The organism is Falsiroseomonas bella (assembly GCF_003173615.1).
Taxonomy (GTDB): Bacteria; Pseudomonadota; Alphaproteobacteria; order Acetobacterales; family Acetobacteraceae; genus Falsiroseomonas; species Falsiroseomonas bella.
On record NZ_QGNA01000001.1, the window covers coordinates 1,724,774 to 1,780,384 of the forward strand.

The following is a 55,611-nucleotide window of genomic DNA, read 5'->3' on the forward strand; positions in this document are numbered from 1 at the left end:
GGCGGCCAGCAAGCCTTCGCGCGCATTGAGGAGCCTCGGCGCGGCCTGAGCCATCGCGGCGTCCATATCCCGGTAGGCCATGCTCGCCTCCCTCGCCTTCGCTACTGCGCGGGGACACCGCCCCGGCATGTCGCGCTCCGCGACGGGGCGCGCACAACGATGCCGGCCGGAATTTCCAGGAATGCGAGGGAAAACATGCGTATTGTCTGACAGAAACATGTAACCATCGCGCCGACGACCCGAATCCGGGCCGTGATGCCGGCGGGCGCCGGCGCCGCAGGGACCAGCATGGCGCGAAACGACGCGACCGATTTCTCCAGGAAACTCCGGTTGACCGCGGCCGCGTTGCGCTGCGCCGGCCACAAGGATCTCTGCGCCCGATTCCGGGCGGTGAACCCGGCGACCCATTTCGACCTGGACCGGGCGGAGAAGTGGTTCCAGGGCCGGGCCCTGCCGCGCTCGGCGCATGTCTATGACGACTGGGCGGCCGTGCTCGGCACCAGCCGGGCCGGCAACTGGCTCGCCGCCTGCAGCGTCGAGGATTTCCTGCTCGAGCTATCCCGCCTGTTCGACGTGCGGCCGGAGGATCTGTCGGCGCGCATCGATTCGCGCGCCTCCGGCGCGGCGCGGCCGCAATCGGCCTCCGCGCATCTCTGCGGCCACTATGCCTGCTACTCCCTGGCCTGGTCGCCCTACTGGCAGGGCCAGCTGATCCGCGGCGCGATGCGCATCGAGCCCGGCCTCCGGCGGCACCTGCCGATGACCGCCACCTACACCGAGACGCTGCTCGGCAACCGCATCGCCTTCCGGGGCGATGCCCTGCTCGCCGCACGCGCGCTGCACATCCACCTGCGCGAGCCCGAGTCCGACGTGCCGCTCTTCGTCAGCCTGGCGATGCCGGGGCCGCCCTCGAGCGCGATCTGCGGGGTGATATCGGGCGTGACCCTGGTGGGACCGGACCCACGGCCCTCCGCGGCCCGCATCGTCATGGTGCGGGTGCCGGGCCCGGCCGACGCGTCCAACGGCTACATCGAGCCGAGCCGCGACGCGGTTTCGGCCGACCTCGCCGCGCTCGGCCTGCCCATCCAGGACCCGGCCGGGGTGGACAGCCTGGTGCTCGGCTTCCTGCTTCCTGGCGGGGTTGCGGCGATGATGCAGGTCCCGGCCGCCGAGCAGGCGCAGTTCGCCGCGACCTTCGACCGCATCTACCTGCGCAACCCGGGGCTCGTCCGGGCCACGGCGGAACCGCCCGCCGAGAGCCCGGTGCGCGCCATCGGCCGCGCCGTGCGCGCCGGGGCCGCGGCCGAGGCCACGTCCCCGGCGCGCCGGGTCAGCCGGTCTGCTGGATCGCCGAGAGCACCCATTGCGTGCCCGGGCGGCGAGTGAAGGTCCAGAGCTCCGTCGCCGTCTCGCGCTCGGTCGGGTGACCCTCCACCACGCGGCCCTGCGCATCCGTGGTGACCTCCACCATCGAGAAGCGCATCGCGACGGTCGCGTATTCCTGCCCGTCCGGCTCGGCCCAGGCCTGGGAGAGGTCGCCGGCCTCGAGCTGAACGTCGCGGGCCACGTTGGTCCAGCCGCGCGCCTTCAGGTCCTCGAGGTCCTGGGCGAAGTAGCGCTCCATCTCCGGCGTGGAGATCCGGCGCAGCGTCGCCAGGTCCTGGCGCGACCAGGCATCCTGCACCTCGACCAGGCGCTGGCCGAAGGTGTCGAAATCGGCGGCGCCGATCTCGATCGGACGGATGGCGGGCACGCTGCCGCGGCCACCGCCGACGCCGCCCATCGGACGCGGCCCGGCGGCGCCGTGCATCTCGCGCGCCATGCCCTGCGGGCCGCCGGCCATGGCAGGCTGCCGGTTGCCGCGCACCAGGCGCATCACCAAGAACACGAGGCCCGCGATCAGCGCGATCTGCAGCAGCAGGCCGAGGAAGCCGGCGAAGCCCGCCAGGCCGCCGAACAGGCCGGAGCCGCTCAGCAGGCCGAACAGGCCGGCGCCGAGCAGGCCACCCATCAGCCCCGCCATGAGCGGGTTGCGGCTGAAGAAGCCGCCCTGCGCGCCGGCAGCGACCGGCGGGCGTGCCGCGGGCTGCGCCACGCCGGGGGCGGGGCGCGGCGTCTCGGTGCGCTGGAACTGGCTGGCGGTGCCCGGCGCGGTGCGGGTCGCGGGCGGCGCCGAATAGGTCTGGCTGCCGCGGCTGCCGGAGGAGGATCGGCCGCCGGCGCGGGCCTCCGCCACGGCCGGCGCAAGCGCCAGCGCGATCACGGCGAAGGCGGCGAAGAAGGCCGCGCCGCGCCGGCGGGTGGAAGCGCGTTGGAACATGGGGTGGTGCGTCTCCAGTGGGTTTGTGACAGGGAATATAGGTTGCCTTCATGCGGATTGCGATGGCACCCGCTTCGGCCCCAGGCTCTGCGCGTTCAACCTGAACGGAGATCCGGCATGTCGGGACGGATGCGGTGGCGGCTTGGTGCGGCCGCGATGGGGCTGCTCGCGCTCGGCGGCGCGGCGGCGGCGCAGCAGGCGCCCAACCGGGTGCTGCGGATGGCGACCAGCGTGGATGCGGCGACGCTCGATCCGCACGCGACGAATGCGCTCTTCACCTTCCTGGTGGTCCACCAGGTCTATGAGGGGCTGACTTGGCGCGGCGACGACCTGAAGGTGCAGCCCGGCCTCGCCACGCGCTGGGAGCAGGTGGAGCCGACCCGCTGGCGCTTCACGCTGCGCGACGGCGTGCGCTTCGCCGGCGGCGAGGCCTTCGACGCCGACGACGTGGTGTTCTCGATCGAGCGCGCGCTGAAGCCCACCTCCAACTACGGGATCTACGTGGACACGGTGGCAGGGGCCGAGGCACGCGACCGGCTGACGGTGGACATCGTCACCCGCGTCCCCGACCCGGTGATCCCGGACAAGATGACCCGCGTGATGATCATGGACCGCGGCTGGTCGGAGGCGAACCGCGCGACCGTGCCGCAGAACTTCGCGCAGCGGGAGGAGACCTTCACCGTCCGCAACAGCAACGGCACCGGCCCCTACGTGATCCGCGCGCGGGAGGCGGACCAGCGCACGGTGATGGTGCGCAACCCCAACTGGTGGGGGTGGTCGGCGAATGTGGCGCGCGGCAACGTCACCGAATACCACCACATCACGCTGACCTCGGACGCCACGCGCATCGCGGCGCTGCTCTCGCGCGAGGTGGATCTCGTGCATGTCGTGCCGCTGCAGGACGTCGCACGCATCCAGCGCGACCAGCGGCTGCGCATCCTGGAAGGGCAGGAGAACCGCACCGTCATGGTCGGCATGCGGCAGGACCTGGAGGAACTGACGGGCTCCGACGTGCGCGGCCGCAACCCCTTCAAGGACCAGCGCGTCCGCCAGGCGATGGCGCATGCGATGGACATCGACGGGCTGCGGCGCACGACGCTGCGCGGCCAGGGCGTGCCGACCGGCAGCATGTGGACGCAATTCGTCAATGGCTGGTCGGAGCAGACCGACCGCCGCACGCCGTATGACCCGGCGCGCGCCCGCGCTCTGCTGGCCGAGGCCGGCTATCCGAACGGCTTCACCGTGCCGATGGACTGCCCCGTCGGCCCCTATGACGATGCCTGCCAGGCGGTCGCGGCGATGTTGGCGCGCGTCGGCATCCGGGCGCAGCTGACGATCCATCCGAATGCCGTGTTCAGCCAGCGCCTGCGCCGGCAGGAGCCGATGCTCTACATGCTGAGCTGGGGCGTGCCGACTTTCGACGCCAGCTACACGATGCGCGCGGTGATGGCGTCCCGCAGCGTGGGCGGATCGGCCACGTGGAATGCGGGCGGCTACTCCAATCCCGCCTTCGACGCGCTGCTGCCGCGCATCGACGCCGAGGGCGACCCGGAGGCGCGGCGGGCGCTGATCCGGGAGGCGCATGCGATGCACAACGCCGATCTCGGGCACATCCCGCTGTACCACATGATGATCCCGTGGGCGCATCGCACGGGGGTGACCGTGACGCACCGCGCGGACAACCAGGTGCAGGTGCGGGAGATCGTGGTGGATTGATCGCGCAGGGCCGGAGGGCACGCCTCCGGCCCGCGAGCGCCGGTGCGGCCATTCGGCCGCGCCGGCTGCCGAGCCTCCTTTCCCGATCCACTCACAAGATGCGGCGCCTGCCGGCATTTCCGCATTGGGCGCGTGCAGGCGTACGCGTTCCATCCGGCACAGTATTCCCATTAACAGATTGGCGCCCAATCGAAGAGGCGCAGGTTTCCATTGCTTCGCCATAAATAGCCGAGGCGGCCAGACAGGCGAAACATTAGAAACATTCGCCTCTCCGGTGGGGGTTTTCCGAACCCATCCCACAGGAGGATCAGCGTCATGTCCAATGCACCCCCGGAAGTCACCCCGGTCATCGTCGAAGGCACCAGCGGGCACGACGTGCTGGATCAGCCGGCAGGCGTCGTGTTCATGTACGGCTACGGCGGGAACGACCTGTTCCTGGCCCGCCCCGCCGTCAACGGCATGGGCGGCAACGCCTTCTTCTACGGCGGCTCCGGCACCGACACCGTCAGCTACGTCAATTCCACCACGCGCGTGGATGCGGACCTCGGCGCCGGCGTCGTCTACCAGCAATGGCCGAACGGCAATGGCTGGGAGATCGACTATCTCGACAGCATCGAGAACTTCCGCGGCTCCCTGCTGCCCGACGAGATCCTGGGCAACCACCTCGGCAATCGCCTCTGGGGCGATGGCGGCAACGACACCATGGACGGGCGCGACGGCGCCGACACGGTGGATGGCGGCAACGGTCATGACTCGCTGAAGGGCGGCGAAGGCAACGACGTGCTGCTCGGCGGCGCCGGCAATGACTGGCTGAAGGGCGAGAACGGCAACGACCGGCTCGAGGGTGGCAGCGGCAACGACTACATCCATGGCGGCGGCGGCACCGACACGGCGGTGTTCAACACCTCAGGCAGCGTCGTGATCAATCTCGGGATCGGCCTCGCCGTCAGCGACCTCGGCAATGACAGCCTCTACAGCATCGAGAACCTGGTCACCGGTTCCGGCGGCGACGTGCTGTTCGGCAACGCCGCACACAACCGCATCGAGAGCGGCGGCGGCCATGACTACGTGGATGCCGGCAGCGGCAACGACGTGATCTACGCCGGGTCGGGTGCGGACACCGTGCTCGGCGGATCGGGCAACGACACCATCCATGGCGACAACGCCACCGGCGGGCAGGGCAATGACAGGCTGGACGGCGGCAGCGGCAACGACGTGATCGTCACCGGCGGCGGCAACAACATGGTGCGCGGCGGACAGGGCGCGGACGATATCGTGCTCGGCTCCGGCCAGGACACGCTGCGCTGGGAAGCGGGCGACATCGGCCTCGACGAGATCCGCAACTTCCAGCTCGGCCTGGACCGGATCGGCTTCGCCGACGCGTTCTTCGGCGCCAATCTCGGCCCCGGTGACACGGCGGAGGACGTGCTGATGGTGTTCAACGCCCCTGGCGTCGGATCGCTGCTGATGGCGCAGTCGGCGTCGCATGGCTGGACCGCCGTCGCGCGCTTCCACGACATCGGGCAGGCGGCGCTGGAGGCGGCGATCGCCGATGGCTCGCTGTTCGGCGGGGCCGGCCCGCTCGGCGGCGGCGCCCCGGGCGACATCTTCGGCTGACGCGGGTCGGCGCCCGACGGGCAGCCTCCTGACGGCCGGCGCGGTCAGCCGTAATGCTGCCGCGCCAGCCGATAGACGATGCGGTCGAGCTCCGTCAGCCGCGCGAGCTCGCGCTCGGCTTCCGGCGTGACCTCGACCTCCCGCGCGGGCTCCAGCATGGCATCCACCAGCTCGCGCGTGTTCTCCCGCGGCAGCGGGCCAGGATCGGGCAGGCCGAGCGCCTGCATCAGGCGCGGCCGGTCCTCCTCCAGCCGGTCCACGAAGGCGACGTAGTCGAAGGACAGCAGGTTGGTCAGCGCGCGCTGCACCAGCTCCGCGCGGCTGAGCTTCGGCTGGTCGGGGAAGTGGCGATGGGCGTAGCGCCCGCCGCCGGCATAGACGAAGTCGCCCGCCAGCACGGTGGTCATCGCGTTGTGCAGCGTGCCGTTCAGCTCCGGCGCCTTGCTGCGCAGGAAGCCGAGCAGCGTGGAGCGCCGCGCGATGGCCTGCTGCCCCAGGCCGCGCTCCGCGATCACCTCCTCCCGGTGGCGCGACCAATAGGCATAGAGCGAGATCAGCCTCTCGCGCGGCTCGCGCAGCACGGTGAAGACGCGCTTCGGCCCCGGCACATGCGCCGCGTCCACCGCCGAGAAGTGCCCGGCGATCAGCCGGTAGGGCGCGAAATGCTCCACCGGGAACTGTGCCGGACGGCCGAGCTGCTCCGGGCGCACCGTGCCCGGCGGCACCAGCGCTTCCAGCCGCCGGCGCAGCGAATTGCCGGCGGTCTTCATGATGTGCAGGAAGACGATGCGCGGCGGCCCCTCCGCCTGCTGCTCGATCGCGGCGCGGGCCTGCTGCTGCTCCGCCACCCAGCGGGCCATCGCGCCGGAGGCATCGTCGCGCAGGCGCAGCAGGAATTCGGGGCTGGCCATGATCCAGCGCCGCAGCGTCTCGAGGTCGCCGGCGCCCAGGCCGTATTCATAGGCCCGCTCGTTCTCCGGCGGGCGGCCGAGCAGGAGGCGGTAGGCGTACTCCACCTCCTGCCGGGTGATCGCAGCCCCGTCGCTCATGCGCCGGCGAGCGTCATGCCCTCGATGCGGATGGTCGGCGCATCGGTGCCGCGGCGGAAACGCAGGTCGTCCGCCGCCGTCATGTGCAGGAACATCTCCTTGAGATTGCCGGCGATGGTGATCTCGCTCACCGGCTCGGCCAGCGCCCCGCCGCGGATCATGAAGCCGGCGGCGCCGCGGCTGTAGTCGCCGGTCACGCCGTTCACGCCCATGCCGATCAGGTCGGTCACGTAGAGACCTTCGGCGATGTCGGCCATCAGCGCCTGCGGCGTCACGGTGCCGGCTTCCAGCCAGAGGTTCGTGGGCGCCGGGCCGGGCGGCCCGCCGGTGCCGCGGCTAGCATGGCCGGTGGAGGCCAGGCCGAGTTGCCGCGCCGCGCGCCAATCCAGGATCCAGGTGGTGAGCACGCCATCCTGCACGATGGCGCGCGGCTGACCCGCCATGCCCTCGCCGTCGAAGGGGCGGGAGCGCAGGCCGCGACGGCGCGTCGGGTCGTCGCGCACCGTCAGCCCCTTCGCCAGGACCTGCTGCCCGAGACTCTCGCGCAGGAAGGAGGTGCCGCGCGCCACCGCCGCGCCGTTGATCGCGCTGGAGAGATGCCCGAGCAGCGAGGACGAGACGCGCGGGTCGTAGACCACCGGGATGCGCGCCGTCTTCGGCCGCGTCGGGTTCAGCCGCGCAATCGCCTTCTCCGCGGCCTTGCGGCCGATCTCCACCGCATCCTCGAGGTCTTCCAGATGCACGACGGAGGACCATTCGTAGTCCCGCTCCATCGCCGTGCCCTCGCCCGCGAGCGCGGTGCAGGACAGGCTGTGGGAGCTGCGCTGGTAGCCGCCGGCGAAGCCGTTCGACATCGCCAGCGCGATGCGCACCCGGCCCCAGGACGCATCGGCGCCCTCGCTGTTCGTCACGCCCTTGACGGCAAGCGCCGTGTCCTCGGCGGCGGCGGCGCGGGCGATGAGCTGCTCGGCCGTGGGCTCCGTCGGGTCGAACAGGTCGAGCGGCGCGGCGTCGCGCGGCGGGTCGAAGCGGTCGGGCAGGCCGCCGAAGGGATCCTCCGGCACCACCTTCGCCATCGCCACCGCACGCTCCGCCAGTGCGCCGAAACCCTTCGGATCGGGATCGGTGGAGGAGACGATCGCCTGGCGCTTGCCGAGGAACACCCGCAGCCCGAGGTCCCATCCCTCCGCGCGTTCCAGCTGCTCGATCTTGCCGAGCCGGCGGGAGACGGAGAGCGAGGCGTTCTGCACCAGCAGCGCATCCGCCGCATCGGCGCCGGCACGCTTCGCCGCGGCGACGAGGTCGGAGAGGCGGTCGAGATCGTTCATGCTTGCGCCTCCGATTCAGACGTCCGGTGCTCGGAGCTGGCGCTCCTGCGCCCTCCCGTCATCGGAGGCGTCATGCCGCCAGCTTCTCGGCGATAACCGGCAGCGCCGGCACCTTGCCGGCGGGGCCGAGGGCTGCGAGCGTCGGCGTCGCGCGGAACATCCGCGCGGCGGCCGCCTGCACCTGCTCCACCGTCACAGCCGCGATTTTCTGCTTCGTTTCCTCGACAGGCACGATCCGGCCGTACACTTGCAGCTGGCGCGCCAGCTGCTCGCAGCGGCTGCCGGTGCTCTCGAGCGACATGAGCAGCGAGGCACGGAGCTGCGCCTTGGCGCGGTTCAGCTCGTCCTCCGTCACGTCCTTCTGCACGCGCCGGAATTCCTCCAGCGCCACCGGCACCAGCTCCTCCGCCTGGTCCTCGCCGGTGCCGGCATAGACCGTGAACAGGCCTGAGTCGGCGAAGGGCGAGACGAAGGAATAGACGGAATAGACCAGGCCGCGCTTCTCCCGGATCTCCTGGAACAGCCGCGACGACATGCCGCCGCCGAGCAGGGTGGAGAGCAGCTGCGTCGGGAAGTTCATCGGATCGGTCGCGGCGACGGCCGGGAAGCCGAAGACCAGATGCACCTGGTCGAGGTCGCGCTCCTCGCGGAACTCGCCGCCCGTGTAGCGCGCGCCCTCGGCAGCGGCGGGCACGGCCTCCGGCAGGTCGGAGAAGTGCTGGCCGACCATCGCCAGCAGGTCGTCATGCTCGATGGCGCCGGCGGCGGCGATCACCATGCGCTGGCCACCGTAATGGCGCTGCATGTAGCCGGTCAGCGCCTCCCGCTTCATGTGCTTGATCGTGTCCTCGGTGCCGAGCACCGGGCGGCCCATCGCCTGCGCGGCATAGGCGGTCGCCTGGAAATGGTCGAAGACGATGTCGTCCGGCGTGTCGTTGGCCTGGCCGATCTCCTGCAGGATCACGCCCCGCTCGCGCTCCAGCTCGTCGGGGATGAAGGTGGAGTGGCTCAGGATGTCGCCGATGATGTCGGCAGCGAGCCCCACATCCTCCTTCAGCACCTTGGCGTAGAAGGCGGTGTTCTCGCGGGAGGTGTAGGCGTTGAGATGCCCGCCGACATTCTCGATCTCGCGCGCGATGGCCGCGGCGTCGCGCTTGCGCGTGCCCTTGAACGCCATGTGCTCGAGGAAGTGGGAGACGCCGTTCTCCGGCGCGGTCTCGTGCCGGGCGCCGGCATCCACATAGGCGCCGATGGAGACGGTCTCCACGCGCGGCATCTTCTCGGACACCACGGTCAGGCCGGAAGGCAGTTTCGTGAGGCGGATGGCGTCGGACATGCAGGTCCCTGGTCTGCCGGCGGCCGGGCGGCCGGCGGGCGTTCGGTTCAGGATCCTATTTAGGGCCGAACGCCCCGTTGTGCGACCTGCGGCCCGCGGGGGCCGGCGGGCAGGACCGGGCCGGTCGGCATGGGGGATCAGGGAGGGGCGCCGGCCTGCCTTCCGGTCCGTGCCATTGATGCGCGTCATGGAATGCCGCGTCGCCCGGTGCTGCTCTGCGTTCCCGGACAGAGGACAGGAGGACGCCATGCCGGCTGAGATCGAATGGGCCCTGGTTGCCGACGCGCAGCATGCCCGCTTCTTCGAGCGCGAGGCGCCCTTCGGCGCCTGGCGGGAACGCACCGAGGTCGCGGAGGAGATCCACAACCGCCCCTCCCATGAGCGCGGCACGGAGCGGCCGGGGCGCGCGCATGAAAGCGTCGGCGGCGCCCGCCACGCCATCGAGCCGAAGACAGACCCGCACCGCGCCGCGAAGCACGCCTTCGCGGGCCATCTGGCGGCGACGCTTGAGGCCGAGGCCGGCCACTACCACCGCCTGCTGCTGGTGGCCCCGCCCGCCTTCCTGGGCGACCTGCGCGCGGAGCTTGGCGACGCCGCGCGGGGAAAGCTGCGCGGCTCGCTCGACAAGGACCTCACCAAGCTGCCGCCCGCCGAGATCGCGGCGCAGCTGGACGGCATCGCCCCCGGCTAGGCCGGGGGCGGCACCGCGCCCGCGCCCTCAGTGCGACATCAGCACCGGCACGGTCATCTGGCCGAGCAGGGTGCGCGTGGCGCCGCCCAGCATGAACTCGCGGAACCGCGAATGGCCGTAGCCGCCCATCACCAGCAGGTCGGCGCCCAGATCGGCGGCCTCGTTCAGCAGCATGTCGCCGGCGCTGATCTCGGCGCCGACGATGCGGCGGACGGTGACCTGCAGCCCGTGCCGCGCGAGGTGCCGCGCGATGTCGGCGCCCGGCTCCTCGCCATGGCTGTCGGCGCCCGGCTCGGCATTGATGGTCAGCACCGTGACGCTCTCCGCCGTGGCGATCAGCGGCAGCGCGTCATGCAGGGCGCGGGAGGCCTCGCGGCTGGCGTTCCAGCCGACCAGCACGCGCTTGCCGAGGCTCGCCACCGGGCCGGCATGCGGCACCACCAGCACCGGGCGGCCGGTCTGGAACAGCGCGGCCTCGATCGCGGCGCTGCCGACCGTGGCGTCCTCCGGCCCGGACTGGCCGACCACCACGAGGTCGGCATAGCGCCCATGCAGGGCCAGTTCGCCGCCGGTGATGCCTTCCGCCAGCCGCCACTCGCCGGCCAGCCCTTCGCGCCGCAGCTTCTCGCGGAACGTCGCCTCCACCTTCGCGGCGTCCTCGAGCCCGGCGGCGCGCATGCCTTCGATCAGGTCGGCCACCGCGGCGGCGCCGGCGATCTCTCCGCCGGCGAAGGCCGGGATCGGGATGTCGAGCACGAACAGGCCCGTCAGATGCGCCTGCAGCCGCTGCGCCAGTTGCGCGGCAAGATCGAGCCGCGCCGCCGCGCGCGGCGTTGCATCCAGGTGAACCAGGATATCCCGTATGGCCATGAGCTTCCTCCTTGGTGGCGATAGAAGCACTCTACGCCCGGTCGCGCGCGCCGCCTTGATGCGCATCACCCCGCGGCGCGACGGGCGGCCATGAGCGGAACGCGGTTCTCCGACCGCGCGGCGGCGGGCCGGGAGCTCGCGCGCCGGCTGGCGGAGCGGCACCATCCCGATCCGGTGGTCTATGCGCTGCCCCGGGGTGGCCTGCCGGTGGCGGTGCAGGTGGCCCGCGCGCTGTCCGCGCCGCTCGACCTCGTGCTGGTCCGCAAGCTCGGCGCTCCCGGCCAGCCCGAGCTCGCGATCGGCGCCGTGGTGGACGGGGAGACGCCGGAGACGGTGCTGAACGAGGACATCCTGCGCCTGACCGGCGCCGATGCGCGCTACGTCGCCGCCGCGCGGGCGCGGGCGCTGGAGGAGATCGCCCGCCGGCGTGCCGCCTGGCTCGGGGGCCGCGCGCCGATCCCGGCCACGGGCCGCACCGCGATCGTGGTGGATGACGGGCTGGCGACCGGCGCGACCGCGCGCGCCGCGCTGCACGCGCTGCGGCGGCAGCGCCCGGCGCGGCTGGTGCTCGCCGCCCCGGTCTGCGCCGAGGACGCGGCGGCGTCGCTCCGTGCCGAGGCGGACGAGGTGCTGTGCCTGCGGGAAGGCGGCATCCCCTTCGGCGTCGGCGGTTGCTACGACGACTTCCGCCAGCTCGATGACGCCGATGTGATGGCCCTTCTGGCGTCGCTTCCAGCGCCGGGATCGGGGCCGGCGCCCGCCGCCTGACGCGGCCCGGCGGGCGCTAACCGCGGCTGCGGCTGGTGCCGGGCCAGACCAGTTCCGAAGCGGGCGCCCGGTTCCGGCCGGACAGCGACGACGCGCCGGCGGCGATCTGCTGCCCCTGCGCCTCGAGCAGGGCTTCCAGCACGGCGCGCTGCCGCGGCGCGTGCAGGAACGCTCCTTCGGCCTGCTGCGGCGCGATGGTCACGGCGATCAGCACGGGCAGGCCCTGGCCGCCGCCGAGGCTGTTCCAGGCCTGCTCGGCCCGGCTGCGGACGCCGCCGCCCGCCGGACGGCCATTCAGCCAGAGCCCGATCGCCACGGTCTGCATCCTGTCGCGCGACTGGCGCGCCCGCCAGGTGCCGCCATTCGGCACACGCACGCTGAACAGCAGGTCCTGGTCGTCCAGGCCCGCCGCCCGCGAACGCTCGGCCGAGACGACGTTCCAGGTCGCCTGCGCGGGGAAGATCACGGCCTCCGCCCGCACCGTGAGGTCGCCGCAAACGAGCGTCGCGCCGTCGGCGGAGACGTCGCAGCCCTCGACGGGCGGCAGCGGCACGGCGATCCGCTCCGGCGCGCGCGCCCCGGCCTGCTGCAGCGCGAGGCTGGTTGCCGGCGCCGCGGAAGCGAGGCCGCCGGCCAGCAGCGCCGCCACGGCCAGCATCGCCGCGCGCGGCGCGCGCATCGGGCGCGCGGGCGGCGGCGGGGCGGTGTCGGGCCGGTGATCCTCGCGGAAGGGCAGGCCGACCACGATCAGCAGCAGCATGACGATGGAGAAGAAGACCCAGCCATAGATGATGTGGTCCGCCGCCGCGGCCTCGGCGCTGCCGAGCACGCTGCCCAGCACCACGATGCCGAGGGCGCGGAAGCCGTTCGCCACGATGGGCACCACGATGGCCAGCGCCAGCACGGCAAGCCGCCGCCCCGGGCTGCGGAACATCACCAGCGCATAAAGCGCGCCGAAGGCCAGCGCGGCGATCAGGAAGCGCAGCCCGGCGCAGGCCTCGGCCACCAGGAAGGTGCCGGCCGGCGTCTCGATGATCAGGTCGTCCACGTAGTGCGGGATCCCGATCACATCGAGGCCGATGTCGATGAACCAGGTTGTGAATTGCTGCAGCAGCGGCACGGTGAAGGCGCCGAAGGGCACCAGGAAGAACAGGTAGAGCAGGGGCGCCGCCATGGCGCGCGTGATGCGCCAGCCGAGCACGGTCAGCACGAAGACCAGCACCAGCGCCAGCGCGGTGAGCTGGCGTCCTTCCATGATGCCGAGGCGCTCGGCGACAAGCCAGGCGGCGCCGACCGGGATGGCGAGCAGGGCGAAGAGCGGCGTCGGCGCCGGCTGCAGCCCCGCCAGGCGCTGGCGCCGGCTCCAGGCGAGCCAGGCGGCGATCGGCGCGATCAGCCAGCAATGATTATAGGCCTCGTTCGTCTCCCAGATCCGCACGGCGGCGGAGACTTCGCGCTCGAAGAGGATGCCGAGGCCGATCACCCCGACGACGAGCAGGGCGATGGCGGCGGGCCAGGCCGACTGCGCGGAATCGCGCGGCGGTGCGGCATGAGGCTCGGCAAGGGGCGCAGAATGAGACACCGCCACCACCTGTAGACGAAAAAGGCCGCTTCGTCCATGCGCCTGAGGCAAATCGCGCAATCGGGATCACCGCTGCGGCGCTCCCCGTTACCGTCTGGTCCCGGTCCTCATGGCAGGCGCATCGTGGTGCCGGAACAGGCCTGGCAAGGCAAGCGCGAAGGCGGGGCCGCCCCCGCGCTTCGCCGGAAATTCACGGCGCGAAGCTTCCCAGCCCTTCCAGGCCACGATACAGCGATCCGGTTCGAGGGTGTTGCGAGGGGCCGCAAGGGTGGAGAGGGGCGTGACCGGCGAGACGGGCCCGCGGGCATTGCGCATCCTCTACAGCCATCGCATCCAGTCGCGCGACGGCCAGGGCGTTCATCTCCAGGCGCTGGTGGATGCGCTGCGCGGCGAAGGCCATGAGGTCCGCGTCGTCGGGCCCGCCGCCTTCGAGCGCGCCGAACTCGGCGGCGAGAGTCGCTTCATCGCGGGCCTCCGCCGCGCGCTGCCGCCTTTCGCGGCCGAGCTTGCCGAGCTCGCTTACAGCCTGCCCGCCTATCTCCGGCTGGCGCGGGCGGCGCGGGAGTTCCGGCCCGATATCCTCTATGAGCGCTACAACCTGTTCTACCTCTCGGGCGCCGTGCTGGCGCGCCGCCTCGGCCTGCCCTTCCTGGTGGAGGTCAATGCCCCGCTGGCGGAGGAGCGGGCGCGCTTCGGCAATCTCCGGCTGCGTCGCCTCGCCCGTTGGAGCGAGGCTTTCGTCTGGCGCCGCGCCGACCGCGTCCTGCCGGTGACCGAGGTGCTGGCGGGCCATGTCGCCGCCGCCGGCGTGGCGCGGGAGCGCATCGCGGTGATCCCGAACGGCATCCATCTCGAGGAATTCCCCGAGCCCGGCCCGCCGCCGGCCGAGCCCAAGGCGACGCTGACCCTCGGCTTCATCGGCTTCGTGCGCGACTGGCACGGCCTGGATCACGTGGTGCGCGCCATCGCCGCCTGGCAGGGCGAGCCGCGCCTCTCGCTGCTGATGGTGGGTGACGGCCCGGCGCGGCCGGGGCTCGAGGCGCTGGCCGCCGAGCTCGGCATCGCCGATCGCGTGACCTTCACCGGCCTCGCGCCGCGGGAGCAGGTGCCGGCGCTGTTGGCGGGCTTCGATATCGCGCTGCAGCCGGCCGCCGTGCCCTATGCCTCGCCGCTCAAGGTCTTCGAATACATGGCCGCCGGCCGGGCCATCGTCGCGCCCGACCAGCCGAACCTGCGGGAGGTGCTGGCGGATGGGACGACGGCCCTGCTGTTCGATCCCGCCCGCCCCGGCGCGATGTGGGACGCGGTGCTGCGGCTGGCCACCGACCCCGCGCTCCGCGCCCGCCTCGGCGCCGCGGCGCGGGAGGAGGTGTTTCGGCGCGACCTGACCTGGGAAGGCAACGCCCGCCGGGTCGCCGCGCTCGGGTTGGCGGAACTGCAGGCGCGGCCGCCACGGTGACGCCGCCGGCCGATCCGCCGCTGCCGCCCGGCGACGCGCCGCTGGTGCTGAGCGTCTTTCCCAGCTTCGCCGTGGGGGGCGCCCAGGTTCGCTTCTGCGCGCTCGCCAACCGCTACGGCCCGCGCTGGCGCCACGCCATCGTCGCGCTGGACGGGGAGACGGGCTGCGCCGAGCGGCTGCGGCCGGAGGTGCCCTTCACCCTGTTCCCCGCCCCGGTGCCGCGCGGCCTCGATCCGCTGCGCGCGATGCTGGCGGCGCGCCAGGTGATCCGCCGCCTGCGCCCGGCCGCGCTGGTGACCAGCAATTGGGGCAGCATCGAATGGGCGATGGCCAACCTGCTGCCCCCGCGCCTCAGGCACCTGCACACGGAGGACGGCTTCGGGCCGGACGAGGCCGCCGGCCAGAAGCCGCGCCGGGTGCTGACCCGGCGGCTGGTGCTGCGCGGCAGCGAGGTGGCGCTGCCCTCCACCGTGCTGCTCCGCGCCGCGCGCGAGGCCTGGCGCCTGCCGGAGGCGCGGCTGCACCACATCCCGAACGGCCTCGACCTCGCCCGCTTCCGCCCCGACGGGCCGCGGGCCGATCTCGCCGTGCCGGGGGAGGGGCCGCTGATCGGCACCGTCGCCGCGCTGCGGGCGGAGAAGAACCTGGCGCGGCTGCTGCGCGCCGCCGCGCTGCTGCTGGATGCGGGCCTCGCCTTCCGCCTGGTGCTGATCGGCGACGGGCCGGAGCGCGCGATGCTGGAGGGCCTCGCCGACGAGCTCGGCCTCGCCGACCGGACCCTGTTTGCCGGGCATGTGCCGGATCCCGCCGCCGCCTATCGGGCCATGGATGTCTTCGCGCTGTCCTCCGACACCGAGCAGATGCCCTTCTCGGTGATGGAGGCGATGGCGAGCGGCGTCGCCGTGGCGGCGACCGATGTCGGCGACGTGGGCGTGATGCTGCCGCCCGAGGCGGCGCCGCATGTCGCGGCGCGGGACCCGGCGGCGCTGGCCGCGGGGCTGCGCCCGCTGGTCGAGGATGCGGCGCTGCGCGGCCGTCTCGGCGCGCTCAACCGTGCCAAGGCGAAGCGCGACTACGACCAGGAAACCATGTTCCGGGCCTATGCGCGGCTGATCGATGGTGACTGATCGGGTCTCGTGACGGCCATCCTGCAGACGTAAGCCGGCAGACAATAACTTCGGCGTAAGACGACAGTCCCAAAGGTTGCAAATCTTAACATTTCTGCGATACGATGCGGAGATCGGGACAACCTGGGCAACCAGCGGCTGAGTGACGGGCGGCCGGATCCCGGCCGAAGGCCCTCGCCGGCAGGCCGGGCAGGGTGCGTGCGTGCGGTGAACGGAGCGGCGACAGGCCAGACATGAGCGGCAGCATCCACGACTACCTCGGCCAGTTCACGGGCAAGGACGTGCTCTTCGTGCCCAATCCCGGCAACGCCGGCGACAGCGTGATGTCGGCCGCCACCTACCAGGCGCTGGAGCGGGCCGGTGCGCGCTACCGCGTGCCGAGCCTGCGCGGCCTCGATGTCAGCGGCCAGTTCGTGCTGTACGGCGGCGGCGGCAATCTCTACGGCAAGGCGCGCCACGCGTACCGGACGCTGGAGCGGCTGCACGCCACCGCCAAGCACCTGACCATCCTGCCGCACACCATCAAGGACGTGGACGAACTGCTCGAGGAATTCGGCAGCAACGTCACGGTCATCGCGCGGGAGCGCGTGACGTTCGACTACATCAGCAGCGTGAGCCGGCGCTACGAGACGCTGCTGATGGACGATCTCGCCTTCAGCCTGGATCTCGACCGGCTGCTGCATGGCGGCGAGGGCTTCAACCGTGCGGCCATGGTGGCGCATTTCGCGATGTCGCGCCTGCTGCGCCGCAGCGGCCACACCGAATTCGCCAATGTGAAGCGCTACCTCAACCCCGGCCCGGTCGCGGCGGATCTGCTGGCGCGGCCGCCCGGGGGCGTGCTGAACTGCTTCCGCCTCGACAACGAGGCGACCGACATCGAGATCCCGCCCGACAACATCGACCTGCCCATCGTGTTCATGTTCGGCGTGTCGCCCGCGCCCGTCGCCTTCCACGCGGCGCGCTCGATGATCCAGGTGCTGTCGAAGTTCGACGAGATCCGCACCAACCGACTGCACGTCGCGATCTCCGCCGGGCTGATCGGCAAGCCGACGCTCTTCTACCCGAACAACTACTTCAAGTGCCGAGCGGTCTGGGAGTTCTCGATGCGCGACCGCTTCCCGCACGTCACCTGGATGGGCTGAGCGCTGTCCCCGGCCCGGCTCCCCGAACCGCCCGCTTCATGAGCGAGGGCAGCGGCCGCGCCGAGCCCCTGGGCGGGGTCGTCCTGCGCGGCGCGGCCGTGATGGTCGCGCTGCGCTTCGTGCTGCGCGCCATCGGGCTCGTCTCCATCTTCTTCACCGCGCGGCTGCTGACGCCGGCCGATTTCGGCGTGGTCGGCACCTCGGCCATCGTGCTCGGCCTCTTCGCCATCCTGCAGACCATCGGCATCGGCGAGGCGCTGATCCGACTGCGCCGGCTGGACCCGGAGCATCTGCACACCGCCTGGACGATGAACCTGATCGCCGCGACGGTGGTCTCCGTCGTCATCTTCCTCGTCGCGCCCTTTGCCGCGCGCGTGCTCGAGGAGCCGGCGCTGACGGAGCTTCTCCGCTGGCAGGCCTTCACGCCGACTATCGTCGCGCTGCTCAGCCCCGGCACCATGACCTTCATGCGGGACTTCGCCTTCCGCAAGGAATTCATGCTGAAGGTGTTCCAGAAGATCGTCGTCGTCGCCTGCGTCGTGGCCGGCGCCTTCCTCACTCGCAGCTACTGGGGGCTGGTGTGGGGCTCGATGACCGGCACGGTGCTCTACGTGGCGATGAGCTACGTGCTCTACCCCTATCGTCCCCGCCTCACGCTGAGCCGCTGGCGTGACTTCGTCGGCTTCTCCTTCTGGACGATGATGCTGAGCTGCGCGACCTATGTGGCGACGGTCGCGGACGAGGTGGTGGTGCGCCGCATGGTGTCCACGCAGCTCTTCGGCCTGTATCACACCAGCCGCGACCTATCCCGCACCATGGTCGCGGAGATGGTGGCGCCCGCCTCCTCCGCGCTGCTGCCGGGCCTCGCGCGGCTGCAGGACGAGCCGGCACGCTTCGCGCGCGCTGCGCAGCAGGCTGTCGGCGCGGGCGCCATCGTCGCCGTGGCGACGGGCCTCGGCGTCTCCGCCACCGCCGAGGAGATCGTCGGACTGCTGCTCGGCCCGAAATGGGCGGGCGCGGCGCCCATCCTCGCGCTGACCGCGATCGGGGTGGCCGGGCAGACGCTCGCCGGGCTGCATCGCAGCATCCTCGCCGCGCTGTCGAAGCAGCACTGGTCGGCCGCGCTTTGGGCGCTGCGGGGCGCGGTGCTCGCCGTGACCTGCGTCGCGGCCGGCGCGATGGGCGGGATGATGGCGGTGGCCGCGACCTACGCCATCGTCTCCGTGCTGCTCACGCTGCTCGACTACACGCTGATCTTCACCCGTCTCGGGCGGCCCGCGGCGCCGATCGCGATCTTCGCCCGCCCCGTGCTGGCGGGTCTGGCCATGGTGGGCGTGCTCGCGCTGTTCCCGGCCGGGCTGCCGCTGCTGCTCGCCGCGCCGGCCAAGGTTGCGCTCGGCGCCGCGACCTACGGCCTGGTGCTCTGGGGCGCCTGGTTCGCCATGGGGCGGCCGGACGGCGCCGAGACCGCGCTGCTGCACCGCCTGCCGCCGCGGATCGGCGGCGTCTTCCTGCCGCGCCGGTCCGCGGCCGCGAAGGCATGACCATGCCGGACCATCGGAGGGCGACGGGATGCTGAGGCAGTTGAAGCGCGCGGTGCTGCTTGCCGCGCTGAGCCCGTTGTCGCGGCAGGTGCGGCGCGAGAAGCTGACGATGCTCGGCGCGCGCAAGCTTCTCCGCCTGGAGCGCGCGGCCGCCAGGCTGCGGCGCGCGGGCGTCGCCGGCGACTTCGCCGAATTCGGCATGGCGCTCGGCGGGTCCGGCATCGTGCTGGCCCATCTCGCGCGGCGCGACGGGCGGCAGTTCCACGGCTTCGACGTCTTCGGCATGATCCCGCCGCCGACCTCCGAGAAGGACGATGCCGCGTCGCGCAAGCGCTACGAGGAGATCGCCGCGGGCAAGTCGCAGGGCATCGGCGGCGACACCTACTACGGCTATGTCGAGAACCTCTACGACGTGGTGTGCCGAAGCTTCGCCGCGCATGGAGTGCCGGTCGACGGCAGTTCGGTGGTCCTGCACAAGGGCCTCTTCGCGGACACCCTGCCCGGCTATGCGGACCGGCCGGTCGCCCTGGTGCATGTGGACTGCGACTGGTACGACCCCGCGAAGCTCGTGCTCACCACGCTGGCGGACCGCGTTCCAAGCGGCGGCGCCATCGTGATGGACGACTACCATGCCTATGGCGGCGCGCGCACCGCCACCGAGGAGTTCCTGCGCGAGCGCAGCGACTTCGCCATGGAGGATGGTGACAACGTCATCCTCCGCCGGCGCTGAGCGCCGCGACGTCACCGAAGGGAAAGGCGGCGCCGGTGCGCCGTGACGCGAAAGGGCTAGCAACCTGGCCATGATGCAGCTTGCCAAGAAGCTCGTGCCGGCCCCGATCCGCGCGCTGCGCTGGCGCGCGCGCTGGATGCGCCACGCCCCGGCCTATGCGGCCGCGCCGCTGCAGAGCTGGCAGCGCGCGCTCGGCTTCACGCTGCGCGAGATGTCGGGCGGCGAGTTCGCCTTCCGCACGCCGGACGGGATGGTGATGCACACCATGCCGAACAACTTCAGCTCCTTCGCCATGGCGGTCGGCGGCGCGCGCGACCCCGAGATCTGGCGCCTCATCGAGCGCCGGCTGCGCCGCGGCATGACCTTCGTGGACGCCGGCGCCAATATCGGCGCCTACACCTTGCCGGCGGCCCGCCTGGTCGGGCCGGAGGGGCGCGTCGTGAGCTTCGAGGCGCACCCCGTCACCTACCGCCTGCTGGCGCGCAACGTGGCGGAGAACGGTCTCGCGAACGTCCTTGCGCTGAACGAGGCGTTGGGCGAGGAGGCGGGAACGCTGACGCTCGCCTTCACCGCCGCGAATCCCGGGGAGACGCATGTCGCCGCCGATGGCGAGACCGGCGCGCAGGTGCCGGTGACGCCGCTGGATGCGGCGCTCACCGCGCGGGGCGTCGCGGGGGTGGACTACCTGAAGATCGACGTCGAGGGCTTCGAGCTGCCGGTGCTGCGCGGCGCGCTCGGCACCATCCGCGCCAATCCCGGTCTGCTGATCCAGACCGAGCTGCAGGAACGCCACGCCGCCCGCTACGGCACTGACATCGGCGAGATCGTGGCGCTGCTGCGCGGCGAGGGGCTTTCGCCGCATGTCGTGGATGGCGAGGGCCGGCTGCAGCCCGTGACGGGTCCCGTCCGCGGCGACATCATCTGGGCGCGCGGCTGAGGGTCGGCGCTACGCGCCGACCGTCTCCATCGCCCGCGCCGGCGCGGCGCCGTGCTGCGCCAGGAACCCCTCGAGCACCAGCAGCTGCCAGATCGCCTGGGCATGGTCGAACCGGCCCGAGGCATGCTCGTCCACCAGCCGCCCGAGCGCGGCGCCGTCAAACAGCCCGCTGTCCTGCATCGCGCCACCGGTGAGACGCGCGCGCACCGTCGCGGCCTGGGCGCGGAACTGGCCGGCGATGTCGTCGGCGAAGCCGCGCTTCTTGCCCCAGAGCAGCTCCGCCGGCAGCAGCGGCGCCATGGCGCTGCGCAGCACATGCTTGCCGAAGCCGTCCTTCAGCTTCAGCGACGCCGGCAGCGAAAGGCCGAACTCCACCAGCTCGTGGTCCAGGATCGGCGGCCGCAGCTCCAGCGAGACCGCCATCGCCATGCGGTCCGTTTTCACCAGGATGTCGCCCGGCAGGTAGCTGTGCAGGTCGGCGTATTGCGCCTGCAGCAGCGCGTCGTCCGGGTCGCACTCGTCCATCAGCGCGACGATGCGCGCGGCCGGATCGTAGCCCGCGAGCGATGACCGCAGCGGCGCCGCATACAGGCCGCGCCGGCGATCCTCGTGCAGCTTGCAGACCGTGCGGTAGTAGCCCAGGGCGGAATCCAGGCTGATCTCGGTGAGCGTGGACTTCGCGCGCAGCCAGCGCGGCGCGCGGTCGAGCTTCGGGTAGACCGCCGCAAGGCGGCCGATCACCTGCTTCCGCACGCCCGCGGGGAAGATGCGCCGTGCCGCCTCTGCCAGCTTGTGGAAGCGATAGCGGCGATAGCCCGCGAAGACCTCGTCACCGCCATCGCCGGAAAGCGCGACGGTCACGTGCTTCCGCGCCAGCTTGCAGACCATCAGGGTCGGCACTGCGGAATGGTCGCCGAAGGGCTCGCCGAACAGCTTCGCCTGCTCGCGCGCCGCGGCGACGTAGTCCACCGTGCCGGCTTCCGCATGCGCCGCGAGCCCGAGCCGCGCGGCGAGCGCGGCGGCGGCCGGCCGCTCATCCTCGCTGCCCTCGAAGCCGATGGTGAAGGTGGCGAGCGGCCCCGTGCCGGCTTCCGCCACCGCGCGCGCGGCGCAGGCGACGACGGCTGAGGAATCGACGCCGCCCGAGAGGAAGGCGCCGAGCGGCACGTCCGACATCAGCTGCGCCCGCACCGCCGCATCCAGCCGCCGCGCGAGCTCGGCCGGCGCATCCGCCGGCGCCGCCACTGCCTGGCGCGGCGCCTGCCAGTAGCGCCGCGGCGTCAGGTCGAGCGGCGCGTCGCGGCGCAGCAGCAGGAAGTGCCCGGCGGGCAGGCGGCGGATGTCGCGATAGATGCTCTGCGGATCGGGGATGTAGCCGAGCGCCAGGAAGTCATCGAGCGCGGCGTGGTCCAGCCTTCGCGGCATCTCCGGCAGGGCCAGCAGCGCCGGCATCTCCGATCCGAAGGCGAGCGTGCCGTCCGGCAGCGCGCCGTAGAGCATCGGCTTCTCGCCCAGCCGGTCGCGCGCGAGCAGCAGCTCGCCGCGCGCGCGGTCCCACAGCGCGAAGGCGAACATGCCCTTCATGCGGTCGAGCACGCCGAGGCCCCATTGCCGCCAGCCATGCAGGATGGATTCCGTGTCGGAGCGCGTGCGGAAGCGATGGCCCGCGGCTTCCAGCTCCGCCTTCAGCCCTGCGTAATTGTAGATCTCGCCGTTGAAGCAGACGACGAGCTGGCCATCCTCGGTGGCCATCGGCTGCGCGCCGCCGGCCAGGTCCACGATGGACAGGCGCAGATGGCCGAAGCCGAGATGCGGCTCTGCATGGAAGCCGTCGCCATCCGGCCCGCGATGCGCGATCGCCGCCGTCATCCGGCGCAGCGCGCCCTCCGCCGGCGTCGCCGGCCGGAGCGGGTGGAACAGGCCGACTACGCCGCACATCGCGCCGTGCTCCGCATGGGGTCGCAGGCCATCGCGCCGCCCTCCAAGCTGGGCCAGCAGGCAACCGCCGGGGCTGCAGCGCGCTTTTCCTGAAGGCCGCGCCGCGGTGCGGCGCAAGACGCAAACCAAGGCCGCCCGGCGCCCCGGCCGGCAAATGCGACCGAAGGGACCTCGGCGCCTCGACACGCGAGGTTGGCCATGATCGGAGTTGATCGAACCTGGGGTTGGCGCGCCGGGCCGTTCGGCGCCCGCCGCCGGCTACCGGACCGCCTGCCATGGCCGCTCGCCTTCATGGCGATCGCGGCGATGGCCATCCTGGCCTGGGCCGTCCTGCTGCTGGGCCTGCGGCTGCTCAAGTGACCGGCTCCCGCGCAGCCGCCTCGGCCGCCAGGCCGGGCCGGCCCCGGGCGAGCCACCCGACCACCTCCTCGAGCCCCTGCCGCAGACCAACCTTCGGTTCCAGGTCCAGGAGCGCCCGCGCCCCGGTCGGATCGCCCAGCGAATGACGGATCTCGCCAGCCCGCGCCGGCGCATGCCGGATATCCGCCTGCCGGCCGCACGCGGCGGCGATCGCGTGAGCGAGGTCGAGCACCGAGGTCGCGCGTCCGGTGCAGACATTCAGCACGGGCGCCGCGGTGGAGGCCGCGTCGAGACCGGCCAGCAACGCGGCCACCACGTCGGCGACATGCACGAAGTCGCGCGTCTGCCCGCCATCGCCGAACACCGTCACCGGCTCCCCGCGTGCCAGGCGGTCGCAGAAGATCGAGATCACGCCGGAATAGGGCGAGCGCGGATCCTGCCGCGGTCCGAACACGTTGAAGAAGCGCAGCCCGAGCGTCGCGATGCCGTGCACATGGCCGGCGACCAGCGCGTGCTGCTCGCAGCCGAGCTTGTCGGCGCCATAGGCCGAAAGCGGCCGCTTCGGCGCATCCTCGGCGATCGGCAGGATGTGCTGCTCGCCATAGACGGCCGCCGAGGAGGCGTAGACCACCGGCACGCGCCCGGCGCGCGCTGCGTCCAGCACGGCGATGGTGCCCGTCAGGTTGGCGCGGTGCGTGCCGAGCCAGTCCTGCACGCCGCGCTCCACCGAGGCCACCGCGGCGAGATGGAAGCACCCCGCCACACCCTGCATCGCGCTGCGCACCAGCGCCGCGTCGGCGACGTCGCCCTGCAGCAGTTCCGCGCCGGGCAGCAGGTTGTCGCGCGAGCCGGTGGAGAGGTCGTCGAGCACCCGCACCGCATCCCCGCGTGCGGCGAGCGCCGCGCAGAGATGCGATCCGATGAAGCCGCAGCCGCCGGTGACGAGGTAGAGAGCCAAGAACGCACTCCTGACCTGTTTGCGGAAAGGACCCTGCCCGGCCTCAGCGCCGGGACGGGGTGCAGCGCGGCGCGTGCTCCGGCACGCGCACGAGGCCCGGCGGCGCGACGGCGTGATAGGGCGTCATCTGGAACACCTTCACACGGGCGGCCAGCGCATCGGAATTGGCCAGCCACTGCCAGGCTTCCTTCGCGCGCGCGTCGTCGAACACCTGCGCCATCAGCGCCAGCGAGAGCATCCCGAGGCGCGGATACTCGCCGTTGCTGTGGCGCCAGGTGGTGCCGTTGTCGAGGTCGCGCTCGCGGTTCGCCGCCACCACTTCCGCCCAGGTCCTGAACGGCGCCCTGGGCGGGTCGGGCTTCTCCGGCAGCGGCTCCGGCACCAGCGACATGCGATAGGCGACGGCGTCGTTGCGCGTGTAGCCTTGCTGCGTGGCGAAGAAGCGCCCGACGATGTAGTTGCGCATCCAGTCGAGGAAGGCGCGCGCGTCCTCCTGGCCGCGCATGGCCGCCATCGCCGCGCTGGAGACGAAGTAGTCCTGCTGCCACGGGCCGAGATTGGGCGTGTAGCCGAAGTCCAGCGGCTCCAGGTAGCCATGGATGTCGCCCTGCGCCTCGGTCCAGCGCGGGATCTGCTCGCGGAGCCAGGCCCAGTTGAGCCGTGCCACATCCTCGATGTAGGCGCGCGTCGGGTCGCTGTCCGCGGCGATCCAGGCCGCCTCCGTCACCTGTCTCATCGTCCAGGAGGCGCTTCGCGTCTGCCGCCGGTTGACGAGGAGCAGGTCGTTGACGGGCCCCTCCCATTGCCGCACCGCCGGCCAGATCCCGCTGACGTTCCACGCGCCCTGCGCCATCAGGTTGTCGAGGAACGGGCGCCGCCCGGTGAGCAGATAGGGCACGAAGCTCAGCGCCGGCTGGTGGGAGTGCGAACCGCCCCGCTGCCAGATCGTGTTGATCGCGGCCCGCTGCAGCAGGGTCAGCGGGGGCCGTCCGCCGCGCGGGTCGGACCAGAAGCCCGGCCAGCGCTTCACATCGAGCCAGCCGCCATCGCCGTCGGCGCCGCCCTTCGGATCCCAATAGTGCCAGGGGATGCCGCCGGCCGCCTCCGCCTGCCCGATCGAGAACTCCGCCGCCCGCGCATCGCCGGACATGAGCCAGGCCGCGATCCAGTTCGTGGTCTGGCCGAGGTCGGGCCGCGCGCCCGGCGCACCCATGCTGGTCTGCAGGCCGCGCGGGTTGAACGGCACGTCCCAGTCCGGCCGGTCGCGATAGCGCGCGATGCCCTGGAACACCGTGGGCCCGACGCCGATCGAGAGATCATAGGGCATCACCGCACCGGCCGCGGCCAGGTAGCGCGTGTCGTGGATGGCGCGCGGCGGTTCAGGTGCCTTGTCGCCGCCCCGCTTCGCGCCGACGAGCCGTCCCCAGGCGCCATACTGCCAGTGCCGCGGCACCTCGGCGCTCAGCGCGGGCTGGCCGTCGATCTCCAGACGGAGCGCATAGGCGACATCGCCGCCGGCCGGCTGCATCGCGACGTCGTTGCGCAGCCACAGGTCCACCCAGAGCGACCCGTCGGCGCGCACCGCCACATCCGCGACGCAGCGCAGGGAGCGCACGGCTCCGAGCGGCGCCGGCAATGCGATGCGCGCCTGCCGCGCCAGCGGGCCGGCCTGCCACGCCGGTTCGCTCCGCCCGCGGCGCAGCAGATCCGCGAGGTCGGCGCGCCAGGGCTCGCCGCCCGAGAGCGGCGTCAGTGTCACGGTAAGGCTCCGGCCGTCGAGCGCGGCGGCGAAGTCCAGCGGCGCGCCCGGGTCGGCACCCTGGCGACGTGACAGCACGACCCCGGCGCGCTGCCCTGCGGGCAGCGCCGGCGCGGCGATCGAGACCAGCCCGAACCGGGCCGAGCCGTCCGGGTGGCGGCGCGAGACGTCGAACTGCGCCGGCAACTCCCGTCCGTCGGCCGCGAGCCGGGCGCTGATTCCCGCGCCGGCGGGCATGTCGCCCGCCTTGAAGGCCTGCCCGAACACGACGACCGTCCCGGCCGGGGCGCCGCTGCCCTCCAGCACGAGCCCCACCAGGTCGCCCGGGCGATCCGCGCAGGGCATGGCGGGCAGGTAGACGACGACGTCCTGGTTGCCACGCGGCGGCGGCCTGCGGTTCGGCTGCTGCGCCCATGCCGTGCCGGTCGGCCCGGCGCAGCCGGGCAGCGCGAGGCCGAGAAGCAGCCCGATGTCGCGGCGTCGGAGCCGGGGATTCCTGCTCATCGCGCCGCACCCGCCAGAACGCGCCTGAAGAGGTCGAGCTGTCCCATCGTCGTCTCCTCCCAGCCGAAGCGCTCCGCATAGCGGCGCGTCGTCCCGCGGTCGGGCGGCGCCGACAGCAGGCTGCGGAGCCCCGCGGCGATCGTCGCCGGGCTCGTCTCGTCCAGAACCAGCCCCGCCTCGGGCGCAGCGATGGCCTCGCGCGAGCCCCAGGCGGCGCTGGCCACCACCGGCGTGCCGCAGGCCAGCGCTTCCAGCAGCACATTCGCCCAGCCTTCGCGGCTCGATGCCAGCACCATGGCATCGGCCGCGCCGTAGTAGAGCGGAAGGGCGGCATGGGGTTGCGGGCCGATGAGACGCACGCGATCACCGAGGCCGAGCCGGGCGATCAACGCCTCGAGCCGCTCGCGCTCCGGCCCCTCCCCGAGGATGAGAAGGCGGTGGCCGGGCAGCGCGGCCATGGCCTCGATCGTCAGGTGGTGGTTCTTGCGCGAGATCAGCAGCCCGACCGAGACGACGGTGGGACCATCGAGGTCGAGCGCGGCCCGTGCCGCGGCGCGATCGGCGGGCGGCCGGAACAGGTCGAGGTCCACGCCGTTGCGCAGCACCGTGACCTTCTCGCGCGGCGCGCCGAGTGCCATCAGCCCCTCGGCGAGCCCCCCGCTGACCGCGATCAGCGCATCGGCCCGGGCGATGGCGTCCTGGATCAGGCGGCGCGGCACGGCGTGGCGGGGCAACTGGCTGGTGTCGGAGCCGCGCGCGGTGATCACCACCGGAAGGCCGAATTCGCGGCCCAGGCGGACCGCCGCGACGCCGTCGGGATAGAGGTAATGCGCGTCGATCGCGTCGAAGCGCAGGCCCGATTGCAGCATCCGCCGCATCGCCGCCCGCGCGGCGCGCGCGAGCGCGAAGGGGTTCGTGTACATGCCGAGCCCGGGCGGCGCCAGGAAGCGCGGATGCAGCACCGTCAGCCCGTGCCGCTCCTCCGCCTCCGGCACGGCCGCGCGCGCCGGCGTGCGGCCGGGGAACCAGGGCACCGGCGCCAGGACCGTGCTCTCAGCCCCGCCGCTGGCGACCAGATGCCTGAGCCTGTTCTCGACGAAGACGCCATGATTTGGCTGCGCCGGGTTCGGATACAGGGTGCTGAAGGTCAGCAGGCGCAGTTCCGGGCTTGCGTGCCCGGTCGGCGCCGCGCCAGCCTGCGGGCCCTTCCTCGACGGTCTCGTTGTCGTCGCGCATGTCGAAGGGAGAGGGATAGCGGCTGACGAGCTTGGGGAAGACCGCCCAGAGGCAGAGCCAGATGACGCCGATGAGCATGGCGAGGTAGTAGACGCCCTGCATTCGCTCTCTCCCGTCCTGTTCTCCGGCGCGACCAGCGTCATGTCGCCGCCCCCCGGACCGCGCCGCGCGGCGCCTCCCGCATGCTGCTGCGCTTCCAGGCTCCGGCGCCGACCATGCCGCGTGACGTCGCGTCGGCCTGGATCGCCCGCACCGCAATGGTGTGCGCGGCGGCCGTCACGATCAGGATCATCCAGTAGTAGTCCCAGTAGGACAGCGACAGGAACGCGCCGCCCGCCAGGTAGGCCACGATGGAGACCTGCACCATGCGCCCGAGATCGCCGGCCCAGGCCAGGTCAGGCCGGTCCCGCGTGATGCGCATCAGCCGCTGCGCGTAGTAGATCCCCGCGACGGTCAGCCCGAGCCAGACGAAGAAGCCCGGGAAGCCGTGCTCGCCGAGCACCTCGAAGTAGATGCTGTGCACCGCCCGCGCATTCACGTCGGGCGCCACCAGGTTCACGATGTGCTGGTAGTACATCGCCCGGAAGCCCACGCCGGTGAGCGGGTATTGCAGCGCGATCAGCCAGGACGCCCACCAGATCCTGAGCCGCCCCATCGCGGAGGCGTCGCTGTCGTAGTCCAGGATCGAGTTCATGCGCAGCGCCCAGCTGTCCGGCATGAAGGCCAGGATCGCCAGGATGCAGCCGAACAGCACGATGGCGCTGACGACCTTCTTCTTGCTGCGCCACCAGAGCACGGCCGCCGTGGCGCCGAGCGCGAGCAGCGCCCCGCGCGACTGGCTGCCGACCGCGGCGAGCAGCGTCAGGCCCATCGCGGCGAGCAGGCCGAGCCGCGCAATGTAGTGGCGGGAATGCAGGCGCAGGTAGTTCATCAGCGGCACCGAGACCAGCAGCGCCACCGCCATGTGGTTGCGGTCCGCGATCATCGTGTCCGGCGGCCCCATCACGCGGAAGCCGCCGCCGGTCATCGCCGTGAAGATCCCGCCCTTCACACCGTAGTAGCCGATGGAGATCACCATCAGCCACACCATCGCGTGGATGCGCCGCCGCGTGGTCAGCAGGCTGGCTACCAGCAGCGCGCCGATGACGACCTTCGTGTTCGCTTCCCAGCGGCGCCACATCACCTCGCTCGGCCCGATGCCGGTGATGGTGGTCAGCGTGAATATCGCCGCGAAGAGCAGAAGCAGCACCGTCACGCCGTTCGCATCGAAGCGCTTCGGCTCCTTCGCGATGACGCAGGCGACGAGCATCGCCAGGAAGATCGTCATCGCGTAGGGCAGGTTCGTCGCGAAGCCCCACACCTCGCGGTGCGGGTTCATGAACGCGATCCAGCTCCACAGCAACGCGCCGAGGAACGGCTGCACCAGCGCCGGTGCCAGCAGCCCCAGATAGACGGCGAAGAAGACGTAGCTGCGCATGCCGGCGGAGCTTCAGCCGCGCCGCATCTCGGCCAGCAGGCGTTCCGCCGCGGCGCGTTCGGGGAAGGCCGCGTCCCCGGCCAGCGCTGGCGTCAGCACGTTGATCGCGTCCTGCCGGCGCCCCGCCGCGTTCAGTGCATAGGCGAAGCGGTAGACCTTCGCCGGGTCCGGCGCCTGGCCGCGCGCACGCGGCGTGCTCGCCGCCTGGCGCAGCAGCACCAGCGCGCGCTCCAGATCGCCGGTGCGCGCCAGGATCCAGCCGAAGGTGTCCGCCGTCTCCGGTCCCGGCATCAGGAAATAGGCGCGCTCCGACATCGGGCGGGCGCGCGCCAGATCCTCCGGCCGGCCGCGCTCCTGCAGCATCCAGGCAAGGTTGTTCAGCGCGACCGCGTTGTCCGGAGCACGTTCCACCAGCCGCGCCAGCCGCCGCTCGGCCGCGTCGTTGCGCCCCGCCGCGATGTCGATCTGCGCGGCGAGGTTCAGCGCTTCGACATCGTCGGGCTCGCGCCCGAGCCAGGCATCGAGCACCGCCAGCGCCTGGGCGGGCTGGCCCGCCGCGCGCAGCGCGATCGCCTGGCGCAGCGCCAGGGTCGAGGACGGGCCGTTCTGCGTCGCCGCGGCATAGGCTGCGGCGGCCTCCGCCGGGCGCTGCGCCGCGAGCAGCAGGTCCCCGCGCAGCGTGAGCGAGCCCGGATGCATCGCGACGGTGCCCGCCATGCGGTCCGCCAGTTCCAGCGCCGCGTCCAGGCCGCGCACTTCGCGCACCAGCGTCACCAGAAGCTGTTGCAGCGCCGCATTGGTGGGCTGGCTGCGCAGCGCCTCCTGCAGCATGGTCTCCGCCCCGCGCTGGTCGCCGTTGCGCATCATCAGCGACAGCAGCTGGCGACGCGCGGGCATGAAGGCGGGATCCTCCGCCAGCGCCGCGCGCGCCGACTGCTCGGCCTCCTGCCAGCGCCCAAGCGCCGCATAGGCCTGCGAGCGCGTCAGCGGCAGCTGCGGTCCCTGGCCCGCCCGGCGCAGCGCCGGCGTGTCCACCACGGCCAGCGCGCGTTCCGGCTGGCCGAGCGCGCCCAGCGCCGCGGCGAGCGTGATCGCCAGCTGCGGCTCCGTCGGCGCGGCGCCCTGCGCGGCCTGCAGCACGATCAGCGCCGCCTCCGCCCGGGGCGGACCGGCCGTCACGGTGGCCAGCAGCCGGCCCAGCGCTTCCGGATGGTTCGGCGCGCGCCGCAGCACTTCGCCGAGCAGCCGCTCCGCCTCGTCCGGGTTGCCCTGCGCCGTGGCCACCCGCGCCAGGCCGAGCCGCGCACCGACGCTTTCCGGATGGTCGCGCAGCACCGTCTCGAAGGCGCGACGCGCGCCGGCGACATCGAAGCGCGCCATCAGCAGCAGCCCTTCGAGCGTGCCCGCGGCCTCGCCCCGGCGCTGCTCGGGCGTGAGCCGGTCGTATTCCGCCTGCGCGCCGGTGATGTCGCCGCGCGCAAGCGCGGCGATCGCGAGCAGCTCGCGCGCACCCGTCTGGTCGGGCGAGAGCCGCAGCGACTCCTGCGCCGCGCTGCTGGTGCCGCGCGTATCGCCGGTGGCCAGCCGCGCCGCGCCGAGCCGCGCCCGGATCCCCGCATCGTCCGGCGCGAGCTCCGAGGCGCGGGTGAAGGCGACCACTGCCTCGCGCGGGCGACCTGCCGCGACATGCGCACGGCCGAGCATGTCCATCGCTTCGGCATCCGCCAGGTTGCGCTGCGCCAGCCGGCTCAGCGTCGCAGCCGCCGCGTCGGGGCGGTTGCCCTCCATCTGCAGCGTGGCGAGCAGCTTGGCGCCGCGCGGATCGTCCGGCCGCCGCGCCACGTAGCGCTGCGCCGCGTCCTCCGCCTGCCCCGGCTCGTTCAGTGCCCGCTTCACGGTGGCGAGCAGCAGCAGCCCGTCCCCGAGATTCGGCAGCGCCGCGCCCATGCGCGCCAGCGTCTCGTCCGCGGCGCGCCATTCCTGCATCCGCACCTGCATCAGCGCGGTGAGGTAGGTGGCCGCCGGATGCGTCGGGAAGATGCGGATCGCCGCATCGATGTCAGGCCGCGCGCGCGCTTCCTGCCCGGTGCGGATCAGCAGCTCCGCACGCAGCACGCGCGCCGGCACGTTGCCCGGCGCCCGCGCGATCAGGCCGTCGAGCGTGGCGATCGCGGCCGCCGGCTGCCCGCCCTCGGCCTGGAACGAGGCCTTGCGCACCAGCGCCTCGGCCGATTGCGGATCGGCCTGCAGCGCACGGTCCACCGCCGCCTCGCCCGCCGCACGGTTGCCCGCGGCGAGTTCGACCGCCGCCATGGCGAGGTGCGGCTCCGGCGCGTTCGGCGCGAAGCGGACCGCAGCATCGGCGGCCTGGCGCGCCGCGTCGCGCTGGTTCAGGCCGAGCTCCGCCTGGGCGCGCGCCGCCGCCACCTGCGCGGCCAGCGCCGGCGGCTGGGTGGGCTGCGGGAAGTCGCGCAGCAGCTCGCGGAAGCGCCCGCGCATCAGGTAGCTGCGCATCAGCACGGCGGTCGCCTCCGCCGCATCGAAGCCGCGTTCCAGCGCCGCGCGCGCCTCGCGCTCCGCCGTATCGGGATCGCCGAGGTCGATGCTGACCCGCGCGAGGCCCATGCGCACCGCCGCGTTGTCGGGCTGTGCCCGCACCGCGTTGCGGAACTCGATCTGCGCCGCGCGCAGGTCGCCGCGCGCCTGCGCCGCCTCCGCGCGCTGCAGCGGCTGCGCGGCGAGGTCGCCCGCGCCGAGGCCGATGACCATCGCTGCGGCCATCAGCAGGCGGCCGCGGCGGGAAGGGAAGGGCGGTGTGGCCATGGTTCCGGCTCCGCTAGACGGTGTCGGGGTCGGCCGGGGCAAGTGCGCCCTCGGCCCTCAGGCGGGCGGCTGCCAGCCCGTGCGTCTCGAGAAGGCTGTAGAGCGTCGGCCGGCTGATGCCGAGCAGCCGCGCCGCCGCGGAAAGGCTGCCGCTGCTGCGCGCCAGCGCCCGCTCGATCGCCTCGCGCTCGGCGCGCAGCCGCGCCGTCCGCAGGTCGAGATCGGCGGCGCCGTCGCTGTCCACCGCGGCCGGCGCGATCTCGAGGTCGCCGAGCGTGACCAGCGGGCCTTCCGACATCAGCGCCGCGCGGCGCACCCGGTTCTCCAGCTCGCGCACATTGCCCGGCCAGCGATGCGCCGCGATCGCCTCCGACGCGGCGGCGTCGAAGCCGCGCAGCCGACGGCCGTGCTCGCGCGCGAACTTCGCCAGGAAGAACCGGCCCAGCAGCAGCGCATCGCCCACCCGCTCGCGCAGCGGCGGGATGCGGACCGTCACGGCGTTCAGGCGATAGAGCAGGTCGCCACGGAAGCGCCCGCTCTCGGCCTGTTCCTCCAGCGGCTGGTTGGTGGCGGAGACCACGCGCACATCCACCCGGATGGGCGTGCGGCCGCCGATGCGCTCGATCACCTGGTCCTGCAGGAAGCGCAGCAGCTTCGCCTGCAGCGCCACCGGCATCTCGCCGATCTCGTCGAGGAACAGCGTGCCGCCATGCGCCGTCTCGATGCGGCCCGCCACCTGGCGCACCGCGCCGGTGAAGGCGCCCTTCTCATGGCCGAACAGTTCGCTTTCCAGCAGCGTCTCCGGGATCGCCGCGCAGTTCAGCGCCACGAAGGTCTTGCCCGCGCGCGGCCCCATCTCGTGCAGGGCGCGCGCCAGCGCCTCCTTGCCGGTGCCGCTCTCGCCCAGCAGCAGCACGGGGACCGAGACGCCGGCCAGCCGCTCCACCGTGCGGCACACCTTCAGCATGCCCTCATCCGCCGTGACGATGCCCTGGATCGGCGAGGAGCGTGGCGCGACGGCAAGCCGCTGGTTCTCCTCCTCCAGCTCGCGCAGGCGCAGCGCGCGCTCGATCACGGTGCGCAGCACCGCGACATCCACCGGCTTCTCGCAGAAATCATAGGCGCCGAGGGCCACGGCGCGCAGCGCGTTCTCCCGCTGGCCCTGGCCGGAAGCGACCACCACCGGCAGGTTCGGCGTTCCCGCCCGCAGCATCTCGAGCGTGGCGAAGCCCTCGCTCACGCCTTCCGCATCCGGCGGCAGGCCGAGATCGAGCAGCACCGCATCCGGCTGCTCGCGCTTGGCCATCGCCTCGGCCTGCTTGCGGTCGTTCGCGACGACGACGCGGCAGTTCGGGAAGGCCCAGCGATACTGCGCGCAGAGCCCGGGATCGTCCTCGACGATCATGAGCTTCGGCTTGCTCATGCGGCCCCCCGCATCGCCGCGGCGGCGATGGCGACGGGTGCCGGCGGCTCCCCTGCCACGCCGCGCGCCGGCAGCACGATCCGCATCGTCGTGCCCGCGCCGGGGCGGCTCAGTACGGTGAGCTCCCCGCCTGCCTCACGCAGCAATTCGCGCGCCTGCCACGCGCCGATGCCGCTGCCCTGCCGCTTCGAGGTGCTGAGCGGGCGGAACAGCTCGTCGCGGACGAACTCCGCCGACATGCCCGGCCCGCGATCCATGACGTCCACGACGAACTGCGATCCTTCCTGGCGCACCTGCACGCGAACCGGCTCGCCCGGCGGCGAGGCTTCCGCGGCATTGTTCATAAGATGCCCGACCGCCGTGTCGAAGCGGGACGCCGCGATCGCGGCCAGCGCCGCGCCCTCATGCCCCGTCACCTCGACCGCATAGGGCTTGGCGGCGGCCAGGGCCTGCAGGCGTTCAAGCGGCGAGATCGCCTCGGCCGCCCCTTCCGGCACGTCGCCGGGCTGGCCCAGCCGCACGATCAGCGCGTTGATGCGAGCCGTGGAGGCTCGCACGGTCACCAGCATGTCGTGCTGGAACTCCGGGTCCGCAAGGTTCTCCTCCGCATTGGCGAGCAGCAGCGAAAGCTGGCTGGACACGGTCTTCACGTCATGCGCGACGAAGGCGAAGCGCTTCGCATAGTCGGCCAGCCGGCGCTCGTCCACCAATCGTTCGGCGGCGCGCCGTTCCGCCAGGAACATGGCCACCTGCCGCCCCAGCATCCGCAGCAGCTCCGCCACCTCGCGGTCGAGCTTGAAGGGCGCGCGCGGCGGCGCCAGCAGCACCACGCCCGCCAGCCCCTCGCGCCCATGCGCCAGCGGCACCGCGAGCCAGAGCGGGCCGTAGGCGCGGCGCAGGTCGCGCAGCGCGGGATCCTCCGCCGGCAGCGCCACCACCTCCTGCCCGGCGCCGATCTGGGCCATCAGCGCGTGCTCCGCGCCGAGCGACTGGTGCTCCGCGGGCAGGTTCCAGGAGCCGGCCCAGCGCAGGCCCGCCTCGCCGGGGTCGCGCTGCAGCAGCACGCCGGCGGGGCTGTCCACCACATCCGCCACCACCCGGATCGCCCGCTGCTCCGGTGCCATCGGCTGCTCGCCGGCCGACAGCGCCTCCACCGCGCGCAGCCATTCGCGGCGGTAGTCGTAGCGCGCGGTGAAGAAGTGATCGACGATCATGCCGCGGAATCGCGATCGCACCGTGCCCGAGGTCAGCGCCACGGCCAGCCCGATCAGCGCCACCGCCAGCAGGCTGATCTGCGCCGCGGCGCCCCAGGCGACATCGAGCCAGCGCAGGATCTCGCCCAGCGCGCCCACCGCCAGCAGGAAGGCGCCGGCCACCACCAGCGTCGCGCCATGGAACACCACCTGGCGGGAGACCGGCGGATCGCGCCGCCAGCGGGCGTCGCGCACTGCCGCAACGGCCAGCAGCGGCGTCACCGCCGCCGTCAGCGCCGCGCGTGCATCGAGCAGCGGCACCGAGACCTGCTGCGACAGCGCCGCCTCGGCATACAGCAGCACGTCGAAGGCGGAGAGGCCGCCGAGCGCGATCGCCGGCAGGCCGACATGCCAGCGTTCCGCCTCGCCCGCGGTGCGGAACAGGTTCTCCGCCATCAGCACCACCAGCAGCGCCAGCATCAGCCGCGCGAGCGTCCCGAAGGCCCCGAGGTCGGAGGCGAATTCCGGCGTGCCGCGGTCGAGCAGCGTGACCAGCATCGCGATCGCGGCGCCGGCTGCGGCCGTGATCGCCAGGGCAGGCATCAGCGCCCCGGCGCGCTGCCCGGCGATGCGGCGGAAGAAGAAGCCCAGCACCAGCAGCCACACCAGCCAGCGCCCGATCTCCAGCGCCGCCGCCAGCCGCTGCGCCCAGTCCTGGCCGTTGTGCAGCGCATAGGCATAGCTGCCCGCCCAGAGCGCGGCGATGCCGCAGGCCGCCGCCAGCAGCCGAGCCGCCTTGCCGCGCCCCGCCGAAAGCACGAGCGCGGTCCACACGAGGCAGACCGCGGCCGAGCCGGCATGCAGGACGAAGGAGGCGGCGCTCACGGCCCGCGCTTGTGGCCCGCCTGTCCGGCGCCGCGCCTCATCGCGAGCCCTCCTGGAACAGTACCACGCGCACGGTGGCGACCAGGATCAGCAGGTCGAGGAACAGGCTGCGTCGGCGCACATAGTACAGGTCGTATGCCAGCTTCATGCGGGCATCTTCCACGGAAGCGCCGTAGGGATAGTTAACCTGCGCCCAGCCCGTGATGCCGGGCTTCACCACCGCGCGGTCGTTGTAGTGCGGGATGATGCGGCCGAGCTGCTCGACGAAGGCCGGCCGCTCCGGCCGGGGGCCGACGAAGGCCATGTCGCCACGCAGCACGTTCAGCACCTGCGGGATCTCGTCGATGCGCGTAAGGCGGATGAAGCGGCCGACCCGCGTCACGCGGTCGTCCCGCCGGCTGGCCCAGACCGGCGCGCCGGCGGCCTCCGCATCGGTGCGCATGCTGCGGAACTTGAACAGGGTGAAGACCCGCCCGCCGCGGCCCACGCGCTCCTGCCGGTAGAAGACCGGGCCGGGGCTGTCGAGCTTGATGGCGAGCGCCGTGATCAGCAGCAGCGGCATGGTGACGAGCAGCAGGATGGCGCCGAGCAGGATGTCGAAGCCGCGCCGGAACAGCGCCTCCACCGGGCCTTCGCGCATGCCGTTGGACCGCGCGAGCCAGCCCGGCGGCAGGCGCTCGATGTCCACGCGCGCCAGGTGATGCTCCAGGAAGTCGGTCTCGCCCATCACCTGGATGCCTGCCGCCTCCAGCCCGCGCGAGAGCGAGGGGGGCAGGCTGGCGGGGTCGTCGGCGATGACCATGCGGATGCGCTCCGCGCGCAGCCGCGCGGGGTCGAGCCGCGTCTCGAGGTCGGCGGGTAGGAGGCTCATCGCCACCTGGAAGCGGCCGTTCGGGCCGAGCGCGCCCTCCGCCTGGTCGAGCCGCGAGGCCCCGCCCCGGGCGGCGCGCACCACCGCCACGCGCTGCACCAGGCGGCCGCTGCGCCGCGCCGCCGCGAAGCCGAGGCGCGTGGTGACCACCGCGCCGACCACCGCGAGCGTCACGCCCACCAGGTGATTGCCGAGCTGCACGCCGTCCGCCGGGCCGATCATGGCCAGCACCGGCAGCAGCACCATCATGAGAAGGCCAGCCACCAGCACGCCGACCAGCAGCTTGCGCACGCGCGCGAAGGCTTCCGGCTGGTAGAGCCCCGTGGCGCCGCCGATGATGCCGCAGGCGACCGCGACCGGCACCGCCAGGATGCCGCCCTGGTCGGCCGGCATGCCCACCTGCAGAACCAGGAGCGCGAACACGGCGAGGAAGCACAACAACGCATCCGCGACGTAGAGCAGCAGCATGTCAGATCGGACGCTGTGCCCGAACAGGCTGGTCATCCCGCAGACCCCCACAACCTGTAGACGTGAAACCGTTATGGCGACGCGTCCTGCGTGCAGAGACCAGGGGGGCCGGTCCGGCGCATCCCTATCCCTCTGTTTCGCTTTAACAAAATACTAACGCCTGATCAAGCTACCACTTTGCGTAGACTGCAACTTGTCACAAAACAGAGACTTGCTTGCATTGTTCAACACAAACTTGGGCGCTTGGTTCAGGCGGGGAGCGGGACGTGTACGCGAAAAGGGCCGGCAACTTACGCTGCCGGCCCTCCCGCAGGGAGCCCCTTGCGAGGGCTCTCCGAAATGTTACGGGCTCAGGCCTTGCGGCGCATCGCCACGCCGAGGCCCGCCAGGCCCAGGCCGAACAGCGCCATGCTCATCGGCTCCGGCACCGGGATGTTCACGCTGGCCTCGGAGTCGATCACCGCGCCACCCGAGAAGGACCCCTGGGTCTGCGTCACGGTCAGGCGGACCTCGGCGAAGTTCGCGTCGGGCGGATTGACGGTCGGGGTGAAGGTGCCCTGGATGATGATGTTCGCGAAGGCGCTCGGCGTGATGCTGCGGGACACCACCGTGCCGGTGAAGCTGCCGAAGCTGCCGCTGAAATTCACCGCGCTGCCGAGCGTCGCCGTCACCGAGAAGGCGCCGATGGTCGTGCCGGCCGCGGCGATGTAGTCGCCATCGTTCGGCCCTTCGTAGGTGCCGCTGCCGATGTTGATCTGCACGCCATTGGCGAGGTTGCCGTTGGTGGTGATCGTGCTCAGGTCGATCGAGGAGTTGCCGGCGATCGGCGCGGCGTTGGCCGCCACCGACATGCAGGCGGCCAGCGCGGTGCCGGCCAGGAGACGCGTGATCTTCATGTCGTGCTCACCCTGATTGAAATGCCCGGGCCGGGATTGGCCACGCGGTTGACAAAGCAAGGTATATGCCAAGCCGTTAAGTATTTGATTTCATATCAGTTTTGCGCAGAAGGTTTTGTCACCTAGCCCACATTGTAAAGAAATCCGACTCTAACGAATGACAATTCATCCCAAAACCGAGACATTTTCGTTCGTCCGGGCGGGGGTGCGCGTCGGCGCGGTCGCCGGGGCGCGCGGGCAGACGCAAAAAAAGGCCGGCAGCCCTCGCTGCCGGCCCTCCGATGGCGAGCCCCCGCCGGGGGCTCGCGATCCGGTCGGGATCAGGCCTTGCGGCGCATCGCCACGCCGAGGCCGGCGAGGCCCAGGCCGAACAGCGCCATGCTCATCGGCTCCGGCACGTTCACGGTGCGCTCGGAATCGATCACCGCGCCACCCGAGAAGGAGGTCTGGGTCTGCGTCACCGTCAGGCGCACCTCGGCGAAGTTCGCGTCCGGCGGGTTAACCGTCGGGGTGAAGGTGCCCTGGATGATGATGTTGGCGAAGGCGTTCGCCGTGATGCTGCGGGACACCACCTGGCCGGTGAAGCTGCCGAAGGCGCCGCTGAAGCTCACGGCGCTGCCGACCGTGGCGGTCACCGAGAAGGCGCCGATGGTCGTGCCGTCCGCGGCCAGATAGTCGCCCGCCGCCGGCGCCTCGTAGGTGCCGCCGGAGATGTTGATCTGCACGCCGTTCGCGAGGTTGCCGTCGGTGGTGACGCCGCTGAGGTCGATGGAGGAGCTGCCCTCGATCGGCGCGGCATTGGCCGCCACCGACATGCAGACGGCCAGCGCGGTGCCGGCCAGGAGACGAGACATATTCATTTTTTGCGCACCCTGGTGGAAGGTCCTGGCCGGGATTGGCCATGCGGGTGAGCAAGCAATGGGCGTGCCAGACAGACAACTTTCTGGAATCAAACCATTTTGAGAGCGCCCGCCGGCCGTCCCTCTGCCCCCTGTAAAGAAAGCCGACGCAAACAATGCGGCTTGACACGAAAAAAGAGACATGTTCCTATCGTGTCACGAGGGATTGGACATGCTTTCGCCGCTTGGAGGGATCGCAGGGACGCAAAAAAGGCCGGCAGCCTTCGCTGCCGGCCCTCTGATGGCGAGCCCCCGGCGGGGGCTCGCGATCCGGTCGGGATCAGGCCTTGCGGCGCAGCGCCACGCCGAGGCCGGCGAGGCCCAGGCCGAACAGCGCCATGCTCATCGGCTCCGGCACGTTCACGGTGCGCTCGGAATCGATCACCGCGCCGCCCGAGTAGGAGGTCTGGGTCTGCGTCACCGTCAGGCGCACCTCAGCGAAGTTCGCCTCCGGCGGCTGGTTGGTCGGGGTGAAGGTGCCCTGGATCACGATGTTGGCGAAGGCGTTCGGCGTGACGTTGCGGGACACCACTTGGCCGGTGAAGCTGCCGAAGGCGCCGCTGAAGCTCACGGCGCTGCCGACCGTCGCGGTCACCGAGAAGGCGCCGATGGTCGTGCCGTCCGCGGCAACGTAGTCGCCCGCCGCCGGCGGCTCGTAGACGCCGCCCGAAACGTTGATCTGCACGCCGTTGGCGAGGCTGCCGCTGGTCGTGATCGAGCCGAGGTCGATCGAGGAGCTGCCCTGGATCGGCGCGGCATTGGCCGCCACCGACATGCAGACGGCCAGCGCAGTGCCGGCCAGGAGACGAGACATATTCATCTGTTGCTCACCTTGAGTTGACTGTCCTGGCCGGGAGCGGCCACGCAGACGTGAATGCAAGCTGCATGCCACGTCCATAATCTGTTGTAATCAAACCGATCCTGCCGCCAGGGTTGAGCGGGATTGCGCGTCCTGTAAAGAATGGCGACACGGCAACGAGCCGGCGTCGAGCCTTGCCGCGCGCCCGCCAGCCCAGCCCCAGGATCGCCCCCGCGCCGATGACGCTCTCGGTTCGTCCGCAGCCCTTCGACGGCTTCTGTGCGCTCGGCCGCGACTGGCGCGCGCTCGAGGCGACCATCCCGGCCTCGGTCTTCCAGAGCTGGACCTGGGTCGGATGCCTCGCGGAAGAGCGGTTTCCCGACCCGGTGGTGCTGCGCGCCGAACGGCAGGGCAGGCTGGTCGGCCTCGCCCTGTTCAACCGCCGCCGCGGCCTGCTGCACCTGGGCGAAAGCGGCGACCCGGAGCGCGACCGGCCCTTCGTCGAGCACAATGGCCCGCTCGCCGCCGACCCCGAGGTCGCCGCGGCCCTGCTGCGTGCCGCCTGGTCGGTGCCCGGCACGCGCGGGCTCGTGCTGGGCGGCGTGCCCCCGGCTCTGGTGCAGGCCGCGCGCGGCGTCGCCGTCCGGCGCCAGGACCGCCCCTCTCCGCTGCTCGATCTCGCCGCGCTGCGGGCGGCGGGTGGCGACCTCGCGACGCGGCTCAGCGCCAACACGCGTCAGCAGATCCGTCGCTCGGACCGTTTCTATGCCGCCGGCGGCACGCTTGAACTCACCCGGGCGGGCGCGGCCGAGGAGGTGGCGGCCTGGTTCCCGGACTTCGTCGCCCTGCATGAGGCGACGTGGCGGCGTCGGGGCCAGGCCGGCGCCTTCGCCACCCCCTTCCTGGAGCGTTTCCATCGCAGCCTGATGGCGCGCGCGATGGCCGACGGGGTGCTGGACCTGCTGCGGCTCACCGGTCCGGGCGGGATTGTCGGTCTTCTTTACAATCTCCACCACCGCGGGATCACCTACGCTTATCAGAGCGCCCTTGCGGACCCTGCGGGGCATGCGGCGGCCAAGCCGGGGCTCAGCTGCCACGCCCGGGCGATCGCGCTGGCGCTCCGGCGCGGCGACCAGGCCTATGATTTCCTTGCCGGCAGCCAGCGCTACAAGCTGAGCTTCGCGGACCGCAGCCCGGTCCTTGCCTGGGCGGAACTGGCCCGGCCCTGGTCCCCGCGGGGCATCCTGGGCCGAGTTCGGGCGGCCCTGCCGCGCCCTTCGGCGCCCCGCGCGACGGACCCGGCCAGCACCGGACTGTAAGGGATTCCGACAGCCCCCTGACGGTTCCGCCGCCGGGCGATCACGCCCGCACGAGAAGACGCTTGCTCCGTGTCACGGATTCTTACAATGTAAGGCGAGCCACGGTGGCGCGGCTGTCAAGGTTTTGAATTACTTGATCACAGTTTCTGGCACTGATTTTGCTTAACCTTACATTCGAGGACTCGCCGCTTCGGAAAAGGGGGATTTGATGTTCGTGGCCATGCTCCGCCTGTCCCTCCCCGGTGTCACCCGGAGTCATCTCTCATGATCGAGGATGGTGCCGGCCTGCCCTTCGATGGAGACGGGCACGACCCCATGGGCATGCCGATGGACTGGGCCCGGCCGCCCGCCCGCGTCGCAGAAGTCCCGAAGCGCGCCGTCAACAAGCGCGCCCCGACCGAGGACGACGCGGCGGTGGGCCGGCGGATCCGCGACTGCCGGATCTCGATGGGCCTGTCGCTCAGTGACCTGAGCAGCCAGGTCGGCGTCTCCCAGCCGCAGCTCTACCGCTATGAGTGCGGCCTGACCCGCGTGGCAGCCAGTCGCCTCATCGCCATCGCCGCGGCGCTCGGCGTCTCGATCGAGGCTCTGGCGCGTGGCAACCAACACGGCGCGGACGGCCCGTTGCCCGCCTGCTCCGCGGCCGAGGCCGACCTGTTGCTGCGCGCCTTCAGCAGCATCGGGCAGCCGGAACGCCGCAGCGCGCTGATCGCGCTCGCCCGCTCCATGGCCGACGCCGACCAGGAGGCCCTGGGCGCCCGCTGAGCGACGGCTCCCCTCCCTGAAGGGGGGCGCTTTCGCCGGCGCGCATCATTCGGTAAGCACCTCCGGGCAGGATGACCCCCTTAGGGCCATTGCCGGAGCCGCATGCTCACAACCCTCCGCCGCCGCAGCGCCATCGCCTGGTTCGACTGGCAGTGCCGAGGGATCCTCGACACGCCCCCCTGCGCACGCGCCCCGCGCCGCTGTGCGTCGTCAGCATGGTGCGGTCCGAGCACCTGCGGATGTATCTCCTGGCGATAAAGTCCTTCTACCGCTACATCCCAGGCGGCGAGATCGTGGTGCTCGACGATGGGTCGCTGACGGGCGCGGACCGGCAATTGCTGGCCGCGCATCTGCCCGATGCGACGGTCACGCCACTGGCGGACATCGCCACGGCGCCCTGCCCACGGGGCGGCTGCTGGGAGCGGCTGCTCTATATCCTGGACCGGAGCGATAACAACTACGTGATCCAACTCGATTCCGACGTGCTGGCTTCCGATCCCATTCCGGAAGTGACGGACGCCATCGCGCGGAACACCTCCTTCACGCTGAATTCGGGTGGGGGGATGGGGATCGAGACGCTGGAACAGGCCGCGGCGCGCGTCGCCGGCTACAGCGAGGAGCATCTGCAGCCCGCCGCCGAGCAGAAGCTGCCGCTGCTGCCGCCGGAGGCCGGCGGGCGGCTGTATGTGCGGGGCTCGGCGGGCTTCGCGGGCTTCGCCCGCGGCCGGCATGCGCGCGGGCAGGCGGAGGCCTTCTCGGTGGCCATGCAGGCGCTGCTGGGTTCGCGCTGGGCGGAATGGGGCAGCGAGCAGATCGCCTCGAACTACCTGATTGCGAATTCGCCGGGCGGCGCGGTGCTGACCTGGCCCACCTATGCCTGCTTCGAGCCGAACCTCGACCCGGCGCTGTCGCGGCTGCTGCACTTCGTCGGCAGCTGGCGCTTCGACCGCGGCGTCTACGCATCCCGCGCGCGGCGGCTCATCTCGGAGCTGGAACGGGAGACCGTCTCATGAGCCCTTTCCGGCGCCGGTCACATTGTCACGATTCATGCAAAATTCAGTGTCTCGCCTCATGGTGAGCGACAGCGCGGTATGGGAAGGATGCCGGCCGGTGGCGGGTTGCGGCGCTTTTGCTGCGGCCGTGCCGCTACCCGGCCGTGCGTGCCGCTGCACAGAAAGCATTTCGTCCAGCTACCATCTGGGCGAAAAATGAGTTAAGGATCTCGCGGCGGACAACCACAAGGCGTGCCCGCGAGGGTCGCTGCCAGGGTCGCGAAGCGTTTCATTGTTTCACAGGAGGCCGGGCATGGCGTCGTTCCAACTCAAGGCGCTGGGAAACATGAGGGTGCTTCGGGCCATCGCCCTGCTGCTGCCGCTTGCCGCCGCGGCCTGCCAGCCGCCGCCGGCGGAGCCGTCCACCATGGCCGCCGCGCCGCAGGTCACGCCCGACTACGTGATCGGGCCGGGTGACTCCCTCTCCGTCTTCGTCTTCCGTTCGCCCGAGCTCAGCATGGAGGTTCCGGTCCGCCCCGACGGCCGCATCTCGCTGCCGCTGGTCGAGGACATCGAGGCGGCGGGCCGCACCCCGGTGCAGCTCAGCCGCCAGATCGAGGAGCGGCTGAAGCAGTATGTGCGCGAGCCGAGCGTGACGGTGATCGTCCGCGGCTTCGTCGGTCCGGCAAGCCGGCAGGTCCGCATCGTGGGCGAAGCCGCGCAGCCGCGCGCCATCGCCTTCCGCGAAGGCATGACCGTTCTCGACGCGCTGATCGAGGCCGGCGGCCTGACGCGCTACGCCGCGGGCAACAGCGCGCGGCTGATCCGGCGCGAGAGCACGTCGCAGGAGACGATCCCGCTGCGCCTGAACGACCTGCTGCGCACCGGCGACCTCAGCCAGGACCTGGCGCTGCGGCCCGGCGACACCCTCGTGATCCCGCAGGGCTGGTTCTGACGTGACGCAGATCCTCAACGAGGTACGGCGCTATGCCAGCGCGGGCTGGCAGCACAAGTGGAAGGCGCTGCTGCTCGCCTGGGTCGTCTGCATCGCTGGCTGGGCCTATGTCTACACGCTGCCGAACCAGTACCGGTCCAGCGCGCGCATCCACGCCGATGCGGATGCGATCCTCGGGCAGGTGCTGAGCGGCATCGCGGTGGACAACCGCCCCTCCGGCCAGGTCGAGACGCTGCAGCGTACCCTGTTCAGCCGCCCGAACCTCGAACGCGTGGCCGCGCGCACCGGCCTCGACCTGCGCGCCGACAGCGCGGCCTCGCGCGAGGCGATGCTGAGCCGGCTGGAATCCAGCCTCCGGCTCGGCCTGCAGACGCGGAACCTGTTCACCATCACCTACACCGACACGGATGCGCGCATGTCGCGCGACGTGGTGCAGGCGCTGCTGACGCTCTTCATGGAGCGTGCAACCGCGAACGACCGCCAGCAGATGGAGAATGCGCGGAACTTCGTGAACCAGCAGATCCAGGCCTATGAGATACAGCTGCGCGAGGCGGAACAGCGCCGCGCCGAGTTCCGCGCGCGCTACGCCGACCTGCTGCCCTCCGAGACGGGCGGCGGCGCCACCGGCCTCGAACAGGCGCGTCAGCGCCTGTTGACCAACCGCGGCAACCTGCAGGATGCCGTCGCACGGCGCGAGCGCCTGAAGCAGGAGCTGGAGCAGACGCCACAGGTTCTGCGCGCCGGCGAGGGCGGCACCGGCAATCCCGCGCTGGCCGAGGCCGAGCGGACCCTGCGCGAGCTGCGCCTGCAATACACCGATGCGCACCCCGCGGTGGCCGCCGCGCGAGCCCGCGTGGCGGAGGCCCGCGCTTTGGGCGGGGGCGGGGGCGGCGGCGGCACGATCCGCAACCCGCTCTACGAGCAGATCCGCACGCGCCTGCTGGATGCCGATGCGCAGATCGGCACGCTGGAGCGCCAGGTCCGCCAGGAGCAGGCCAATGTGGAGCGGCTTGAGGCGCTGGCCCGCACCGTGCCCCAGCTGCAGGCGCAGTTCGCCAACATGGACCGCGACTACAGCGTGCTCCGCCGCTCCTACGAGGAACTGCTCGAGCGCCGGGAGTCGGTGCAACTCGCCGGCGCCGCGCGCTCCGAGGCGGAGCGCGTGCGGCTCGAGGTGGTGGACCCGCCGACGGTGCCGCTGGCCCCGATCGGACCGAACCGCCTGCTGCTCGGCACCGCCGTGCTGCTCGCCGGGCTCGGCGCGGGGGCGGGCCTCGCCCTGCTGTTCGTGCTGCTCGACCGCAGCTTCTATACGGTGACGGATCTGCGGAAGCTCGGCCTGCCGGTGATCGGCAGCATCTCCTCGACCGAGCCGGCACGCAGCCAGCGCTTCGCCGCCTTCGCCTTCGCCTGCGGCTTCGGGCTGCTGATCTTCGCCTACGGCATGGTGACCGCCGGCGGTCCGGCGCTCATCGCACGCATCCCCAACCTGGTTGCGAGGTTCGTCGCGTGACCACGCCCCCTTCCGGCCGTCATCTGGTCGAACGCGCGATGGAGGCGATGCAGGGCGCCACCATCGCCGATCCGCGCCCGCCCGCGGGCAGCCGCGCCATCGAGGGCGCGGGCGCCACGGCAACCGCGACCGTCGAGCGGCCCGATCCGCCGCCCGCCGCGACCGAAGCCACGCCCGCGCCGCCGCCCGCCCCGCCGGCGGCGAAGCCGGAGCCCATCAGCATCGAGATGCTGCAGAAGGCCGGCTTCGTGGTGCCCGGCGGCGCCGCCGCGCGCTCCCGCGTGACCGAGGAACTCAACGTCGTGCAGCACCAGATCCGCCGCACGGTGCAGGCGACGGAGCCCGCGGAGGGCCGGATCCAGCGGCTGGTGCTGGTCACCAGCGCGCGGCCGGGCGAGGGGAAGACATTCTGCTCGCTCAACATCGCCGCACGGCTCGCGATCGGCTCCGCCGAGCAGGTCATCCTGGTGGATGGCGACAGCAAGCAGCACCACTCCATCACCCACCTGCTTGAGCGCGACACGGTGCCGGGGCTGCGTGCGCTGGCACAGAACCCGATGCAGCGCCCGGACACGCTGCTGCAGCCGACCGCCGTGGAGCGGCTGAACTTCCTGTCCTACGGCCCGGCCGCGCCCGGGCATTCCGGGCTGCCCTCGGGCGCCATGCTGGCGCAGGCGATCGCCAGGCTCGCCTCGGCCATGCCCAACCGCATCATCGTGATGGACGCGCCGCCCTGCCTCTACACCAGCGAGCCGACCGCACTAGCCTCGGTGGCCGGTCAGGTGGTGCTGGTGGTGCGCGCGGAATCCACCCAGCGCGACGAGGTGGAAGGCGCGCTCGACATGGTCGAGAGCTGCCCGAACCTGCAGCTGCTGCTCAACCGCACGCGGATCGTGCCGACCAACACCTTCGGCGCCTACGATTACTACGGCTACTACAGTGGCTGAGCGGCCCGCGATGCGCCGGGGCGGGCGCCCGGGGCGCAGCCGGACCGGCCTGGCCGCCGGCATGCTGCTGATGGGCGCCGCCGCGCCCGCGGCCGCGCAGGGCCTGTTCGGAGGCGACCCGATCCCCGGTGCGACCACCGGTCTGTCCCGGCCCCTCAGCCCCTTCATGACGCCGCTCGAGCCGGGACGCAGCGCTGCGCCGAACTTCTGGCAGCCGGACCTCCTGCCCGACATCGCGGGCGCGCCGCGCGGGGCCGGGGAGCCCACGCCGCCCTGGCGCTTCGGCGGCAGCGTGGTCGGCTCGGCCTCCTACACGGACAACGTCCGCAACAGCGTGACCAACACGGAATCGGACGTGTTCTTCACCCTGACGCCGCGGGTGACCGCGACCGCGGACACCGCCAGCCTCGTCGGGTCCGCGACCTATGCGCCGCGGTTGCGCTACTACCTCAACAACCCGAACCAGAACGGCGTGGACCAGCGCTTCGCGGCGCAGGGCCTCGGCACCCTCATCCAGGACAGGCTCTTCGTCGAGTTCAGCGCGGTCGGCGACGTGCAGTCGGTGTTCGGTGACTTCGCGGGCGCGCAGTTCGAACCCGACAACCAGCAGAACCAGATCCAGACCGCGTCCTACCGCATCTCGCCGTACCTGCAGCACCGCTTCGGCGACTTCGCGATCGCGCGCCTCGGCTACGCCTTCCGCCAGGTCGTCCAGGACGGCAACGCGTCCTTCGCGGAAGGGGAGACGACGCCCTTCTTCGTCTCGACGGGCTTCACTTCGAACCAGTTCTACGGGACCCTGAACTCCGGCGACTCCTTCGGGCGGCTGGGCTGGACCCTGACCGCGAGCTCGACGGACTTCGCTGGCGACAACGTCTATGACGGCGCCTACAACCGCATCTACGGCGCGCAGCTGCGCTACGCCGTCACGCGCGAACTCGCCGCCCTGGTGGACGGCGGCTGGCAGGACCTGCGCTACAACGGCGTCAATCCGTACGAGGTGAACGATCCGGTCTGGGGCGTCGGCTTCCGCTACCAGCCGGACGAGTTCAGCTTCCTCACCGTGCGCTACGGCCAGTTCGACGGCCAGACCTCCTGGTTCGCGAATGGCGGGCTCGACATCGGCGTGCGCACGCGCATGTTCGTGAATTACTCCGAGCGGCTGTCGAACTCAGGGCTGAACACCGGCGACGCGCTGTCGCAGCTGCGCGTGGACGAGCTCGGCAACCTGGTGAACGTCTCCACCGGCGCCCCCGCCGCGCTGGCCTTCGGCAGCCCGCTGCAGAACGTCCAGAGCGGCATCTTCCTGCAGCGCCGGGCCGCGCTGGCCTTCAGCCACACCCTGACGCGCGACACCTTCTCGCTCGGCTTCAGCTGGCAGGACAGCGACCCGGTCGCGATCGCGCAGGGCACGCAGCCCTTCTCCCAGACCACGCGCTCCGTCAGCCTCGGCTGGAACCGCGCGCTGGAGCCCGGGATGACGCTGGTGGCGGCCGGGCGCTACGGCATCAGCGAGCCCGAGAACAGCGGCGAGCTGCGCAACTATTCCCTCACCGTGGGCGTCACCCGCGCCCTGACGGAGCGCCTCGTGGCCTCCCTGCTCTATCAGTTCACCAGCCGAGAGACGAACGAGTTCGGCGGGACCGCGGACCGGAACCTGATCACCTTCTCGCTGAGCCAGGCCTTCTAGGGAGCGTCGGAGATGCATATCGACATCTACGGCTTCCACGAACATCCCTTCCTGATGACGCCGGATGCCCGGCTGTTCTTCCCCTCCTCCGTCCACAGCCGCGCGCATGCGCATCTGATGTACGGCCTTGCGCAGGGCGAGGGCTTCGTCGTCGTCACCGGCGAGGTCGGCGCGGGCAAGACCACGCTGGTCGAGCGCTTCTGCAGCGACCTCGATCCCGCTTCCTTCGTCGTCGCGCGCATCATGACCACGCAGGTCGCCGGCGACGACCTGCTCCGCCTGGTCGCGGACGCCTTCCATGTCTCGGCCGAGGGCGACAAGGCCGCGGTGCTGCGCGGCATCATGAGCGCGCTGCGCACCGCCGACCGGCGCCACGTGCTGATCGTGGACGAGGCCCAGGCCCTCACCCCCGCGGGACTCGAGGAACTGCGCATGCTGTCGAACATCACCGATGGCGGGCGCGCGCTGCTGCAGACCATCCTGCTCGGCCAGCCGCAGCTGCGCCGGCTGATCGCCAGCCCCGACCTCGACCAGCTGCGCCAGCGCATCCTCGCCTCCTTCCACCTCGGCGGCCTGTCGCGGGAGGAGACTCGCTCCTACATCGAGCACCGGCTGCGCGCGGTGGGCTGGACCGGCAATCCCTCCTGGGACGACCGCGCCTTCGACATCGTGCACCGCTACACCAGCGGGATCCCCCGCCGGATCAACCGGCTCTGCTCGCGCGTGCTGCTGGCCGGCGCGCTGGAGAAGGCGCCGCATCTCACCGCCGACCTCGTGGAGGCGACGGCGGTCGAGCTGGAGGATGATCTCGGCGCCGGCATGGTGCAGGGCAGCTACATGCCGGGCCTGCCGCGCCTGACGCCGGAGATGGAATCGCAGATCGAGGCGCTGGAGAAGCGCATCGATGGCCTGGAGCGCACCATGGCGCGGCGCGAGCGCGCCTTCACCCGCCTCATGGACTTCCTCGCCGAGCTGACCGGTCCGCGCCGATGAGCGCGCCCCCCCTCCGCAATGCCATGAGCGTGGACGTGGAGGACTGGTTCCAGGTCCAGGCCTATGCCGGCGCGATCAGCCGCGACCGCTGGGAGGGGCTGGACCGCCGCGTCGAGGCGAACACCGAGCGCGTGCTCGCGATCTTCGAGCGCGCCGGCGTCCGCGCCACCTTCTTCACCCTGGGCTGGGTCGCCGAACGTCATCCGGCGCTGATCCGCCGCATCGTCGCAGGCGGCCACGAGCTCGCCAGCCACGGCCACGGGCATGAGCTGGTCCACCAGATCGGCCTCGACCGCTTCCGCGCCGACATCCGCCGCGCCAAGCGCGTGCTCGAGGACATCGGTGGCGTCGCGGTGCGCGGCTATCGCGCGCCCACCTTCTCCATCGGGCCGAAGCTCACGCCCTGGGCGCATGACGTGCTGGCCGAGGAAGGCCACGCCTATTCCTCCTCGCTCTTCCCGATCCGCCACGACCTCTATGGCGACGCGGAAGCGCCGCGCGATCCCTGGCTGCCTTCGGTGATGGGCGTGCCGGAACTGCCGATGACCACGGTGCGCGCCATCGGGCGCAACCTGCCCTGCTCCGGCGGCGGCTGGTTCCGCCTGGTGCCCTATCCGGTGTTCCGCACCGGCCTGCGTCGCGTCAACGGCGTCGAGCGTCGGCCCGGCATCTTCTACTTCCACCCCTGGGAAGTGGACCCCGGCCAGCCGCATGTGCCGGAGGCCAGCCGGGGTGCGCGCTTCCGCCACCGCGTCGGGCTGGAGAGCATGGTGCACCGGCTGGAGAAGCTGCTGCGCGACTTCCGCTGGGACCGCATGGACGCAGTCTTCGCCGACACGATCGGCGGCGCTGCGGCAGCGCCCAGCGCACCGCAGCGCCAGGCAGCCTGACGGCCCGCATGTCCGTTGTCATCCGGGAACTGGACGCGGGCTCCGCCGCCGCATGGGACCGCTTCGTCCGCGAGACGCCCTCGGCCACCTTCTTCCACCTGGCGCCCTGGGCCGAGGTGATCCGCCGCGCCTTCGGCCATCCGACGCACTACGTCTTCGCCGAGCAGGACGGCGCGATCGTCGGCGTGCTGCCGCTGGCGCGGATGAAGACGCTGCTGTTCGGCGACCTGCTCGCCTCCACGCCCTTCTGCGTCTATGGCGGCAGCGTCGCCGTCACGCCGGAGGCTGCGGCGGCGCTGGAGGCGCATGCGATGGCGCTGCGCGCGAGGCTCGGCTCTCCCGCGCTGGAATTCCGGCGGGAAGCGGAAGCCGATCCCGGCTGGACCGAGCGCGCCCCGCTCTACTTCACCTTCCGCAAGCCGATCGTCGCCTTCGACGATGACGTGAAGGGAATGGAGAAGAACATCCCGCGCAAGCAGCGGGCGGAGGTGCGCAAGGGGCTGACGAAGTTCGCCCTGCGCTCCACCTCCGACAGCGACATCGACGTGCTGCACACGATCTACGCCGAGAGCGTGCGCAACCTCGGCTCGCCGGTCTTCCCCAAGCGCTACTTCCGGCTGCTGGCCGAGCGGTTCCCGGGCGAGCACGACGTCACCACGGTGTGGCAGGACGGGACGCCGGTCTCCTCCGTGCTGAACTTCCACTTCCGGCAGGAGGTGCTGCCCTATTACGGCGGCGGCACGCGCGCCGCGCGCGGCAACGCCGCGAACGAGGTGATGTACTGGGAGGTGATGCGACGCGCGCATCGAGAGCGTGGCGCGACGAGCTTCGATTTCGGGCGCAGCAAGATCGACACCGGCGCCTTCGCCTACAAGAAGAACTGGGGCTTCGTGCCGCAGCAGTTGCACTACTGCTACCGCCTGGCGGAAGGCGCGGCGATCCCGGAGAACAACCCGAACAACCCGAAATACAAGCTGTTCATCGCGATGTGGAAGAAGCTGCCGGTGCCGGTGGCGAATGTGCTCGGCCCGCCGCTGGTGCGCGGCCTCGGCTAGCGGGCGGCAAGACCGTTGAGGCGCCCGGTCGGCAAGCCGGCCGCGGCGACGGCATGCGTCCCGGAGGTGAGGGGAGGCGGCCGGAAGGCCGCCTCCGACACATCAGACCTTGCGGCGGCGGCGCACCGCGGCCAGCCCAACGAGGCCGGCGCCCAGCAGCGCGAGCGTGCCCGGCTCCGGCACCGTGCCGGGATTCGGGTTGAAGTCGCAGTCGCTGCCATCGGTGCAGAGCGCCGACTTCGCCAGGGTCACGAACCAGTCGTCATTGGTGACATCGATGCGGATCCGCACCTGCAGGCCGCCCCCGATGTCGTCCCACAGGCTGGTCGGCACGGCGAAGTCGGTGAAGGAGAAGGTGTCGTTCACGCCAACCAGGCTGCCGAGCTCGATCCAGGTGGCCGTGCTGGTGTCGAAGGCCTCGATGATGTCCACTTCGCCGTCGTCGGAGTCGACGTCGTAGCCGCTGACGCGCAGTGTCGCGGAGGTCGTCGGCGCGGCAATGGCGGCGTGCGTCCAGCTCCAGTCCTCGCCGTTCCCCCGGTAGTAGGGGCTGTCGAAGATCTGGCCGACGGTCGGCACGAAGAAGTTCGTGGGAGCCTGGACAACGCTGACCGCAGCCTGCGACGGCGCGGCAGCAGCGATGCCGAAGAGCACCGCTCCGAAGAGCGCAACTTTCGAGTTCATCTACTTGGATTTCCTGACGTTGAAGACGGGAGTCCACCGGTGAGCAAATCGCGTGCCGAACAGCATCATGCTCAAGCGGGGCGAAATGCAGTATATTTTGTTGCTTGTTGGGCCGCCTGGACGAGGCACAACGTATTCAGCCCCGGCAGAGTGTCAAATATTCCAGAATCGGAAACAAGCCCGGAAAGGCGTGAAGGGCCGAATGCTGCGCCGTAACCCCCTGATTCCCGGAACGAATTACTGATAAGCCGCCCTGCGCGCGGGTGTTAAAATGCCCGACACCGATGAGTGGAGTGAGCCAGTCTCCCATGCCGCGTCGCCTGCTCTTCCTCAGCCATCGCATCCCCTATCCACCCGTGAAGGGCGAGAAGATCCGCGCCTGGCACATGCTGGAGCACCTGGCGCCGCGCTGGGAGATCGAGTGCGGCTTCCTCGTGGATGACCGCGCGGACATCGCGCATCTGCCGGCGATGGCGAAGGTGGCGAAGCATGTGGAATGGCGCCCCGCGCTCGGCCGCTGGCAATCGGCGGCGCGCGCCCTGCTGCGGCTGCGCCCCGGTGCGCCGCTGAGCCTCGGCTGGTTCCACGAGCCCGGCCTGTTCCGCTGGGCGCAGCAGGGCCTGGCGGCAGGCCGCTACGACGCGGCGCTGGTCTATTCCTCCGCCATGGCGCCCTACGCGATGGGCCGCGCGGGGCAGGGCGTGGTGCGCGTGCTGGACCTGGTGGACGTGGATTCGGAAAAATGGCGCGCCTACGCCGCCGATGCGAAGCCGCCGATGCGCCAGGTCTGGTCGCGGGAGGCGCGGACGCTCCTGGCCTTCGAGCGCCGTGCGGTGATGGAGTTCGACCGCTCCATCTTCGTCTCCGCCGAGGAGGCGCGGCACTTCGCCGAGCTCGCGCCGGAAACGGCGGAGCGCCTCGGCCATGTGGACAACGGCGTCGAGCTGTCGCGCTTCGATCCGGCGCGCGAGTATCCCTCGCCCTTCGCGCCGGATGCCGGGCCCGCGCTGGTCTTCACCGGCACCATGAACTACCGGCCAAATGTCGAGGCCGTGGCCTGGTTCGCGGAGAATGTGCTGCCGCTGCTGCGCGCCGATCCGCCGGCAGGCGCGCGCCCGCCCGAATTCCACATCGTCGGCGCCAGCCCTGCGCCCGCGGTGCTGGCGCTGGCGCAGCTTGAAGGCGTGCATGTGACGGGGCCGGTGCCCGATGTGCGGCCCTACATCGCCCATGCGGCCGTGTCGGTGGCGCCGCTGCGCATCGCGCGCGGAATCCAGAACAAGGTGCTGGAGGCGATGGCGATGGCGAAGCCCGTGGTCGCCAGCCCGCAGGCCTTCGAAGGCGTGCGCGCGGTGCCGGGCCGTGACCTGCTCGTCGCCGATGGCGGGACCGAAACCGCCGCGCGCGTGCGCGAGGTGCTGGAAGGCCGCCATCCGGGGCTCGGCGCCGCCGGCCGCGCCGCGGTCGCCGCCGGCCATGACTGGGCCGCGACGCTCTGCGCGCTCGATCCGCTGCTGGAGCGGGCGGGCTGAGACGGTGCGGCCCGAACCGCCGCGCTGTCTTCTCGTCTGCCACACCTTCCCGCCGCTGATCGGCGGCTCGGCCGGCGTCTATGCCGCGCTCGCGCGCCATGCGGGCGGCGCCATCGCCGTGCTGACCTCGGCGCGGGATGCGGCGACCGGGCGCGAATGGCCGGGCTGGCGCGCGCTTGACGCGGCCGCGCCCTACCCGATCCGGCGACTCCCGCTCGTCCGCCCGCCGCTGGCCGCCGCCGCACCGCGCAACCGCCTGCTGCGCCAGGTCGCCTGGGGCGCCGCGGCGCTTCGCCTTGCGCTCGTCGTGGCGCGGGAAGCGCAGCGTCATCGCGCTGACGCCGTCTGCATCTGCGACGACGAGACGGTGGGCTGGCTCGTGCCCTTCGTGCGCCGCGTGCTGCGTCGCCGCGCGCTGATCTACTGCCATGGCGACGACCTGGTGCAGGCGGATGCGGCGGCCCGCGCGAAGCGCCGGCGCTGGTTCGACGAAGCCGATTGCATCATCGCCGCCGGCCGCTTCCCCGCCGCACGGCTCGCCGGCGCCTATGGCGTGCCGCCGGCGCGCATCGGCGTGGTGCCGAACGGCGTGGACCTCGACCGCTTCCGCCCGCTGCCGCCCGATCCGGCGCGCCGCGCCGCGCTTGGCCTCGCGGAGCGGCGCGTCATCCTGGCGCCGTCGCGCCTCGTGCCGCGCAAGGGCGTGGACCGGCTGATCGCCGCCATGCCCGCGATCCGCGCCGCCCATCCCGAAGCCATCCTGCTCGTCGCCGGCGACGGCCCGCAGCGTGCGGAGCTCGAGGCGCTGGCGCAGGCATGCGGCGGCGCGGAGAGCGTGCGCTTCGCCGGCGCCATCCCGGCGGAGGACATGCCGGCGCTCTACGCGCTCGCCGACTTCGTCGCCCTGCCCAACCGCGCGGAGCCGGGCGAGAGCGATGGCACGCCGCTCGTATTCCTGGAAGCCAATGCCTGCGGCCGCCCGGTGATCGGCGGCCGCGCCGGCGGCACGGCGGAGGCGGTCACGGATGGCCGCAACGGCCTGCTGGTGGACGGCGAGGATTCCGGCGCCATCGCCGCCGCCGCGCTGCGCCTGCTGGACGATCCCGCCTTCGCCGCGCGCCTCGCCGCGGGCGGGCTGGAGGCGGCGCGGGCGGCGGGCTGGGCGGCGCGCACGGCGCAGTTCCTGGCGCTCTGCCGGCCCGGCATGGCGCCGCAGGCATCGCTGGGGTAGGTGCAGGCGCCATGACCAGCCCGGCCATCGAGGTCGTCATCCCCGCCTACAACGCCGCGCCCTTCCTGCGCGCGACGCTGGAGAGCATCGCCGCGCAGACGGTGCGGCCCGCCCGCGTCACCGTGGTGGATGACCGCAGCACCGACGGCACGGCCGATGTCGCACGCGCGGCGGCGGAGGCGCTGCGCGACCGCATCGCGATCCGCGTGCTGCCGAATGCCGGGCCGCAGGGCCCCTCGGCCGGGCGCAACACCGCGATCCGCGACAGCGATGCCGAGTTCATCGCGCTGCTCGATTCCGACGACCTGTTCACCCCCGTCCACCACGCCGCGCTGCTCGGCGCGCTGCATGCCGCGCCCGACGCGCTGCTCGCCTTCGGCGACAACACGCTGTTCAGCGGCGATGCGGTGACGGTGCCGAGCCTGCTCACCGACAGCGGCATCGCCGCCCTGCCGGCGGAGGAGGTCGCGCCCGGCGTCTTCACCCTCGGCGACCGTATGTTCGCGGAGCTGCTGCGCACCACGCCCTTCTGCACCTCCGCCTGCCTGTTCCGCCGCGAGGCGGCGCTGGAAGCCGGGCTGTTCAATGAGGCGATGATGTACAGCGAGGACCAGGATTTCTTCATCCGCCTCGCGCTGCGCGGCCGCTTCGTCTTCACGCGCGAGCAGGTGACGCGCAAGCGCGTGCACGAGACGAACCTCTCCCACGCGCGCAACACGCTGCGCTTCTGCAAGGGCACGGCGGAAGCGGTGGCGCGGCTGGCGCGTGGCGAATCGCGCCTCTCCGCGCCGCAGCAGGCGGCCGTCGCGGCGGCGCTGCGCCCCGCGCTCGGCGGCTACATCTACCACGCCTCGCGCGCCGGCCTCGGCCCCTGGTGGCAGGCGGCGCGGCTGGCGGCGGCGAGCGGCGAGCCCGCGCTGGCCGCGCGGCCCCGCGACCTGCTGCGCGCCCTGTTCAGCCGCTTCCTGTGAGATCGGCGCGGCGCCGCAGCCGCGCGAACAGCACGAGCAGCAGCGCCGCGATCGCCGCCAGCGCCGGGTCGGTGCTGTCGGCGGTGCGCCAGGGGATCCAGGTGCGGAACAGCGCGATGCCGAAGGCGAGGCCGACCACCGCCGGTACCGCGAGCCAGGCGCGCAACCCGGACCGGATCGCGAGCCACAGCAGCGTCCCGTAGAGGAAGGTCTTCAGCAGCACGGCCTGCAGCCCGTTGGCGAGATTGCCGCGCACGACAGAACGGAAGGGCACCCACCCGAAGGGGCGGGGCTCGGCCGCGAGGATGAAGGGCGAGAGGCTCTCGGCCAGCACCGCCGCCAGCATCAGGCCGGCCAGCAGCAGGTCGCCGTGGCGCAGCCGTCGCAGCACCGGCCAGGCCGCCAGCGCCAGGCCGGCCGCCGCCACCTCCGCCGGGTTGACCCGCCGGTCCACGATCGGCACCGCCGCGGCCAGCACCGCAAGGATCAGGGCCGCAAAGGGCAGGGTCCCGCCCAGGCGCGGCCAGGCCGCGGCGAGCAGTCGCGCCGCCGCCAGCCAGAACACCGCCAGCCGCAGCACCCGCCAGGGATCGATCCCGGCCAGGTGGCGCAGCGGCGCAAGGCTCGCGCGCCACTCTCCCCAATCCAGCGCCGGCACATAGGGAAAGAGCCGGTAGGCCAGCCAGCAGCCGAGCAACAGCGCGGCGAAGGGCTCGACGGGACGCAGCCAGGCCCCGGGCAGGCCTGACGCCGGCGGGCGTACCCAGATCGCGACCAGCGCGCCCGCGCCGCCGCCCACCGCGTTCAGCAGCAGGTCGAGCCCGCTCGGGGACCGGCGCGGCACGTGGATCTGGCCGAACTCCATGGCGGCCGAGAGCAGCAGGCAGGCCAGTGCCGCGACCGTCGCCGCGACGGCCGGGCGGAAGCGGGCCTGCAGCACCAGCGCCAGCGCCAAGCCGAGCGGCGCGTAGAGAACCAGGTTGGCCACCAGGTCGCCCCGCCCGCCCGGCCGGCGGTGCAGCGCCTGCAGCACGGCATCGGTCATCGTCGTGCCGTCGGGCAGCGGCCGGAACTGGAAGGGATAGAGCGAGCCGAAGACGATGACGCCCGTCATCAGCACGCCGAGCAGCAGCGCCGCCGCCAGGGCGTCCCGTCCCGGCCCTTCCGAATTCACCTGCCGGTTGCCTCCTCGCGGTCCCACCCAGCATAGGCGGGCCAGCGGGAGGGCGCGACCGCAGCCGCCTAGGTCCTGAACCCAAAGTCCTTGCTGCGACGCGACGCGATCTGATTCACCGTCGGAGTTGACGGGGGATAGGGGCATGTCGCGGTTCGATTTGAGCGAGGCGGAGTGGCGGATCATCGAGCCGTT

At 72.0% G+C, this 55,611-nt stretch carries 47 protein-coding genes (1 of these 47 running past the window's edge); 25 read left to right on the forward strand and 22 right to left on the reverse strand.

Features of this window, described 5'->3' with window-relative positions; genetic code table 11:
- Nucleotides 1–81, reverse strand: the 5' end (the start) of a protein-coding gene (locus DFH01_RS28100) for a hypothetical protein (protein ID WP_158287659.1). The gene continues 183 nt to the left of window position 1, outside the view; 81 of the gene's 264 nt are visible here — the first part of the coding sequence; the start codon lies at nt 79–81; its stop codon lies beyond the left edge, outside the window.
- 249 nt (nt 82–330) lie between these two features.
- On the opposite strand from DFH01_RS28100, the gene DFH01_RS08090 reads away from it, so the two are divergent.
- The gene (locus DFH01_RS08090; RefSeq protein WP_109869805.1) at nt 331–1,386 is read left to right on the forward strand and encodes a hypothetical protein; all 1,056 of its coding nucleotides are present in this window, start codon (nt 331–333) and stop codon (nt 1,384–1,386) included.
- Here DFH01_RS08090 and DFH01_RS08095 read toward each other — a convergent pair.
- Nucleotides 1,331–2,320, reverse strand: a complete 990-nt coding sequence (locus DFH01_RS08095; protein ID WP_109869806.1) for a Tim44 domain-containing protein — start codon at nt 2,318–2,320, stop codon at nt 1,331–1,333. The genes DFH01_RS08090 and DFH01_RS08095 overlap by 56 nt on opposite strands.
- Nucleotides 2,321–2,437: 117 nt before the next feature.
- On the opposite strand from DFH01_RS08095, the gene DFH01_RS08100 reads away from it, so the two are divergent.
- Both DFH01_RS08100 and DFH01_RS08105 read left to right on the forward strand, forming a co-directional pair.
- The gene (locus DFH01_RS08100; RefSeq protein ID WP_233256009.1) at nt 2,438–4,036 is read left to right on the forward strand and encodes an ABC transporter substrate-binding protein; all 1,599 of its coding nucleotides are present in this window, start codon (nt 2,438–2,440) and stop codon (nt 4,034–4,036) included.
- Nucleotides 4,037–4,351: 315 nt separating this feature from the next.
- Nucleotides 4,352–5,653, forward strand: a complete 1,302-nt coding sequence (locus tag DFH01_RS08105) for a calcium-binding protein (protein WP_109869808.1) — start codon at nt 4,352–4,354, stop codon at nt 5,651–5,653.
- Nucleotides 5,654–5,697: 44 nt separating this feature from the next.
- On the opposite strand, the gene DFH01_RS08110 is transcribed toward DFH01_RS08105, so the two are convergent.
- From DFH01_RS08110 to DFH01_RS08120, 3 genes are all read right to left on the reverse strand, one after another.
- Nucleotides 5,698–6,702 carry a sulfotransferase family 2 domain-containing protein gene (locus tag DFH01_RS08110; RefSeq protein WP_109869809.1) on the reverse strand — a complete coding sequence of 335 codons (1,005 nt, stop codon included), beginning with the start codon at nt 6,700–6,702 and terminating at the stop codon, nt 5,698–5,700.
- Nucleotides 6,699–8,030 carry a TldD/PmbA family protein gene (locus DFH01_RS08115; protein ID WP_109869810.1) on the reverse strand — a complete coding sequence of 444 codons (1,332 nt, stop codon included), beginning with the start codon at nt 8,028–8,030 and terminating at the stop codon, nt 6,699–6,701. Before DFH01_RS08115 ends, DFH01_RS08110 begins: the two co-directional genes overlap by 4 nt.
- 70 nt (nt 8,031–8,100) lie before the next feature.
- The gene (locus DFH01_RS08120) at nt 8,101–9,366 is read right to left on the reverse strand and encodes a M16 family metallopeptidase (protein ID WP_109869811.1); all 1,266 of its coding nucleotides are present in this window, start codon (nt 9,364–9,366) and stop codon (nt 8,101–8,103) included.
- A gap of 247 nt (nt 9,367–9,613) precedes the next feature.
- Between DFH01_RS08120 and DFH01_RS28105 the strand changes: the two genes are divergently transcribed.
- Complete coding sequence (locus DFH01_RS28105; protein WP_158287660.1) at nt 9,614–10,057, forward strand: host attachment protein; 444 nt, start codon at nt 9,614–9,616, stop codon at nt 10,055–10,057.
- Nucleotides 10,058–10,084: 27 nt separating this feature from the next.
- Here the strand turns inward: DFH01_RS28105 and DFH01_RS08130 are convergent, their stop codons facing one another.
- On the reverse strand, nt 10,085–10,927 hold the full coding sequence (locus DFH01_RS08130) for a universal stress protein (RefSeq protein WP_109869812.1): 843 nt from the start codon (nt 10,925–10,927) through the stop codon (nt 10,085–10,087).
- Between the two features lie 90 nt (nt 10,928–11,017).
- Between DFH01_RS08130 and DFH01_RS08135 the strand changes: the two genes are divergently transcribed.
- Complete coding sequence (locus DFH01_RS08135) at nt 11,018–11,695, forward strand: phosphoribosyltransferase (protein WP_109869813.1); 678 nt, start codon at nt 11,018–11,020, stop codon at nt 11,693–11,695.
- Nucleotides 11,696–11,711: 16 nt separating this feature from the next.
- Here the strand turns inward: DFH01_RS08135 and xrtA are convergent, their stop codons facing one another.
- On the reverse strand, nt 11,712–13,277 hold the full coding sequence (xrtA, locus tag DFH01_RS08140; RefSeq protein WP_158287661.1) for an exosortase A: 1,566 nt from the start codon (nt 13,275–13,277) through the stop codon (nt 11,712–11,714).
- Nucleotides 13,278–13,557: 280 nt separating this feature from the next.
- Between xrtA and DFH01_RS08145 the strand changes: the two genes are divergently transcribed.
- From DFH01_RS08145 to DFH01_RS08170, 6 genes are all read left to right on the forward strand, one after another.
- Entirely contained in the window at nt 13,558–14,736 is a 1,179-nt protein-coding gene (locus DFH01_RS08145) for a glycosyltransferase family 4 protein (protein ID WP_233256010.1), read from the forward strand.
- Nucleotides 14,733–15,863: a glycosyltransferase family 4 protein gene (locus tag DFH01_RS08150; protein ID WP_158287662.1), complete on the forward strand. Its 1,131-nt coding sequence runs from the start codon at nt 14,733–14,735 to the stop codon at nt 15,861–15,863. The genes DFH01_RS08145 and DFH01_RS08150 overlap by 4 nt, the downstream gene beginning before the upstream one ends.
- 233 nt (nt 15,864–16,096) lie before the next feature.
- Complete coding sequence (locus tag DFH01_RS08155; protein ID WP_109869816.1) at nt 16,097–17,005, forward strand: hypothetical protein; 909 nt, start codon at nt 16,097–16,099, stop codon at nt 17,003–17,005.
- A 38-nt stretch (nt 17,006–17,043) separates the two neighbouring features.
- Nucleotides 17,044–18,549 (forward strand): oligosaccharide flippase family protein, encoded by a 1,506-nt coding sequence (locus DFH01_RS08160; RefSeq protein WP_109869817.1) that lies wholly within the window; start codon nt 17,044–17,046, stop codon nt 18,547–18,549.
- A 28-nt stretch (nt 18,550–18,577) separates the two neighbouring features.
- A complete protein-coding gene (locus DFH01_RS08165) occupies nt 18,578–19,279 on the forward strand; it encodes a TylF/MycF/NovP-related O-methyltransferase (protein ID WP_109869818.1) in 702 nt (233 codons plus the stop codon).
- Between the two features lie 70 nt (nt 19,280–19,349).
- Nucleotides 19,350–20,216 carry an FkbM family methyltransferase gene (locus tag DFH01_RS08170; protein WP_109869819.1) on the forward strand — a complete coding sequence of 289 codons (867 nt, stop codon included), beginning with the start codon at nt 19,350–19,352 and terminating at the stop codon, nt 20,214–20,216.
- 9 nt (nt 20,217–20,225) lie between these two features.
- Here DFH01_RS08170 and asnB read toward each other — a convergent pair whose 3' ends face one another.
- On the reverse strand, nt 20,226–22,154 hold the full coding sequence (gene asnB, locus DFH01_RS08175; protein ID WP_109869820.1) for an asparagine synthase (glutamine-hydrolyzing): 1,929 nt from the start codon (nt 22,152–22,154) through the stop codon (nt 20,226–20,228).
- 198 nt (nt 22,155–22,352) lie between these two features.
- On the opposite strand from asnB, the gene DFH01_RS28110 reads away from it, so the two are divergent.
- Entirely contained in the window at nt 22,353–22,514 is a 162-nt protein-coding gene (locus DFH01_RS28110; protein ID WP_158287663.1) for a hypothetical protein, read from the forward strand.
- Here the strand turns inward: DFH01_RS28110 and DFH01_RS08180 are convergent.
- The 12 genes from DFH01_RS08180 to DFH01_RS08230 all read right to left on the reverse strand — a co-directional run bounded on the left by DFH01_RS08180 (nt 22,507) and on the right by DFH01_RS08230 (nt 38,720).
- Nucleotides 22,507–23,472 (reverse strand): NAD-dependent epimerase/dehydratase family protein, encoded by a 966-nt coding sequence (locus DFH01_RS08180; RefSeq protein WP_109869821.1) that lies wholly within the window; start codon nt 23,470–23,472, stop codon nt 22,507–22,509. The genes DFH01_RS28110 and DFH01_RS08180 overlap by 8 nt on opposite strands.
- A 43-nt stretch (nt 23,473–23,515) precedes the next feature.
- Entirely contained in the window at nt 23,516–25,735 is a 2,220-nt protein-coding gene (locus DFH01_RS08185; protein ID WP_109869822.1) for a hypothetical protein, read from the reverse strand.
- Nucleotides 25,732–26,895 carry a glycosyltransferase family 4 protein gene (locus DFH01_RS08190; RefSeq protein ID WP_233256028.1) on the reverse strand — a complete coding sequence of 388 codons (1,164 nt, stop codon included), beginning with the start codon at nt 26,893–26,895 and terminating at the stop codon, nt 25,732–25,734. Before DFH01_RS08190 ends, DFH01_RS08185 begins: the two co-directional genes overlap by 4 nt.
- Nucleotides 26,789–27,073, reverse strand: coding sequence for a hypothetical protein (locus DFH01_RS28680; protein WP_233256029.1), 285 nt, complete (start codon nt 27,071–27,073; stop codon nt 26,789–26,791). Before DFH01_RS28680 ends, DFH01_RS08190 begins: the two co-directional genes overlap by 107 nt.
- A gap of 37 nt (nt 27,074–27,110) precedes the next feature.
- Nucleotides 27,111–28,448 carry a putative O-glycosylation ligase, exosortase A system-associated gene (locus DFH01_RS08195; RefSeq protein WP_109869824.1) on the reverse strand — a complete coding sequence of 446 codons (1,338 nt, stop codon included), beginning with the start codon at nt 28,446–28,448 and terminating at the stop codon, nt 27,111–27,113.
- 12 nt (nt 28,449–28,460) lie between these two features.
- On the reverse strand, nt 28,461–31,271 hold the full coding sequence (gene prsT, locus DFH01_RS08200; RefSeq protein WP_109869825.1) for an XrtA/PEP-CTERM system TPR-repeat protein PrsT: 2,811 nt from the start codon (nt 31,269–31,271) through the stop codon (nt 28,461–28,463).
- A 13-nt stretch (nt 31,272–31,284) separates the two neighbouring features.
- A complete protein-coding gene (gene prsR / locus DFH01_RS08205; protein ID WP_109869826.1) occupies nt 31,285–32,694 on the reverse strand; it encodes a PEP-CTERM-box response regulator transcription factor in 1,410 nt (469 codons plus the stop codon).
- Nucleotides 32,691–34,772: an XrtA/PEP-CTERM system histidine kinase PrsK gene (gene prsK / locus DFH01_RS08210; protein ID WP_109869827.1), complete on the reverse strand. Its 2,082-nt coding sequence runs from the start codon at nt 34,770–34,772 to the stop codon at nt 32,691–32,693. The genes prsR and prsK overlap by 4 nt, the downstream gene beginning before the upstream one ends.
- 37 nt (nt 34,773–34,809) lie before the next feature.
- Nucleotides 34,810–36,147: an exopolysaccharide biosynthesis polyprenyl glycosylphosphotransferase gene (locus DFH01_RS08215; RefSeq protein ID WP_109869828.1), complete on the reverse strand. Its 1,338-nt coding sequence runs from the start codon at nt 36,145–36,147 to the stop codon at nt 34,810–34,812.
- A gap of 314 nt (nt 36,148–36,461) precedes the next feature.
- Nucleotides 36,462–37,007: a PEP-CTERM sorting domain-containing protein gene (locus DFH01_RS08220; RefSeq protein ID WP_109869829.1), complete on the reverse strand. Its 546-nt coding sequence runs from the start codon at nt 37,005–37,007 to the stop codon at nt 36,462–36,464.
- Nucleotides 37,008–37,327: 320 nt separating this feature from the next.
- Nucleotides 37,328–37,861 carry a PEP-CTERM sorting domain-containing protein gene (locus DFH01_RS08225; RefSeq protein ID WP_158287664.1) on the reverse strand — a complete coding sequence of 178 codons (534 nt, stop codon included), beginning with the start codon at nt 37,859–37,861 and terminating at the stop codon, nt 37,328–37,330.
- A 325-nt stretch (nt 37,862–38,186) separates the two neighbouring features.
- The gene (locus DFH01_RS08230) at nt 38,187–38,720 is read right to left on the reverse strand and encodes a PEP-CTERM sorting domain-containing protein (RefSeq protein ID WP_199231150.1); all 534 of its coding nucleotides are present in this window, start codon (nt 38,718–38,720) and stop codon (nt 38,187–38,189) included.
- Between the two features lie 224 nt (nt 38,721–38,944).
- Here DFH01_RS08230 and DFH01_RS08235 point away from each other — a divergent pair, with 224 nt between their 5' ends.
- The 10 genes from DFH01_RS08235 (at nt 38,945) to DFH01_RS08280 (ending at nt 49,824) form a co-directional block, all read left to right on the forward strand.
- A complete protein-coding gene (locus DFH01_RS08235) occupies nt 38,945–40,024 on the forward strand; it encodes a GNAT family N-acetyltransferase (protein WP_109869832.1) in 1,080 nt (359 codons plus the stop codon).
- A 264-nt stretch (nt 40,025–40,288) separates the two neighbouring features.
- Nucleotides 40,289–40,789, forward strand: coding sequence for a helix-turn-helix domain-containing protein (locus DFH01_RS08240; protein ID WP_109869833.1), 501 nt, complete (start codon nt 40,289–40,291; stop codon nt 40,787–40,789).
- Nucleotides 40,790–41,004: 215 nt separating this feature from the next.
- Nucleotides 41,005–41,802 (forward strand): hypothetical protein, encoded by a 798-nt coding sequence (locus DFH01_RS08245; RefSeq protein ID WP_146217013.1) that lies wholly within the window; start codon nt 41,005–41,007, stop codon nt 41,800–41,802.
- Between the two features lie 325 nt (nt 41,803–42,127).
- Nucleotides 42,128–42,736 (forward strand): XrtA/PEP-CTERM system exopolysaccharide export protein, encoded by a 609-nt coding sequence (locus DFH01_RS08250; RefSeq protein ID WP_109869996.1) that lies wholly within the window; start codon nt 42,128–42,130, stop codon nt 42,734–42,736.
- A gap of 1 nt (nt 42,737) precedes the next feature.
- Nucleotides 42,738–44,249, forward strand: a complete 1,512-nt coding sequence (locus DFH01_RS08255) for an XrtA system polysaccharide chain length determinant (protein WP_233256011.1) — start codon at nt 42,738–42,740, stop codon at nt 44,247–44,249.
- Nucleotides 44,246–45,196, forward strand: coding sequence for a tyrosine-protein kinase family protein (locus tag DFH01_RS08260; protein WP_146217014.1), 951 nt, complete (start codon nt 44,246–44,248; stop codon nt 45,194–45,196). Before DFH01_RS08255 ends, DFH01_RS08260 begins: the two co-directional genes overlap by 4 nt.
- On the forward strand, nt 45,189–46,886 hold the full coding sequence (locus tag DFH01_RS08265; RefSeq protein WP_146217015.1) for a TIGR03016 family PEP-CTERM system-associated outer membrane protein: 1,698 nt from the start codon (nt 45,189–45,191) through the stop codon (nt 46,884–46,886). Before DFH01_RS08260 ends, DFH01_RS08265 begins: the two co-directional genes overlap by 8 nt.
- 12 nt (nt 46,887–46,898) lie before the next feature.
- Nucleotides 46,899–47,879, forward strand: coding sequence for an AAA family ATPase (locus DFH01_RS08270; protein ID WP_109869837.1), 981 nt, complete (start codon nt 46,899–46,901; stop codon nt 47,877–47,879).
- A complete protein-coding gene (locus DFH01_RS08275) occupies nt 47,876–48,769 on the forward strand; it encodes an XrtA system polysaccharide deacetylase (RefSeq protein WP_109869838.1) in 894 nt (297 codons plus the stop codon). Before DFH01_RS08270 ends, DFH01_RS08275 begins: the two co-directional genes overlap by 4 nt.
- 8 nt (nt 48,770–48,777) lie before the next feature.
- Entirely contained in the window at nt 48,778–49,824 is a 1,047-nt protein-coding gene (locus DFH01_RS08280) for a FemAB family XrtA/PEP-CTERM system-associated protein (protein ID WP_109869839.1), read from the forward strand.
- 102 nt (nt 49,825–49,926) lie between these two features.
- On the opposite strand, the gene DFH01_RS28465 is transcribed toward DFH01_RS08280, so the two are convergent.
- Entirely contained in the window at nt 49,927–50,508 is a 582-nt protein-coding gene (locus tag DFH01_RS28465) for a PEP-CTERM sorting domain-containing protein (protein WP_199231151.1), read from the reverse strand.
- A gap of 308 nt (nt 50,509–50,816) precedes the next feature.
- Between DFH01_RS28465 and DFH01_RS08290 the strand changes: the two genes are divergently transcribed.
- Genes DFH01_RS08290 through DFH01_RS08300 form a run of 3 tightly spaced genes read left to right on the forward strand, consistent with a single transcriptional unit; the run spans nt 50,817 to nt 54,242 of the window.
- Entirely contained in the window at nt 50,817–52,040 is a 1,224-nt protein-coding gene (locus DFH01_RS08290) for a TIGR03087 family PEP-CTERM/XrtA system glycosyltransferase (protein ID WP_109869840.1), read from the forward strand.
- Between the two features lie 4 nt (nt 52,041–52,044).
- On the forward strand, nt 52,045–53,271 hold the full coding sequence (locus tag DFH01_RS08295; protein WP_158287665.1) for a glycosyltransferase family 4 protein: 1,227 nt from the start codon (nt 52,045–52,047) through the stop codon (nt 53,269–53,271).
- Between the two features lie 11 nt (nt 53,272–53,282).
- Nucleotides 53,283–54,242: a glycosyltransferase family A protein gene (locus DFH01_RS08300; protein WP_109869842.1), complete on the forward strand. Its 960-nt coding sequence runs from the start codon at nt 53,283–53,285 to the stop codon at nt 54,240–54,242.
- Here the strand turns inward: DFH01_RS08300 and DFH01_RS08305 are convergent.
- Nucleotides 54,226–55,416 carry a VanZ family protein gene (locus DFH01_RS08305; protein ID WP_158287666.1) on the reverse strand — a complete coding sequence of 397 codons (1,191 nt, stop codon included), beginning with the start codon at nt 55,414–55,416 and terminating at the stop codon, nt 54,226–54,228. The genes DFH01_RS08300 and DFH01_RS08305 overlap by 17 nt on opposite strands.
- Nucleotides 55,417–55,611 lie beyond the last annotated feature (195 nt).

Excerpts from the sequence above, each read along its gene's own strand:
- DFH01_RS28680 (WP_233256029.1), bottom strand. The coding sequence starts at position 27,073 with ATGCAGGGCGTCTACTACCTCGCCATGCTCATCGGCGTCATCTGGCTC.
- asnB (WP_109869820.1), bottom strand. The coding sequence starts at position 22,154 with ATGTGCGGCGTAGTCGGCCTGTTCCACCCGCTCCGGCCGGCGACGCCG.
- DFH01_RS08300 (WP_109869842.1), top strand. The coding sequence starts at position 53,283 with ATGACCAGCCCGGCCATCGAGGTCGTCATCCCCGCCTACAACGCCGCG.
- DFH01_RS08235 (WP_109869832.1), top strand. The coding sequence starts at position 38,945 with ATGACGCTCTCGGTTCGTCCGCAGCCCTTCGACGGCTTCTGTGCGCTC.
- DFH01_RS08095 (WP_109869806.1), bottom strand. The coding sequence starts at position 2,320 with ATGTTCCAACGCGCTTCCACCCGCCGGCGCGGCGCGGCCTTCTTCGCC.
- DFH01_RS08100 (WP_233256009.1), top strand. The coding sequence starts at position 2,438 with ATGTCGGGACGGATGCGGTGGCGGCTTGGTGCGGCCGCGATGGGGCTG.
- DFH01_RS08170 (WP_109869819.1), top strand. The coding sequence starts at position 19,350 with ATGATGCAGCTTGCCAAGAAGCTCGTGCCGGCCCCGATCCGCGCGCTG.
- DFH01_RS08250 (WP_109869996.1), top strand. The coding sequence starts at position 42,128 with ATGAGGGTGCTTCGGGCCATCGCCCTGCTGCTGCCGCTTGCCGCCGCG.
- DFH01_RS08230 (WP_199231150.1), bottom strand. The coding sequence starts at position 38,720 with ATGTCTCGTCTCCTGGCCGGCACTGCGCTGGCCGTCTGCATGTCGGTG.
- prsR (WP_109869826.1), bottom strand. The coding sequence starts at position 32,694 with ATGAGCAAGCCGAAGCTCATGATCGTCGAGGACGATCCCGGGCTCTGC.
- DFH01_RS08275 (WP_109869838.1), top strand. The coding sequence starts at position 47,876 with ATGAGCGCGCCCCCCCTCCGCAATGCCATGAGCGTGGACGTGGAGGAC.
- DFH01_RS08135 (WP_109869813.1), top strand. The coding sequence starts at position 11,018 with ATGAGCGGAACGCGGTTCTCCGACCGCGCGGCGGCGGGCCGGGAGCTC.
- DFH01_RS08165 (WP_109869818.1), top strand. The coding sequence starts at position 18,578 with ATGCTGAGGCAGTTGAAGCGCGCGGTGCTGCTTGCCGCGCTGAGCCCG.
- DFH01_RS08185 (WP_109869822.1), bottom strand. The coding sequence starts at position 25,735 with ATGAGCAGGAATCCCCGGCTCCGACGCCGCGACATCGGGCTGCTTCTC.
- DFH01_RS28465 (WP_199231151.1), bottom strand. The coding sequence starts at position 50,508 with ATGAACTCGAAAGTTGCGCTCTTCGGAGCGGTGCTCTTCGGCATCGCT.
- DFH01_RS08290 (WP_109869840.1), top strand. The coding sequence starts at position 50,817 with ATGCCGCGTCGCCTGCTCTTCCTCAGCCATCGCATCCCCTATCCACCC.
- DFH01_RS28105 (WP_158287660.1), top strand. The coding sequence starts at position 9,614 with ATGCCGGCTGAGATCGAATGGGCCCTGGTTGCCGACGCGCAGCATGCC.
- DFH01_RS08215 (WP_109869828.1), bottom strand. The coding sequence starts at position 36,147 with ATGACCAGCCTGTTCGGGCACAGCGTCCGATCTGACATGCTGCTGCTC.
- DFH01_RS08245 (WP_146217013.1), top strand. The coding sequence starts at position 41,005 with ATGGTGCGGTCCGAGCACCTGCGGATGTATCTCCTGGCGATAAAGTCC.
- DFH01_RS08115 (WP_109869810.1), bottom strand. The coding sequence starts at position 8,030 with ATGAACGATCTCGACCGCCTCTCCGACCTCGTCGCCGCGGCGAAGCGT.
- DFH01_RS28110 (WP_158287663.1), top strand. The coding sequence starts at position 22,353 with ATGATCGGAGTTGATCGAACCTGGGGTTGGCGCGCCGGGCCGTTCGGC.
- DFH01_RS08220 (WP_109869829.1), bottom strand. The coding sequence starts at position 37,007 with ATGAAGATCACGCGTCTCCTGGCCGGCACCGCGCTGGCCGCCTGCATG.
- DFH01_RS08130 (WP_109869812.1), bottom strand. The coding sequence starts at position 10,927 with ATGGCCATACGGGATATCCTGGTTCACCTGGATGCAACGCCGCGCGCG.
- DFH01_RS08195 (WP_109869824.1), bottom strand. The coding sequence starts at position 28,448 with ATGCGCAGCTACGTCTTCTTCGCCGTCTATCTGGGGCTGCTGGCACCG.
- DFH01_RS08105 (WP_109869808.1), top strand. The coding sequence starts at position 4,352 with ATGTCCAATGCACCCCCGGAAGTCACCCCGGTCATCGTCGAAGGCACC.
- DFH01_RS08280 (WP_109869839.1), top strand. The coding sequence starts at position 48,778 with ATGTCCGTTGTCATCCGGGAACTGGACGCGGGCTCCGCCGCCGCATGG.
- DFH01_RS08155 (WP_109869816.1), top strand. The coding sequence starts at position 16,097 with ATGAGCGGCAGCATCCACGACTACCTCGGCCAGTTCACGGGCAAGGAC.
- DFH01_RS08240 (WP_109869833.1), top strand. The coding sequence starts at position 40,289 with ATGATCGAGGATGGTGCCGGCCTGCCCTTCGATGGAGACGGGCACGAC.
- DFH01_RS08160 (WP_109869817.1), top strand. The coding sequence starts at position 17,044 with ATGAGCGAGGGCAGCGGCCGCGCCGAGCCCCTGGGCGGGGTCGTCCTG.
- DFH01_RS08110 (WP_109869809.1), bottom strand. The coding sequence starts at position 6,702 with ATGAGCGACGGGGCTGCGATCACCCGGCAGGAGGTGGAGTACGCCTAC.
- prsT (WP_109869825.1), bottom strand. The coding sequence starts at position 31,271 with ATGGCCACACCGCCCTTCCCTTCCCGCCGCGGCCGCCTGCTGATGGCC.
- DFH01_RS08120 (WP_109869811.1), bottom strand. The coding sequence starts at position 9,366 with ATGTCCGACGCCATCCGCCTCACGAAACTGCCTTCCGGCCTGACCGTG.
- DFH01_RS08225 (WP_158287664.1), bottom strand. The coding sequence starts at position 37,861 with ATGTCTCGTCTCCTGGCCGGCACCGCGCTGGCCGTCTGCATGTCGGTG.
- DFH01_RS08270 (WP_109869837.1), top strand. The coding sequence starts at position 46,899 with ATGCATATCGACATCTACGGCTTCCACGAACATCCCTTCCTGATGACG.